The following is a 57,076-nucleotide window of genomic DNA, read 5'->3' as shown; positions in this document are numbered from 1 at the left end:
TGCCCCGCAGCGCGCAGTTCCGCGTCCCGCCAGTCGCCCAGCAGCAGTGTGGGTCCCGGCGCTGCAGCGTCCGGGAGCCCCGCCGGGCGCAGTCCCGGCGCGCCGGCGAGGACGCAGACCGGTTCCACCGCGCTCGCCGCCCGGACGTCCGGACCCCGGTCCTGCCGCTGGTCGAGCACCGTGATGCCCGCGGCGCGGAGCGTCTCCATCAGCACTCGGATCTCCGGCCCGTCGACGAATGGGGGCAGGCACCGCACCGTCAGCACCGCGCCGTCACGATCGGGGGACCAGCCGAGCTCGCGACCGCCCGGATCCACACCGATCGCGATCATATTCCGGTCCGCAGTGCTCGACCGCTCAAACCCGGTCCAAAGCGCGTGTGTGCACAGTGCGTGTGTGCGCACAGCGTACCCCGGAGTCGTGTCCGCGTGTCCCCGGCTGATCGGTCGATTGTCCTGAGCCTCGGCACGCTCAACGAACTGGATGTCCGCCCCGTCGCGGTCGTCCGTCTGCGCTTCCGCGCCCAGGATGACGGCGCGACCGGGTGGCCATTCACCGCGGAACCGGGCGGCGCTCAGTCCGAAGAGCACGACGTCCGTGTCCGCCGCAGGCGGGAACACGATGCGGGTGGTCGCCGCCTGGGCCAGCCGCTGCCCGATCCCACGCCGCGGCGCGGCCACGACGAAGCGCATCCCGGCACTCCCCGCCATCAGCCGCTCGAGCCGGTCGATCCGCGGACCGGTGGGATGCGCGTGCGCCAACTCGTCCCAGTCGTCGATCGCCCACACGACGGGTTCGTCGGATGCCGTGCACACGTCGAGGAGGTGGTCGATCATCCACCCCTGCGCGTGCGAGAGCCGCAGGACACCGGACACGTCGACGAAGGGCAGCGCGTCCATGTCGCCCGTCCGCGCGGTGTCCACGCGGACGACCGGCAGACCGGTCGCCGCGAACGCGTGCGCGAGCGCGGCGACCGTCGTCGTCCAGCCCCTGCCGCGCCCACCGGACACCGTCACCGACCCCGAGGCCGCCGTCAGCTCCACGAGAGCGGTCCGGTTCTGCTGGGGCAGGTCGACGAGTCCCACCGCACGGTCGCCGAGGCGGGCGTCACCGCCGGTGCGGACTCCCTCCTCCCGTCGGGGCACCTGGGGGTCCTGTTCGCTCTGTCCGGGGACCTGGGCACCCTCGAGACGGTCGGGCAGGGGCGGTGCGATGACCTCGTGCCGTGGCCCCTGCGGACCATCCCACGTCCGTGCAGCTGGCGGTGACGGGCAGGGGAGCGGGACCACGACCTCGGCGTCATCCGTCAGCGACCGCACGACCGCGTGCGGGGCCGGAGGCTCCGACCGGACCGGTTGCCGCGGGAGCTTCGGACCGTCCGGGATCGCACAGCGCAGGGCTCGGATCCCAGCCTCGTCGGAGACCAGCGCGACGCCGGGGGTCCGTGGATCGAGTCGGGCGGCGTCCGGGATGCCCAGCACCTCGTGCGAATCCGCGTCATCGCGTACGCGGAGGCAGATCCGCAGGGCGATGTTGGCGCGCATCCGCGCGGAGACCACCCCCGACGGGCGCTGGGTCGCGAGGACGATGTGGACGCCCAGCGAGCGGCCCACGGCGGTGAGCCGCTCGAACTGGGCGACGACGTGCGGACCCAGGCCTGTGAGCACGTGGAACTCGTCGATGACGACGAGGAGGCGCGGCAGACGCACGATCGCAGGATCGGTGCGCGACCGGTCCAGCAGCGCGTCGATGTCGCGGCACCCGGCCCGGGACAGGTGGAGTTCGCGGCGACCCACCTCCGCGGTGACGCTGCGGAGGGCGCGCACGGCGGCGGCCTCGTCGAGGTCGGTGAGGAGGCAGTCCGTATGCGGGTGCTCGAGGAACCGCGACAGGCTGGCACCGCCCTTGAAATCCAGCAGGACCAGGCGCAGGTCCTCGGGGGAGTGAGTGCGGCAGAGCGCCTCCAGCCAGGTCTCGAGCAGCACGGACTTGCCGCTGCCGGTCGTGCCGGCGACCAGTGCATGGGGGCCCGAGGTGCGCAGGTCCAGGAGGAAGAGGTCGCGGGAGACGAGGGGGTCGCGGGAGACGAGGGGGTCGTGCGGAGGCGCGGTGCTCGGCAGGACCGCCGCCGAGGCCGCACTCCGGGGCACGTCGACCGGGACGCCCAGCGGTGCGACCAGCGGGCCGTGGCCGTGCCTGCCGGTCGTGTCCCAGAGACGGAGGAGGTCGACGACCCCGGTCGTGGGCACCTGTGCGGCGGGCGGGAGCGAGGTCGCGGCACCGCTGACACGTGGCGTGATCGATGCGAGCATGCGGATCGCGCTTGCCCTGCTCAGAGAGTGCGGATGCGCGGGCCCGGTGAGGGGCCGGCCGAACGAGGGGTGGAGTGACGCGCGCCCGGTCCGGCCGGTGGAGGGGGAGGCGGCCGCGAGGCCGGTGCCGGTGGAAGCAGCCGGTCCGTCGGGAGCCGGGACGCGGATGTGCGCGGGCCGGCCTGCGGGACCGCACGTGACGGTGAGGACGGGGGAGTCCTCTGTCGCTTCCGGGCCGCGCACCAGCACGGACAGGGGGGCTTCTGCACCGCCACGACCACCGTCCTCGGGGGAGCCGATCCTGGTCTCCTCCGCATCGAGGACTGCGACGGTGCAGGGAGAGGCGAGTCCGGACAGACCTGCGAACTCCGGGAAGAGGCCAGGAGCGAGACATCCGGACCCGGCTGCCAGGTGCGCGGAGACCAGGGACCGGGTTACGGACAGGACCGCGGCCTCGGGACCGTCGATCCGGACCGTCGCCGCGCGATCCATCAGCAGGGGAGCGTTGTGGGCGATGAGCAGCGCCCGATCACCCGCGACGACGTGGGGCGGCAGCCGCCGCCGGGCTTGACCCCGGGCTGCACGATCGCGAGGCAGTTCCACGGACGCCGTGCTCACGACATCGCCCAGTCCGAGGACCAGGATGCGCTCGCCTCCCGGCAGCGTGCCCGCAGTGGAAGCCGGTGCGGGCGGTGGCGAAGGGCCGATGGACGACCGCGAATTCGACGGCGGCGACTGCCCGGAAGGAGACTCCGCGGGGGGAGGGCGTCCGCCGTAGGCGATCCGGTCGAGTTCGGCGGTGAAGGCGCACAATCGGGTCTCGAGCTCCTGGATGGTCCGGTCGACCGCGCGGCGATGGTCGCGCGCCGCCTGGACCGTCTCCCGCGCGAACCGGAGCCGGTCCCCGCGCAGCGTGAGGACGGCGGTGAGGGGACCGGCGGCGCTCAGCAGGAGGAACCACCACGTGCCCACGACGAGCGCCAGCACGATCCCGATGACGACGGGTGCGGCGAACACGAGCCACGACGGCTTCCGGACCGGGGCGACGTCCTGGCGTACGGGCCACTCGAGGGGCTCCTGCGCGGAGGGAGACGGGGAGGACTGACCCGCAGGACTCCGAATGACGTGATGCGGCAGCAGGAGTGCGGTCGACCCCACCACCGCGTCGTCCTCCACCGCACCGTCGATCCGGATCCCGGCAGGGCTGTTGACGAGCAGGTGGGGCCGGCGGGACAGGAACGGGTCCGCCAGCGGCACGTCGGCGGCTGCTCCGCGGCCCAGTGTCCACTCGCCCTGGGGCAGGGCGACCGCGAACCCGGATTCGGGCCCCGACCGCACCACGACGCGGGCGTGCCCCGCAGGGGTGGGGGTCGCAGGAGACAGGGTGGGGACGTGCGCACCCCGCACGAGAACCGGGTGAGTCGCCGACCACTGGGACCACGTGGCTCCGGATGCGGCGGCGGCCCCCCGGACAGGATCACTGGTCTGGGTCGCGACGGACTCCAGCACCGCGGAGGCGGGGACCCAGCCCGGCGCCGTCACGCTGAGGCTCTGCGGGCCGGTGCGCGTCAGGGTATGGATGATCGAGGTGCTCACCCTCTGCACGATGGACTGATCACGGCGGAGCCGGCTGTCCGGGCCGTCGCATGTGGACCGGCGTGCCACCGTCCACAGGACCGTGCGCCGGTCGTGGTCCAGTCAGGCCGTCAGACCTGTGACGCAGAGTGGGAGGGTGCATCGCGTGTCAGAGTCGCAGCGCGCCGCGGACGGTCGCGCTCGCCTCCAGCTCGATCCAGGTGGCGCTGAAGGGCGAGAGCAGGACCGGCGTGTAGGTGGCGCGCAGATCGACGTGCGCGCTGAGTCCGTCGGGGCTGCTGCCCACCAGCCGGACATCGGAGTAGCGCGGTGACACGTCGACGGCGTTCAGGTACGCGCGGGCGGAGGTGGACACGCCGTCATCCGTCAGGAGGATGCCCGGCTCCTCCGTGGGCGCGGGGTCGAACGACTCGGCCGCCGCCAGCGCTGCGGAGTCCGCCAGGGCGAAGAGCTTGCGGTGCGCCAGCCACACGTCGGTGATGAGGGCGGCCAGCAGGATGAGTGCCAGCGCGATCGAGGCGAACCCGATCGTCAGCGGCGTGATCGAGCCCTCGTCGGACCGCTCCGCACGGCACAGGGAGCGCAGGAGACGGGCCGTCCGCTGGGCCGCGCTGCCTCCTTCACGCGTCACCGGCTCTCTCATTCGACCACCGGGGCGATGAGGTCCGTGTGCGACGAGCGGACGACCATGAGGGGGATCCGCGTCTCGCCCAGAATGGCGGGGATGCCCGGGATGGGGATCTTCGCGGTCACGGTCGCGGTGACCGGGGCGCCGGAGGTGGTGCACGTCGTGGAGCAGTGGAGGTCGATGTCCCATTCCGCGTCCTCCAGCCCGTGGTCCTCGAAGTGGAGGCGGGTGATGGACTGCGCGGATGCGTGCGCGTCAGCCGGGAACCGCGACGCCGTGCGTGCGGCGTCGATCGCGCTGGACTGGGCAGCGTAGAGCCCGGCCTGCACCTGCGCCAGCGAGACGATGAGGAACAGCAGAGGGAGCAGCAGCACGGTCGTGCCGAAGATGAACTCGATGGGCGCGGTCCCGGCGTCCGGTCGCATCCGACCAGGGCGATTCGTCACAGCGCTGCGTCCTCGGCGAACGCCCGTCCCGTGAGTTCCCACGTCTGCCCCACGCCCGCGAAGCCCACGACGGGGACGGGCACGCGGACGGTCACGGTGATGAGCTCCTGCGGTCCGGCCTGCGCGGTGTCGACCCGGATGTCCTGCGCATAGCGCTCATCGACCGCCGCCGCGATGAGCGTGGCGGTGTGGCGGGCGCCGTCCGCCTCGGTGCGGTCGACGGCGGCAGCCATCCGGGCCCCCGCGATCGCGGAGTCGACCACGGTGTTCCGCACATGCAGGGCCAGACCGATCTGCAGGAGGGCCGCGAACACGAGCGCCAGCAGCGCGGAGACCATGACGAACTCGGCGACGGCCGACCCGCTGTCCTGACGGCCCGACCCACTGTCCGATCGCCGCCCCGCCGAGGCCGTGGTCCGGTTGGCGCCCATCGGAGAGTCAGCCCGCCTGCCGCACCCGGTTGATGCTGTCCGTGAAGAGTGACGTGAAGGCCTCGCCGGCCAGCGCCCACAGCGCGACGACAAGCGCCGCGGTCATGACGGTGATGAGGACCCAGCCGGGCACATCGCCGCGGTCCGCGCGGGTCTCGCGGCGGCCTCGGGACCGGGACGGTGGGGACTCGGCACGGGGGCGCAGCAGCGTGGTGAGCAGCGTCGCGAGCGTCGTGACGAGCAGCGCGTGCAGACGGGTGAACATGGGGGGTCTCCTTGCGGGTGCGGGAACGGGTGGGAGTCGTGGTCGGCGGACGTGGTCAGGGACCCAGCTGCAGGACGGCCAGGGTGGGGTACAGGGCGAAGACGACGGTGACGGGCAGGACGAAGAGGACGACCGGTATGAGCATTCCCACTTCCTTCTTGCCGCTCACCTCCATGAGGGCCCTGCGCCCGTGCTCGCGCACGTCTGCGGCCTGGGCGCGCAGGACCTCCGCCAGGGGTGTGCCGCGGGAGGTGGCGACCGCGATGCCGTCGACGAATCGGATGATGGACGGGTTGCCGGTGCGCTGGCCCAACTCGTCGAGGGCGTCGACCAGGGGCGTGCCGGTCCGCACCTGCGCGAGGGCGCGCGACAGCTCCTGGCTCAGTTCGCCCCGGGTCGAGCGGCACACGCGCTCCAGTGCGTCGATCGTGCCCTCGCCCGCCGTCATGGACAGCGCCAGCAGCTCGGCGACCGTGGGGAACTCCGCCATGATGCGTTGCTCGCGCTCGCGCACCTGCTGGGTGAGCCACCAGTCGTTGACGATGTGACCCAGAACCGCGCCGATGAGGATGAGTCCCACGAGGATGAGCGGCGAGAACCCGCGGGTGACGGCGGAGACCGCGCCCACCGCGGCGCCGCCGGCCAGCCCCGCGAGGATGCACAGGGCCTGCCGCGTGCGGAAGCGCTCGATCGTCGTCACACCGCCCAGCTGCTCCAGCCTGCGCACCACGGAGGCGTCCGTCGTGATCCGCGAGGCCAGCCAGGACCCCGCCCGCGCTGCGAGCTGGGCACCGATCCCCAGCACTCCGGTCCGGGGGCCTGCGGGGGCGCTGTAGAGGGAGGCGACGCGCGGCTGGTCCCGCAGGTACGGCGCGATCCGGTCCTCCAGGGTGGGCCTGCGCAGGATGGGCAGCTGTGCGACGGTCAACGCCAGTGCGACCCCCAGGACCAGTCCCATGATGACCGCGACGCTGGGATTGAAGACGTCGACGTGCGACCAGAGCGCCGCACTCATCGCAGCACCCGCGGCTCGGCGGGCAGCCGGCCGATCCGCTTCATCGCCTGGTACGCGCCCAGCGAGATGATCATCCCTGCGCCCAGGAGCATCGTGCCCTGCGCGGTGCTGTAGGCCGCGGCGGCCTCCCCTCGCGTCGCCAGCAGGGCCAGCACGACCCAGGGCGCGGCGACCGCCAAGCGTGCACCGGTGACGGTCCAGCTCTGCCGGGCGGTGAGCTCCGACCGCGTGCGCGCGTCCTCCCGCAGGAACTGGGCCAGCGTCCGCAGCAGCGTGCCCAGCTCCGTTCCGCCCACATCGCGCGTCACCGCCAGGGCCGCGACGATCCTGTCCGCGACGGGGTCCGCGCTCGCCTGCTTGAAGGCGTCGAGCGCGAGCGTCAGCGAGCCTGTCGCCCGGTACTCGTCCTCGAACACCTGGAAGACGGGCCGCAGACCGTCGGGACCGCGGTGCGCCAGGGCGGCCAGGGCCTCGGGCAGGGACATGCCGGCCCGCACGCCGGAGTGCAGGTGGTCGATCGCGTCCGGCCACAGGACACGGCGCTCGACCTCGCGGGACCGGGCCCGCCGGCGGACGATCGCGTAGGGGAGCACGCAGGCGAAGCCCGCGAAGCACAGGCTGATCGGCACGGACGCGGTGAGTGCGTACCCCACCAGCCACACGATGAGACCGGCGCCGGCGCACATGAGCAGCAGATGCGTCGGCGAGACGCGGGGCAGGTCTGCGGCGACGAGGTCGTCGGCCAGCTCGGCGACGAAGCGCGACCGCTCGCGGCGCTTGACCGGCGCCTCCCAGAACGAGGACCAGATGCACAGGAGTCCGGCGGCCAGGACGATGCCCCACAGCGTCGCCATGAGAGTGGTGGTCACGCGGCCTCCAGCAGCGTGTGGAGGTTCTTCCCGATCGCGGCGATGCGGTCACCCAGGTGGCTGAACCCGCGGCCGCGGACCAGCCTGCCGTCCGCGTCCGTCTGGAAGACGGTCTCCAGTTCGACCGTCTCGCCTTCGATTCCGCCGGGGACGGCGACGATCTCCTGGACGCGGCGGGAGCCGTTGCGCAGCAGGGTGAGGTGGACGACCAGGTCGATGCAACCGGCGACGGTGGGCGTGACGAACGACGAGCCGATGTTGGGGCCCGCCAGCAGCGGCAGCGTGCACATCTTCGTGATCGCGCTGCGGGCGGAGTTCGCGTGCACCGACCCCATCGACGGCAGCCCCGCGTTCATGGCGATGAGCATGTCGAAGCTCTCCGCCTCGCGGACCTCGCCCACGATGATCCTGTCCGGCCGCATGCGCAGGGCCTCCTTGACGAGGCGCCGCAGGGCGACCTCGCCCGTCCCCTCGAGGCTGGACTGCCGGCACTGCATCGCGACCCAGTCGCGGGCGGGCACGGACAGCTCGAACACCTCCTCGCAGGTGATGACACGATCGCGGACGGGGATCGACCCGCACAGCGCGCCCAGCATCGTCGTCTTGCCCGCCTGGGTCTGCCCGGACACCAGGACGTTGGCCCCCGCGGCGACGGCGGCATCCAGGAACCGTGCGGCCGCCGGCGTGAGCGAGCCCTTCTCCACGAGGTCGTTCAGACTGCGCGAGTGCGCGATGAACTTGCGGATGTTGATCGCCGGGTGGGTTCGCGTGATGTCCGGCAGAACGATGTGGAGGCGGGAGCCGTCCGGCAGGGAGGCGTCGACGAACGGCGAGGAGAGGTCGACCCGGCGTCCGGTCGTGCGCAGCAGCTGCTCGATGAGCGAGGAGACCTCTGGCTCCGTCAGGACCACCGGCGTCAGTTCGGAGACCCCGTGCCTCGACACGAAGACCGCGTGCGGTCCGTTCACCCAGATCTCTTCGACCGAGGGGTCGTCCAGGAACTGCTGGATCGCCCCGTACCCGGTCAGATCGTCCAGCACGCTGCGGCGGGCCGCGTCCGCATCCGCCAGCAGGGGCAGCGAGCCGGACAGGGTGCGCTCGTCGTAGGAGCGGATCACCTCGTCGATGAGGTCCGCGGTGGGGCGCGCGTCCGACCGCGGATCGATCCCGCGCATGCGGATGAGATCGCGCACCTCAGCACGGATGATCTCCACTGCCTCCATCGGACGGTCCTCTGCTCGCCGGTGAGTCGCCTGACTGTGACCTGAGCCACTCCTGAGAATCACCGTAATGAGAACCATTCGCCAGCGGAAGGGCTCGTCCGTTCTGTGGATAAAGTGGGTTGCGGCGCTCCTGCTTCGACCGGCCCCGCCCGCCTCCTCACTGATCGTTCGTTCTACGATGGCGGCATGACTGCGACTCCCGAGCCCACAGACGCGCCCGGTTTCACAGGCCACGCGCCCACCACCGTCGACCTGCCCGCGGACGAGCCCCAGCGCCTCCGCGGCATCGCCACGGACCTGGGCATCCCCGGCTTCGTCGACATCCACACGCACTTCATGCCGGAGAACGTGCTCACGAAGGTGTGGGACTACTTCGACCACGCGGGGGAGCGCGGCCTGCGTGCCTGGCCCATCGCCTACCGCTGGGACGAGGAGGCGCGTGTCCAGCGCCTGCGCGACATGGGCGTGCGCGCGTTCACGTCGATGCTCTACCCGCACCGTGCCGGGATGGCTGAATGGCTCAACGGCTGGTCCGCGGACTTCGCGGCGCGCACCCCGGACTGCGCCCACACGTCCACGTTCTACCCCGAACCCGAGGCCGCCGACTACACCCGCCGAGCCCTCGAGGCCGGCACGAAGGTCTTCAAGTCCCACATCCAGGTGGGTGGGTACGACCCCGCGGATCCGCTGCTGGACCCGGTCTGGGCCCAGATCGCCGAGGCTGGGGTCCCCGTTGTCATCCACTGCGGCTCCGGCCCGGTGCCGGGGCGGCACACGGGCCTCGAGCCCGTGCGGCAGGTGCTGAGCCGGCACCCCGACCTGGCCCTCGTCATCGCGCACACCGGCACCCCTGAGTACGCGGAGTTCCTGGGGCTCGCCCACGACTACGAACGGGTGTGCGTCGACACGTGCATGACCTTCACCCCGTACGTCGAGGAGACAGCGCCGTTCCCGCCGGAGCTCGTGGGCGACCTGGTCGATCTGCAGGACAAGGTGGTGCTGGGCAGCGACTTCCCCAACATCCCCTACCCCTACTCCGTCCAGATCGACGCGATCCTGGGCCTGGGGCTGGGTGCGGACGTCGAGCGGAAGATCCTCCACGACAACGGAGCACGCCTGCTGGGACTGGACTGAGTCGCGCGGCCGGACACGGCCTCGGCGGAGGTGCTGGCGTCTGACCTGCGACAGCGTCGCGAGCCGCCCCGCGTCCGCACCTGTCGCGGATCGTCACACTCTGGACAGGTGCGAGTCGGCTGTGATCGGCTGGTCGCAGGAGCGGGGCAGGGGCCCCGCGGGCTGACGAAGGAGTTCACAGATGCACTACCACGAGTCCGGAGACTTCGACTACCAGAAGGTGCTGGCGGAGGTCGCGCCCAGCCAGACGAAGGCGTTCGGCGCGTTCGACGCGGCGGTGTTCGACAGGGACGACGAGGTCCTCGACCTGCGGACGAAGGAGCTCATCGCGATCGGGGTCGCCTCGACGACGCAGTGCCCCTACTGCCTGGACGTGCACGTGGGCAATGCGAAGAAGGCCGGCGCCAGCCGCGAGGAGGTGGCCCGCGCCGTGTACGTGGCCGCCGGTCTGCGCGCGGGTGCCGCGTACACGCACGGATTCCTGGCGCACAAGGCGTACGAGCAGGGTGCGGAGCTGGAGCACTTCCATGAGCCCGGCGACCGGTCCTACCTGCGTCCGCTGCGACAGTCCGCAGGCGGTGCGGTCGAGGCGTTCCAGGCGTTCGACGGTGCCGTCTTCGACCCGGCCGACGACGTCCTGAGCGTCCTCACGCGCGAACTCATCGCGATCGCCGTCGCCGCGACGACGCAGTGCCCCTACTGCCTTGCCGGTCACGTCGCGAAGGCGAAGAAGGCGGGCGCGACGGAGGAGCACCTGTCGCGCGCGATCATGATCGCCGCGGCCCTGCGTGCCGGTGCGGCCTTCACGCACGGCTTCCTGGCGCTCAAGCTGTACGACCAGAAGTGAGGCGGCGGGCGCGGCTGCGGGCTGACCCGCGGTCGCGTCCGTGCGGTGCCGTAGTCTAGGGGGACTATGGCCACAGACTTCTCCGCAGAGATCGAATCACTGCAGCGCACCTTCTCCTCCATCCGCGAGGTGTCCGACGTCGACACCCTGCGCAGCGAGGTGGAGGAGCTCACCCATGCCGCCGCCGCGCCGGACCTCTGGGACGACCCGGACGCCGCGCAGAAGGTGACGTCCAAGCTGTCCCACAAGCAGTCCGTCCTGGAGAAGCTCGATCGCTTCGACCAGCGCATCGAGGACGTCGAGCTGCTCGTGTCGATGGGCGAGGACGAGGGCGACCAGGACGCGGTCGACGAGGCCCACGCAGAGATCGAGAAGCTCAAGGGCGAACTGGGCGAGCTGGAGATCTCCACACTGCTGTCCGGCGAGTACGACGAGCGCTCCGCTGTCATCACGGTCCGCGCAGGTGCCGGCGGTGACGACGCGACGGACTTCGCGCAGATGCTCACGCGCATGTACATCCGGTGGGCGGAGAACCGGAAGTACGCGGTCAAGGAGCTCGACACCTCGTACGCGGAGGGCGCGGGCGTCAAGTCCGCGACGATCCAGGTCGACGCCCCCTTCGCCTACGGCACGCTGTCGGTCGAGGCGGGCACGCACCGCCTGGTCCGCATCAGCCCGTTCGACAACCAGGGCCGGCGCCAGACATCGTTCGCCGCTGTCGAGGTCGTCCCGCTCATCGAATCGACGGACCACGTCGACATCGACGAGAACGACCTGCGCATCGACGTGTACCGGTCGTCCGGCCCCGGCGGACAGTCGGTCAACACGACGGACTCCGCGGTCCGCATCACGCACGTGCCCACGGGCGTCGTCGTGAGCATGCAGAACGAGAAGTCGCAGATCCAGAACCGCGCGGCCGCGATGCGCGTCCTCCAGTCCCGCCTGCTGCTGCTCAAGCAGGAGGAGGAGAACGCGCAGAAGAAGGAGCTGGCCGGCGACATCAAGGCCAGCTGGGGCGACCAGATGCGGTCGTACGTGACGCACCCCTACCAGATGGTCAAGGATCTGCGGACGAACCACGAGGTCAACAATCCGTCCGCCGTCTTCGACGGCGACATCGACGGCTTCCTGCAGGCCGGCATCCGGTGGCGCAAGGAGCAGGAGATGGCAGCCGAGGCCGCGGACTGATCCCAGCGCGGCCCAGCCGGCCCAGCCACGGTCTCGGGAGCGGTCACCGCACCCTGGGAGTCCGCTGGACCGACACGCGGGGACGCGGTCGAAAGGTGCCCTGCACGCCCCGGTGACCCCTAGAGTGAGGTGGGACCCGGCGCCCGGTGTGCCGGCCCGCGCCCCGTTGCCGTCCGCCGTCCCCCCAGCCCCGGAGTCTGTGTGATCACGTTCGACAAGGTCACGAAGTCCTACGACCACCGCACCGCACCCGCGCTCGCGGACCTGTCGTTCACCGCGGAGGCGGGGGAGTTCGTGTTCCTGGTGGGGGCCTCGGGATCGGGGAAGTCGACCGTCATCCGCCTGGTCCTGCGCGAGGAGGTGCCCACGCGCGGCCGCATCACGGTCGCCGGCACCCAGACCGCGCGGATGCCCAGCTGGAAGGTGCCCCATCTGCGCCGCGGCATCGGGACCGTGTTCCAGGACTTCCGCCTGCTGCCCAACAAGAACGTGTTCGACAACGTCGCGTTCGCGCTGCACGTCATCGGCAAGTCGCGCGCGGCGATCTCCACACTGGTGCCGGACGTCCTCGAGACCGTGGGCCTCGACGGGAAGCAGAAGCGCTACCCCCATGAGCTGTCCGGCGGCGAGCAGCAGCGCGTCGCGATCGCGCGCGCCGTCGTCAACAAGCCCGGCATCCTGCTGGCGGACGAGCCCACGGGCAACCTCGACCCCGCGACCAGCCAGGACATCATGGACGTCATCAAGCGGATCAACAGCTTCGGCACCACCGTGCTCATGGCGACCCACGACTCGTCGATCGTGAACTCGATGAACCGGCGCGTCATCGAGCTGCGCTCCGGGGAGATGGTCCGCGACGAGGTGGGCGGCTACCGGCCGGAGGTGACCCAGCCGTGAAGACCTCGTTCATCCTGTCGGAGGTGCTGACGGGTCTGCGCCGCAACCTCTCGATGATCATCTCCGTCGTGCTCGTGACGTTCGTGTCGCTGCTGTTCATCGGCTCGGCGGTGCTGCTGCAGATGCAGATCTCCGGGATGAAGGACTACTGGTACGACCGGGTGCAGGTCGCCGTGTTCCTGTGTCCGCCCGACTCCGAGGCCCCCACCTGCGCCGAGGGCGAGGTCACCCAGGAGCAGAAGGACGCGATCGAGGCCGCGCTGTCGTCTCCGGATCTCGAGGACTACGTCGAGGAGGTCCACTTCGAGGACAAGGCGACAGCGCATCGCCTGTTCGAGGAGCAGTTCGAGGGGACCAGCCTCGAGGGCACGGTCCCGGAGGACCAGATGCAGGAGTCGTTCCGCATCCAGCTGGCGGATGCGGAGCAGTACGGGATCATCAGCGAGTACTTCTCCGCGACTCCGGGGGTCGAGGAGGTCGTCGACCAGAACCGGCTGCTGGACCAGCTGTTCCGGATCCTCAACGTCGCCACCGCCGTCGCCGTGGGCATCGCCGCGATCATGACGCTGTGCGCGGTGCTGCTCATCGCGACGACCATCCGCCTGTCCGCGTTCACCCGGCGTCGGGAGACGGGCATCATGCGCCTGGTGGGCGCGTCGAACCTCTTCATCCAGCTGCCGTTCATCCTGGAGGGGATCATCGCCGCTGCCGTGGGCAGTCTGCTGGCGGGCGGAGTCCTGGGCGTGGGCGTACACTTCGGTGTGTCCGGGTGGCTGCAGTCCCGTCTCGCGGGGGTCAGTCTCGTGAACCTGTCCGATGTCGCTCTCGTCACCCCGTTGCTGGTGCTGGTGGGTGTGGTGATGGCCGGCGTCTCGTCCTGGCTCACCCTCCGTCGGTACATGAAGGTGTGATCGTCTCCATGCTGAAGTCTCCTCGCAGCGCGCGCGCCCGGGTCCTCGCGGTGCTCGCGTCCCTCTTCGTGCTCGTGCTGCTGGCGCCCACGTCGCCGGGACTGGCGAATCCGCAGGACGAGAAGTCCTCGGTCGACGAGCGCGTGGAGGAGCTCCAGCGGGAGCACGAGGGGCTCAGCGAGGAGCTGGCCCGCGTCGTGGCGGAGCTGGAGGACGCCGAGGACCGCATGCCGGATGCCGAGGACGCCGTCACCGCCGCGTCCGACGAGCTGGCGGAGGCGGAGCGCAAGGACGAGGAGCTGGCCGCCCGCCTCACCTCCGCGGAGAACGCGGAGAAGGAGCTGCAGACGCAGATCGACGACGGCACCGACCAGATCGAGGACTCGGAGCAGGCGGTCGTGGGCGTGGCCCGGCGGGCCTACCAGAACTCCGGTGTGACCAGCGATCTCGCGATGCTGCTGCAGATGGCGGAGAGTGACAACGGCCTGGACGGCCTCACCCGCGTCGACTCCGCCGTGCGCTCCCAGCAGCGGACGATCACGCAGCTGGGCGAGCAGCGTGCGGCGAACGTGAGCAGCCAGAACCGCCTCGACGCGATCGCGGAGGAGATCTCGGATCTCAAGGACGAGGCCGCCGAGGTCGTGCTCGAGAAGGAGGCCGCGGAGGCCGCCGCTGTGGAGGCGAAGTCGTCCCTGGACGACCTGATCTCTCAGAAGGATTCCGCTGCGCAGACGATCGAGGACAACCAGGCTGCGACCGCGGAGGAGCTGCGGAAGCAGAAGGAGGAGCAGGAGCGACTGGCGGACGAGATCCGCGAGTGGCAGGAGGACAACGGCGACGGGAACCGGACGCTGCCGGGAGACGGGTTCCTCAAGAACCCCGCGCCCGGACATCCGATCACGTCGCAGTACGGATGGCGCACGCACCCCATCTCCGGGACGCGGCGCATGCACACGGGCACGGACTTCGGCGTGCCGTGCGGTCAGCCGGTCTACGCGGCGGCGGACGGAGTGGTGGTCTCCAGCGGCGTCGCGGGAGGCTACGGCAACCGGGTCGTCCTGTCGCATGGGAAGTCGAACGGCGCCAGCATCGCGACGACCTACAACCACAACACGCGGAACGTCGTGCGCGCGGGACAGAGCGTCAGCGAGGGCGACACCGTCGCCATGGCGGGCACGACGGGTTCGTCGACGGGTTGCCACCTGCACTTCGAAGTCATGGTGGACGGGTCGTACGTCGACCCGATGGACTGGATCTCCTGACCTCACGGGCGTCCTCGTCTCACAGTGGGGATCTGATGGCGGGTCATCGCCTCCCCGCGTGGCGGCGCCTGCGGTAGACTGGATCGTTCGCTCAGGGGACCGGTCATCCAGAACGCGCATGACCGGACCATGTGTCAGCCCAGTCAGTCGAGAGGAGGGGCTCGTGCCCAAGGACACCGGACGGAAGTCGATCGCGCGCAATCGGAAGGCGCTGCACGAATATCACATCGAGGACACCTATGAAGCGGGCCTCGTCCTCACCGGCACAGAGGTCAAGTCGCTGCGCGAGGGGCGTGCCAACCTCACGGACGGGTTCGCCCTCATCTTCCAGGGGGAGGCGTGGCTGGAGCACGTGTTCATCCCTGAGTACGCGCAGGGCACGTGGACGAATCATTCGGCGCGCCGGCGTCGCAAGCTGCTGCTGCACAAGCAGGAGATCCTCAAGATCTCGCAGAAGATCAAGGAGTCCGGCAAGACGCTGGTGCCGTTGGAGCTGTACTTCGACGGATCGCGGGTGAAGGTCGAGATCGCGATCGCGAAGGGCAAGAAGGACTGGGACAAGCGTCAGGCCCTGCGTGAGAAGCAGGACAAGCGCGAAGCCGAGCGCGCGATGAAGTCGAGCCTGCGCCGCAGGTGACCCGGACGCCCGCGCGGGCGGCGCGGGAATACGAATGGCTGACGGCGCGTTGCGCGGTGTACAGTGGTTCTTCCGGCTCTGGTCTGGATCAGGGTCGGGAGGTGTCGGGCTCCACTCGGTGGGGCCGATGGCAACTGAATAGGGGGATGATCGGTTTCGACGCCGGCTGTTGAGCCGGGAGAAGCGGGCCGAGAACGCAGAGTCAACTCGTTAATGTCCTCTGCAAACCAATAGGTGCTGAATCCAAGACTCGCACCGATTTCGCCCTCGCTGCCTGATAGCGAGCTGAGCGAATCCGTCAGCCCGGGGTAGCTTCCGCTCCGGATCCTGGCGTCAGCTAGGAAGCCACTGCTGCACGCACATGTCGGGGGTGCGTGCGGGACTTTCACTCGACTCCGTCCGTTGGTCTACGTGTTCGTGCGGTGGCCAGGACCTAAGAAACTCTTCACGGACTGCGCCCGGAGAAGACCCGGCGATTCGTCGACGGACGCGGGTTCGATTCCCGCCATCTCCACAACCCCCTGGACCCCTACGATCCGCATTCCGGTGCGGACCGTAGGGGTCTTCTTCGTGTCCGGATCGGTGCGCGCCCAGGGTCCGCACACGGCACGTGCCGCGACCGGGAACTCCCCCTACATTGCATACCGACGCGTTCCGGCCACCCCGCTGTTCAGCTCCACCGCTCTCGTCGACGGCCTTCCTCGCTCCCGCCGAGCGCTGGTCGCTCCCGTCGTCTCTGCAGCCGTCTCACCGGATCGCCGCAGGCCCCACGGATAGTGTCTCCTCCACATCACGAGCGAGGGGGAGACATGGGCGCAGGAGACATCATGCGAGGACTGCGCCGCGCACTGCGGGGAGACAAGGGCCGGCAGGTGCTCGACCGCGCCGAGGACGCGGCGAGGAGGGCCGCCGGGTCGAAGCATGAGGACAAGATCCGAAAGGCCCGACGGGCCGCGGACAGGGCGATCGGCGGAGACGACGATCCGCGGACGCGTCGATAGATCTGGATGGGGAGACCGGGAACACCCGTCAGATCAGGCACGCCTGATTCACGAATCCGTCGGCTGGCTTTGTGGCCAGCCGACGGCTCTGCATTCAGTCGAGAACCGCCGCTCGACACTCCGAACCCATGACGCGACTCGTCGAACCCGTTGCTCGATTCGCCTACCGCGACGCTCGGCTCACCGCCCCCGCCCCCGCCCCCGTTCCCGGACGCACCTCACCCACCGCGCCCGGCGTGCCCCAGCCCCGCGTCCGCACTAGGTGGTGTCGAGGAGAGTGGGCGGGAGGTCGAGCAGAGCCGCGCGGAAGCGGGAGTGGAAGAGGAGCCGCTGCTGCGGGTCGATGCTGCGGGGCGGCTTCCAAGCTGGCAGCCCGCGGTGGAATCGGGTGGTCCACCCGGTGCGCTCGTGCCAGCGATGGTGGAACGGGCAGACGAGGGTGAGGTTGTCGACGGTGGTCTCGCCACCCTGGGAATAGGGGATCATGTGGTGGGCCTCGCACCAGTGGGGCGGTGCGTTGCAGTCGGGGAATGTGCAGCCCTGGTCGCGGGCGGTGAGGACGGCGATCTGGGTACGGTTGGCGAACCTGCCCTGCGAATGGATTTCGACGGTGCGGCCTTCTCCATCGGCGACGTGGGTGAAGGTCTGTGCCGCGGTGGACCATTTCTCGAGGTCCTTGAGCGTGATGGGCCCACCGAACTGCGTGGCGAGGGTGCGACGCGGATTCGTCAGGTCGTCGGGGGTGGCGGAGACGACGAGTGCGTGGTCGGCACCGTGGAGGACGCGTTCGCGCGTGACGGAGCGCAGCAGGAACGCGAGGCGGTCGTGGCGGGCGACACCGGGAGGGGGTCGATCGATGCCCGGGTTGCATTGGGTGTTGAGGTGCCCGTCCTCGTGGACTCCGTTGCCGAAGTGAGGCGCGTCGCCACCGGTGGTGTGGGACGAAGCGCCGGTGGCGACGCTGTGGGTCGCATCAGTGTGGTCGTTGTAGAACTCGTCGGGGAGGAAGCGCTCGCCGGAGAATGAACCGGCGTCGTCTGCAGCCGCAGAGTCTCCGGCGCCTCGTGCGCCCGCTGCCGCAGTGCCCTCGGAGACTCCCTCGCCCGTGGCTTGGCGAGTAGTGGCTCCCGCTCCGTCATCGGAGACTCCGCCCACTGCGGCGGTGCGGTCCGCAGTGAGGGAACGGACCACGACGGGGATGAGGGCGTCGTCCTTCATCCGTCCCATCAGCAGTGCCTGCAGTGTCGTCCCCGTGGGGGAATCCAACAGGCCGGACAGTTTCCAGTCACCATTGGCCTGCTGATTGAGCGTCACCGTGTACGCCATCGGGTCGGTCTCGTACTGGGGCAGTTTCCCATCGGGGTCGATGTGCTCGATGATGCGCTGGCTGAGCTTCGGGATGTCCTTGACGCGGACCGTGGGGGAGAGGTCGACGAGGGTCTTCTCGATCTGGTGCGCGTGCTGCGCTTTGACGGTGGGCGGCAGGTCGTCGACGGCCTTGCAGAGGGTGCGGGCCTCGTCCGAGGAGAGGCGGCCTTCCGCGAAGTTCCGCGCGATCGCCGGCCGCAGGGGTGCGAGCGGCTCGCCGGTGGTGGAGACGCGGTCGGTGAGGTTGGTGCTGAGCTGGGTCCGACGGCGTGCCTCGTGCGAGGGGATACGGAACTCGCCCTCGAGGAGCTGGACGACGCTGCGGTAGCCGTGCGCGGTGGGATCTCCCACCTGCTCGTAGTGCGCGAGGAGGTCGGTGGAGAGGCGCTCGACGTGCCGACGAGCCTGCTCGAGCGCTTTGAGCCCGGCGAGTGCCTCCTGGGCGCCCAGCGACCGGTGGCCTGCCGCATCGGCGACGACTGTGTCGAGGGTGTCGAGGAGGTCGACGTAATGCGGTGCGCGACCGGAGAGGACGTCACGATCGTGGTGGGAGAAGGCCGTGCGGAAGCGCGGGCCGGGCGCGGGCTCTTCACCCGAACCCTGCGTCCGGTCATGTCCTGGATGCGTCGTCATCGTGTTCACCTCCCGCCGTGGCTGGAGTGGGGATTAGCGGCTTGGCGTCACTGCCGAGCCGAGACGTTCGATTCCGTATGGGAACAGTTTATTCGAACGAGCGCGCGAAAACCAGGGGTGGCGGGAAATTTGTGCCGATCAGGTCCGCTTTCTGTCAATCGGGCACGTTTGTGCTGATGAGGAGGTGCTCACTATGCGTCACAGGATTGTGTGTCGGAGGGCGTCAGTCGCTTTTCTGCGCGTAGAAGGGCTGCCGTCCGCAGGGTCGCAGTCGCCGGTGGCCCACCTGCGCCAGTGGGCGCATCTCGTTCGCGAGGCGACCCACCTGCGTGATGCGACCCACCTCCCACGTGAGAGGCCCTGCCTGCTGCGCAATACTGAGGGGCATGAGTCCCTGGCCCACCCCGGCGTCCCCGCAGCCGTCCCTCTCGCATCGGTGCGATGGCCCTACCCACCCCACCTCAGTCGAGGGCCACGCCGTCACCTGGTCGATCGCCGTCGTCGACCTCGACACCGGACAGCCGCTCCTCACCCATGACGCGGACCGCGTGCTCCCCACCGCCAGCATGGGCAAGGTGCTGCTCCTCCTCGAGGTCCTGAAGCAGGCAGAGGCCGGCCGCCTCGACCTGGCCGCGCCCCTGCCGATCGCCCCCGCCCACGAGGTCGCCGACTCCGGCCTCCTCCACCTCTTCCTCGACCGCACCGTCACCGTCGAGGACGCGTGCCTGCTGGTCGCGGCGGTGAGCGACAACCTCGCGACGAACGCCCTGGCCGACCTCTGCGGACTGGACGCGGTGCGCGCGACGGGAGGGGACCTCGGGCTCGCACACACCGCGTTCCTCGACGCGATCCGCGACGAGCGCGGACCCCAGCACCCATCGGCGCCCTCCTGCGGCAGCGCCCGCGAGCTGGCCCACCTCTTCGCGCTCCTCCACGCCGGGGAGGCCGTCTCGCCGACCGTCTCCGCGCGCGTGCTCGAACTGCTGGCCGCCGGCGCGGACACGTCGATGGTCGCGGGCGGCCTCCACCTCGACCCGCTGGCCCACCGCGACCCGGACGGCGGGGTGCTGCTGCGGCACAAGACCGGTCACGACGCGGGCGTCCGTGCTGATGCCGGCGTCGTCATCGGCCCCGCCGCGGCCCTGTCCTACGCGGTCCTCGCGCAGTGGTCACCGGACGCGGACGCCGGACCCACCCCCGTGCGCGTCGCCGTTGAGGCCCACATGCGAGCCCTGGGCTCTGCGATGCTGGCGCACGTCCTCGACGACTGACGCCGCCGAGGCCGGGGCCGGGTCGGTCTGCCGTCGTCGGCTCCTGCCTCGGGCTTGGTCCTGAACCCAGCTCCGGCCTCGGTCCTGGTTCCCGGCTCCGCCAGTCGCCCGTCGCGGTCGCTCAGGTGACCGCGGCCTCCTCACTTCTGCGCGGCGTCCAGTGCCGCGCGCACGATCGCGTCCGCGTCGATGCCGTGGTGACGGTGGACGTCCGCGATGTCGCCGGACTGGCCGAATTCGCTCACGCCCAGTGCGATGTGGTCGACGCGATTGATCGTCGCCAGGAACGACAGGGAGTGCGGGTGCCCGTCCAGCACCGTCACCATCGGCCGGGCGCGCGAGGCCGGGAACACCTGGTCGAGGATCCAGCTGTTCTCCGCAGTGACCCCGGACCGGCGTGACGCCTGCAGCGCGCGGAACACCAGTCCGGGACTCGTGAGGCAGACGACGTCCACCGGTGTGCCCTGCTGCTCCAGGCGGCCGGCGGCGGCCAGGACCTCCGGCATCATCGCGCCCATGCCCACGAGCGTCGCCTGCGGAGCCTCCGCCGCGCGCAGCAGGTACCCTCCGGCCACCGCCTGCTCGCGCCTGCGCGCCCGTGCTGCGGGGTCCTCGGGCACCGCCGCCAGCGCCTGGTCGATGCCCCGGGTCGACAGGCGCAGGTACGAGGACGCCCCGTCCGGCCGCCCCAGCCGGGAGATCGCGTGCAGGAGGACCCACTCGAGGTCCTGCGCGAAGGCGGGCTCGTACGCCAGCAGCCCCGGCACCTCGATCCCGGTCGACGGCGTCGTGATCGACTGATGGGCGCCGCCTTCCGGAGCGAGTGTCACGCCCGAGGGTGTGCCCACCAGGATCGACTGGCCACCCGCGTACATGCCGAACGTCCAGGGCTCCAGCGCTCGGTTCACGAACGGGTCGTACAGGACTCCGATCGGATACAGCGGCTCGCCCCACCGGCTCCACGTCGCGCCCAGCTCGCCCAGCAGCCCCACGAGGTTCGTCTCCGCGATCCCCAGCTCCATGTGCTGGCCGTGGGCGGACTCGTTCCACTGGAGGATCGTCTCGCGGTCGTCGGCGAACCAGTTGGGCGCCTGCGCGGCGCTCCAGGCGCCCACCTTGTTGACCCAGCCGCCCAGGTTCGTCGTCGACGACACGTCCGGGCTCACGGTCACGACGCGTCGGGCAGTCTCCGGCGACTGGCGGCTCAGGTCCATGAGCGCGCGCCCCAGCGCCGCCTGCGTGGAGGTCGTCCCGCGGTGCGCGCGGCCCAGGTCGAGGGTGAGCGCAGGCGCGGGAGCGGGCGGGTAGTCGGGTCGGCGCAGGCGCTCTGCGGCCCGGGCGACGAGGTCCCCGGCCTCCGTGCCCTCGTCGAAGCGGGTCCACGGCGCGGTCGCATCCTGGCCGTGCAGACGAGCCAGCTCCTCGTACTCCTCCTGGCTCAGCAATGCGGAGTGGTTCTGCGGATGCCCCGAACTGGGCAGGCCGTGCCCCTTGATCGTGTAGGCGATGAGCGCCGTGGGTCGGGTGTCGTCGATGCGGGCGAAGGCGTCCAGCAGGGTGGGGATGTCGTGCCCGCCCAGATTGCGGATCGCCGCCAGCAGCGTCTCGTCGTCGAGGCCGGCGATGAGTTCCCGCAGAGCTTCCGCGCCCTCGCCCGTGCCGGGCAGGCGCTCGCGGACCTCGTCCGCACTGCAGCGCAGCAGCCGCTGGTATTCGGGGTTCGACATCGCGAGGATCCGCTCGCGCAGGTGCGCGCCGCCGGGCCGGGCGAACAGGTCCTCGAGGAGACGACCGAACCGCACGGTGATGACCTGCCAGCCGGCGGCCTCGAACATGGATTCGATGCGGCCCGCGGCGATGTCGGGGACGACGCGGTCCAGCGACTGGCGGTTGAGGTCGATGATCCACACGATCTCGCCCAGGTGCTTGACGGCCGGATCGACGACCGCCTCCCACACCGCGCCCTCGTCCAGCTCCGCATCACCCACCAGTGAGTACTGGCGGCCGCCGCCCACGGGGCGCAGCACGGTGTCGACGTAGCGGCGCGCCATCGCACCCCAGATGGGGGTGGTCGCGCCGATGCCCACGGAACCCGTCGAGTAGTCGGCGGGGACCGGATCCTTCGTCCGGCTGGGGTACGACTGGAGTCCGCCGTACTGGCGCAGCGTCGTGAGGTGCGCTTCGTCGAGGTCGCCCAGCAGGTGGTTGATCGCGTGCCAGACCGGCCCGGCGTGGGGCTTGACACTCACGCGGTCGTCGCGGGTGAGGGTCGTGAACCACAGAGCGGTCATGATCGTGGAGATCGAGGCGCACGACGCCTGGTGGCCGCCCACCTTGAGCCCGGACTCGTTGGGGCGGACCCGGTTGGCGTGGTGGATGATCGACGTCGACAGCCAGAGCACGCGGCGCTGGATCTCGTCGAGGACTGCGGACTGCGAATGCACGGTGGCCTCCGTCTGGCGAGGAGTGTGGGGCCGGTGACTCTCCGGAACGCGGGGAGCGCGGGGGAGGGGCCGACCCGGTGGCGGGGATGGTGCACCGGGCCGGCGGACCGGCCTCTGCGGCTGCCGGCGGTTGTGCCGACGGGGACGAAGAGCTGTCCCGGAGCTGCTGCCGACGGATCTGTCGTGCGCACTGCGGCGAGGATGGTGCCGCTTGAGGACAGACACAACCAGGACACCGCACAACGCTCAAGCGCAGATGGCAACATTGAGCGATATGCTCGAATCCACTGACAGTGGGTGCGCTCGAAGTGATGGAATCGATGCATCGTCGGAACTCCGACGGCGGGGGAGGGGCGTGACCACGTGGCACGCGAGAACGGACCGACCGATGCTGCACGACCGCCGGCGGACATGACGACTGCGCCGGCCCGGCGCGCGGCGGACGCGCTCGACGCGCGTCTCCTGCTGGAGCTCGTGAAGGACCCGCGCGCGACGATCGCCGGCCTGGCGCATCGGCTGTCCGTCGCGCGCAACACCGCGCACGCGCGGGTCAACCGGCTCGAGGCCCAGGCCCTCCACCCGATCGATCACCGCATCGACCCCGCCGCGCTGGGCTACCCGCTGCGCGCTTACATCCTCGCGAACCTCAAGCAGCGCCGGCTCGACGAGGTGGGCGAGGCACTGGCCCAGGTGCCCGAGGTCCTCGAGGTCCTGGGCGTCGCGGGACCCGGCGACACCCTCATCCAGGTGGTCGCACAGGACGCGGACGACCTCTACCGCATCGCCGGGCGGATCCTCGCGATCCCCGGGGTCAAGCGCACGCGCACCTTCCTCGTCATGCGGCACATGGTGCCTTACCGGGCGACCCCGCTGCTCACGCGACTGCGCGATGCGGCGGACCGGCGGCGCGACCCCGCGCGCTGACCCCGCCGACTCGCCGTTCACACCCGCCCGCCGTTCACACCCGCCTGCCGTTCGCGCCCATCCGCCGCCCGCCCGGCGAACCAGCCGTGGAACGCCGCAGGGATGTCGACTAGTCTTCGCAGGAACGGGCCGGTTCCATCCGGTCGCAGGGACGGGTCGACGAGGACCGTGTGAAAGGCCGCCGCACCATGCAGACGTCACGCGCGGCGGGCGAGAGCGTTCTCGCCCGCGAGTACCAGCGCGTCGTCACGCGCGCGTTCAGCACGCTGTCCCAGGCCCAGGAGGACGCCGGGCTGGAGGCGGTCCGCCGCATCGTCTCGGACTCCTGGCAGCGCTCCCTCAGCGCGCTCCCGCCCACCGGCCGCGACAGCGCGCAGGTGGGACTCGACACGGACGAGCTCCGTCGCCTGCGCACGGAGGGCCCGCTGGCCCGCGCCCTCCCCATCGTCCGCCGCCTCCTCATCGAGCCGGCGCGGGACACGGGCCTGGTCGTCGCGATCGGCGACGCGCAGGGCCGCCTGCTCTGGGTCGAGGGCGATCACCAGTCGCTGCGACGCACCGAGTCGATGGGCTTCGCGGTGGGGGCGGACTGGTCGGAGACGGCGATGGGGACCTCGGCGCCGGGGATCGTCGTCGCGACCGGGGCGCCGGCCTCCGTCGCGCAGGCCGAGCACTTCTCTCCCGTCGTCCGCGAGTGGAGCTGCACCGCCGTGCCCCTCGTCGACCCGCATACCCGCGCCCTCATGGGCGTCCTCGACATCACGGGCGGCGACGAGGCCGTCTCGCCGCTCAGCCTCCCGCTCCTCACCGCTGCGGCGGCCGCGATCGAGGCCGAGCTCGCTCAACCCGGTCCGGACCCGGACACCACGACGACCGTCTTCACCGGCGTCTCCTTCGGCGACCGGTCGGCGCCCGTGGACGGCCCGCTGCCGGCTGACCTCCCGCCAGCGGGTGCCACCGCTCCTCTCGACCACACTGCGCCGGAACCCGCCGCCCTGCGGCCCGTCGTGCGGGTGGCCGGATCGGGTGCGCCCACGGTGACTCGCGACGGGCGGGAGCGGCAGATCGGGCTGCGGCACGCGGAGATCCTCACCCTCCTCGACTGGCACGACGACGGTCTCACGGGGCCGCAGCTGGGTGAGATGGCCTACGAGGAGGCGCCCGAGGCCGCGACCGTGCGGGTCGAGATGCACCGGCTGCGGCGGGTGCTGGGGGAGGCCGCCGGCGGAGAGGTCGAGCTGGCGTCGCGACCGTACCGGCTGGTGGGGACTCAGGGCCGGGAGCGGGCGCCGCTCACGGACGCGCGGGCCGCGCACGACGCCCTCACCGACGGCGATGTCGTCACGGCCGTGCGACTGTGCCGAGGTCTGGTGCTGCCGTCGTCGACCGCGCCGGAGATCGAGGTCATCCGCACCGCCCTGGCGACCTCCCTGCGCGAGGCAGTCCTCCAGTTCGCGGACCACGACCTCCTCTGGACGTACCTGCGCCGGCAGGACGCCCAGGACGACCAGGACGCGTGGATGCTGGCACTGCGGCTGCTGCCGGCCGATGACGTGCGCAGAGCCGCCGCCGTCGCTCGCCTCGATGCGATCGACGCGGAGAACGCGGCGGGCTGACTCACTCGCGCAACGGCACATGTGACCTGCGCAACGTTCGTGCAACGGGCCTCGTCCTAGGCTGGAGCCACAGCCCGGCGGGACGGTGACGGACACCCGCTCACCTCGCAGACCCGGCCGGGGCGATCGGACGCACACTGACGTGCAGAAGAAGGAGACAGCCATGGCCGTCTACGCGCAGCCCGGAACATCCGGAGCGCTCGTCGATTTCAAGCCCCGCTACGAGAACTGGATCGGCGGCGAATGGGTGCCCCCGGTCAAGGGCGAGTACTTCGAGAACATCACCCCCGTCACCGGCAAGGTCTTCACGGAGGTCGCCCGCTCCACCGCGGAGGACATCGAGCTCGCCCTCGACGCCGCGCACAAGGCGGCACCCACCTGGAACAAGACCACCCCCGCCGAGCGCGCCCTGCTGCTCAACCGCATCGCCGACCGCCTCGAGGAGAACCTCGAGAAGATGGCCGTCGCAGAGACCTGGGACAACGGCAAGGCCATCCGCGAGCCGCTCGCAGCCGACCTGCCGCTGGCCGTCGACCACTTCCGCTACTTCGCCGGCGCCATCCGCGCGCAGGAGGGCGGCCTCTCTCAGATCGACGAGGACACCGTCGCCTACCACTTCCACGAGCCACTGGGCGTGGTCGGCCAGATCATCCCCTGGAACTTTCCCGTCCTCATGGCCGTCTGGAAGCTGGCACCCGCGCTGGCCGCCGGCAACTGCGTCGTCCTCAAGCCCGCCGAGCAGACACCCGTGTCGATCCTCGTGCTCATCGAGCTGCTGTCCGACATCATCCCGCCCGGCGTGGTCAACATCGTCAACGGCTTCGGCGCGGAGGCCGGCAAGCCGCTGGCCTCGAACAAGCGGATCTCCAAGATCGCGTTCACCGGTGAGACGACCACGGGCCGTCTCATCATGCAGTACGCCTCGCAGAACATCATCCCCGTCACCCTGGAGCTGGGCGGCAAGAGCCCCAACATCTTCTTCGACGACATCGCGCAGGAGAAGGACGCCTTCTACGACAAGGCGCTCGAGGGCTATGCGATGTTCAGCCTCAACCAGGGCGAGGTCTGCACCTGCCCGTCCCGCGCGCTCGTCCAGTCCAGCATGTACGACACCTTCATGGCCGACGCGATCGAACGCGTGCGGGCCACCAAGCAGGGCAACCCGCTGGACACGGACACCCAGATCGGTGCGCAGGCCTCGAACGATCAGTTCGAGAAGATCATGTCCTACCTGGACATCGGCAAGCAGGAGGGCGCGAAGGTCCTCATCGGCGGGGAGAAGACGGACCTGGGCGGCGACCTCAGCGGCGGCTTCTACGTCACCCCCACCGTCTTCGAGGGCACCAACGACATGCGGATCTTCCAGGAGGAGATCTTCGGCCCCGTCGTCGCGACCACGCAGTTCAAGGACTACGACGACGCGATGTCCATCGCCAACGACACCCTCTACGGCCTCGGCGCCGGTGTGTGGGCCCGCAGCGGCACCACCGCCTACCGCGCCGGCCGGCAGATCCAGGCCGGCCGCGTCTGGGTGAACAACTACCACTCCTACCCGGCGCACGCCGCGTTCGGCGGCTACAAGTCCTCGGGCATCGGTCGTGAGAACCACCTCATGATGCTCGACCACTACCAGCAGACGAAGAACCTGCTGGTCAGCTACAGCAACAACGCGCAGGGCTTCTTCTGATCCACACCTAGGAACACCCGCTGTACCAGGGCCGGGCGGTCCTCCGCCCGGCCCTGTGCTGTCCCAAAACCGACCCGAACCGACTCATCCCGACCGGAATCCACACCCCCGCGCACGCGTCTCAGCGTCGAGAACGGCACGCGTGCGCACCACTCGAAGGAGAGAACCATGACCGCCATGCAGGCAGCGATCGTCGAGAAGTTCGGCAACGACATGACCGTGGGCGACTATGAGAAGCCCACTCCCGGCCGCGGCCAGGCGCTGGTGAAGCTCATCGCCTCCGGCGTCTGCCACACGGACCTCCACGCACTCGAGGGCGACTGGCCCGTCAAGCCCAAGCTCCCCCTGGTCCCCGGCCACGAGGGCGTGGGCATCGTCGAGGAGATCGGCGAGGGCGTCACCAACATCGAGGTCGGCCAGATGGTCGGCAACGCGTGGCTGTGGACCGCCTGCGGCGAGTGCGAGCACTGCCGCCAGGGCTGGGAGACGCTCTGCGAGCAGCAGCAGAACGGCGGCTATTCCACGGACGGCTCCTTCGGCGAGTACATGCTCGTCGACGCGCAGTACGCCGCGATCATCCCCGAGGGCTCCGACCCCTACGAGATCGCCCCCGTCCTCTGCGCCGGCGTCACCGTCTACAAGGGGCTGCGCCGCACCGAGGTCCGCCCCGGCCAGTGGGTCGTCATCTCCGGCATCGGCGGGCTGGGCCACATCGCCGTCCAGTACGCCGTCGCCATGGGCATGCGCGTCGTCGCCGTCGACATCGCCGACGACAAGCTGGCACTGGCCAAGAAGCACGGCGCCGAGGTCGTCGTCAACGCGATGGACGGCGACCCTGCCAGCGCCGTCCAGGAGGCCGTGGGCGGCGCCCACGGCGTGCTGGTCACCGCGGTCCACAAGGACGCGTTCGGCCAGGCGATCGGCATGACCCGCCGCGGCGGCACGATCGTGTTCAACGGTCTGCCCCCGGGCGAGTTCCCCGCCCCCATCTTCGATGTCGTCCTCAAGGGCCTCACGATCCGCGGATCGATCGTGGGCACCCGGCAGGACATGGTCGAGGCGCTCGAGTTCTATGCGGCGGGGAAGATCAAGCCCACGTTCTCCAAGCGCCCGCTCGAGGACATCAACGCGGTGTTCGACGAGATGCGCCACGGCAAGATCGACGGTCGCGTCGTCATCGAGTACTGAGCAGTCGTCGAGTACTGCGCCGTGTCCGAGCGCTGAGGAGCGCCGTTCGGCGAGGCTCCCGCGGGATCATCCTGCGGGGGCCTCGCCCTGTCTGCCGTCGGTGCGATGCTGTCGGCGCGATGCAACCGCTGCGATGCCACCGCTGCCGTGCGTCAGGCTCCGTCGCCGCGAGCCCGCAGGCGCTCGAGCACGCGCAGCAGCGCCTCCTCCGTCTGCGGGGCCTCGGACAGCCCGGCCGAGGCGAGTGACGCGTTGTAGTACAGGCCGTCGCCCATGAGTAGGACCGCCATCGCGAGGTCGTCGTCGTGCAGGTCGTCCCGGATGAGCTCGAGCCACTGCCCGCGGATGCGCTGGATGGCGCGAGTCGCGCTCTCCTCCGCACTCATCGCCAGGCGGAACACGGCCAGGAACGTGCGGTCGAACGGGGTGTCGACCTCCGCGGACGAGGTGATGTAGTACGCGGCCGCGCCCTGAGGGGCGTCCCGCATCGTCGTCGAGTCCTGGTCCGTGCGCTCCTGCAGACGCTCCACGAGGCCGTCGACCAGCGCGTTCTTCGAGGGGAAGTGGTAGAGCAGTCCGCCCTTGGACACCTGGGCGCGCGCGGCGACGGCGTCCAGCGTCGTCGAGCGCTCGCCGCCGTCGATGAGCAGGTCCTCGAACGCGTCCAGCAGTCCTTCGCGTGCGGTCGTCATGGGAGCGACCCTATCGGAGACCCCGCGCGGCCCGTGCGCCGCCAGAGCAGTCGCGGCGGCGATCCTCACACCTCCGAGGGCACATACTATACCGACTGGACGGTATAGTGGACGATGCTGAATCCGCGCCTCCGACCGGAGCACTCCCGTGACGACACTGTTCCTCCCCACCACTCAGTCCCGCCTCAGTGCGCCCCGCCGCTGGGCCGCGCTGGCCGTCCTCATGCTGCCGGTGCTCCTGGTGGCGGTGGACAACACGGTCCTGTCCTTCGCGATCCCGGGGATCTCCGCAGCGCTGTCGCCCACCGGCACCCAGCTGCTGTGGATCGTCGACGCGTATCCGCTGGTCCTGGCCGCACTGCTGGTGCCCATGGGCAGCCTGGGCGACGCGGTGGGTCGTCGCCGCCTCCTGCTCATCGGCTCGCTGGGGTTCGCGATCGTGTCCGCGATCGCCGCGTTCGTGCCCACCGCCGGGCTGCTCGTCGCAGCCCGCGCGGGGCTGGGCTTCTTCGGCGCGATGCTCATGCCCGCGACGCTGTCGATCATCCGGAACATCTTCACCGACGCCACCGAGCGCCGCACCGCCATCGCCGTCTGGGCCGCCGGATTCTCCGGCGGGGCCGCGCTGGGCCCGATCGTGGGCGGCTTCCTCCTCGAGCACTTCTGGTGGGGCTCCGTCTTCCTCCTGGCCGTCCCCGTCCTCGTCCCGCTCCTGGTGCTGGGCCTCTGGCTCATCCCGGAGTCGCGCGATCCCCACCCCGGCCCCGTCGACGTCGTGAGCATCGTGCTCGTCATGGCGACGATGACGCCGTTCGTGTGGGCGGTCAAGGACTTCGCGCAGGGCGGGCTGGACGTCGTCCAGCTGCTGGCGTTCGCCGTCGCCGTCACGAGCGGCGTCCTCTTCGTCCGCCGCCAGTTGGCGCGCCCCGTGCCCATGCTGGACGTCCGCCTCTTCACCGTGCCCGCGTTCAGCGGTGCGATCATCGCGAACCTGCTGAGCGTGTTCTCGCTGGTGGGCTTCATGTTCTTCGTGTCCCAGCACCTGCAGCTGGTGAGCGGCCGCACGCCCATGGAGGCGGGTCTCCTGCTGGTGCCCGGTCTGGTCGTCACGATCGCCGCAGGACTGGCCGTTGTGCCCCTCGTCCGCGTCGTGCCGCCCGTCGCGGTCGTGACCGGCGGCCTGCTGCTCAACGCCGTGGGCTACGGGCTCGTGCTGGTGAGCGGGCAGGCGGGCTCCGACCTGGGCCTCCTCGTCGCGTTCGCGATCCTGGGCGCGGGCGTGGGTGCGGCGGAGACGATCTCGAACGACATCATCCTGTCCGCGGTGCCCGCGCAGAAGGCGGGTGCGGCCTCGGCGATCTCGGAGACCGCCTACGAGTCCGGCGCCGTCCTGGGCACCGCTGTGCTGGGCAGCATCCTCACCGCCGCCTACCGGTCCGGCATCGAGGTCCCCGATTCCGTCACCGGGGCGGCCGCGACCACCGCCGGGGAGACCCTGGGCGGCGCCGTCGAGGTCGCCGGCGCACTGCCGGACCCCGTCGCCGAGGCCCTGCTCACCTCCGCCACGCACGCCTTCGATTCCGGCGTGGTCCTGACGTCTGCGATCGGGGCGGGACTCATGGTCGTCGCCGCGGTCGTCGCCGCGGTGGCCCTGCGCCGGCCGGCACCGGCGGCGTGACGGCGGCTCAGCGGCGCAGGCGCGCGTCCCAGGCCTCGAGGACCGGCTGGGGCGTCGGTCGGGAGACGAGGGAGCCCACGAGGTAGGCCACGGCCGAGGCCCCCAGGCCCACGTAGATCGGCGAGTCCGCGAAGATGCCCACGACGATCATCATGACGATCGTCGTGACGGAGCCCGCGATCATGCCCGCCAGCACGCCCACGATCGTGCCGCGGCGGAACACGAGGCCGCCCAGGATCGGGATGAGGAGACCCGCGACGAGGAGGTTGTAGGCGACCGTGAGCGCCTCGACGACACTGGGCATGACACACGCGAGCCCCATGCTCGCGACGCCGAAGGCGGCCAGCCACAGGCGGGAGGCGCGCAGGCGGTCGGGGGATTCGTCGACCCCGCCCAGCTGGGCGGAGGCGTCCTGCTGGGAGTCGGGGCGGCCTCGGCGGTGGGAGAGGTTCTCCACGACGTCCTGACGGAACACGGTCGAGCCGGCGATGAGAGCGCCGGAGGCCGTCGACATGACGGCGGACAGCGCCGCCGCCAGGACGAAGCCGCCCAGCAGCGGCGCCATCGAGTGAGCGACGACGGCGGTGAAGACGTCGTCGCTCACCTCGATGCCGGGGACCAGGACCTGTGCGGCGGTGCCGATGAGGGCGCCGGCGACGGCGTAGAGCAGGCAGTACAGACCGGTCGAGACGCCGCCCCAGCGGGCGACCCCGGGGGAGCGGGCGGTGAAGACGCGCTGCCAGATGTCCTGTCCGATCAGCAGCCCCAGCGTGTAGATGAGGAAGTACGTGAGGATCGTCGAGCCGCCGATGCCCACGGGGTCGAACGCCTGGGGACCCAGCGCCGCGCTGATGCCGGAGAAGCCGCCCGCCTGCGTGAGGACGATGGGCAGGAGGATGAGGAAGATGCCGATCGTCTGGATGATGAACTGCACGAAGTCCGTCAGCGTGATCGACCACATCCCGCCCAGCAGCGAGTAGACGACGACGACGGAGCCGCCCAGCAGGATCGCCGGCACCCGGTCGATGCCCAGCAGCGCGTGGAAGATGCTGCCGTAGGCGACGGTCGAGGTCGTCGCGATCATGAGGCCGTACGCGGACATGATGAGGCCGGACACGGTGCGCGAGCCGCGGCCGTAGCGCAGCTCCAGCATCTGCGAGACGGTGTAGATCTCCAGCCGCTGGATCGTGGGCGCGAAGAAGAGGCTGAGCGCGAGGATGCCCAGACCGATGCAGGCGACGAGCCACAGACCGGACAGGCCGAACTCGTAGCCCAGGCCCACCCCTCCCACGGTCGAGGCGCCGCCCAGGACGACCGCCGCGAGCGTGCCCGTGTAGAGCATCGGGCCCAGGCGACGGCCGGCGACGAGGTAGTCCTCCTGGGTGCGGGCGCGACGCATGCCCCACACTCCGAATCCGATCATCGCGAGCAGGTAGAGGAGGACGACGGCGATGTCCACGGGGGACTCCATTCAGGGGTGGGAGGGGAAGGCGGGCGGCGGGTGCGGGGTCGGGTGACCCTCTGCCCCCGGTCAGGCGAACCCGTCGCGGACGTGGATGAGGGTCGGGCGGTCCGCGGCGAGTGCCGTCCGGACGAGGTCCGGCAGCAGGTCTTCGACGGCGGCGGCGTCGACCGTCGCCCCGTGCGCCCCCATCGACTGCGCGAGCAGGGCGAAGTCCGGGCGGTGGAGGCGGACGGCGAACGGCTCGATGTCGCGCTCGACCATCTGGTGCTCGATCTCCTCGTAGCCGCCGTTGTCGATGATGACGAAGGGGATCGGGAGGCCCAGCTCGACGGCGGTGACGATCTCCTGGATGGAGAACATCGCGGCGCCGTCCCCCACGATGCACGCGACGGGCCGGTGCGGTGCGGCCAGGCGCCCGCCGATCGCGGCGGGGATCCCGTAGCCCAGCGTCGCGAAGCCCGGCATGTACAGCAGCTGGTCGGGGGTGCGGGCGATGAGCGCGTGGACGGACCCGTCGTACGTGACGCGGGACGAGTCCCCGGCGATCACGACGTCCGGGCCGGCCGCCTCCTGGACGAGGCGCGTGACGCGGGCGCCGATCGCGGTGCCGTCGAACTCCTGGGCGACGGCCTCGCGGGTCGCCGCCGCGCGGGAGGCGCCGGGGGAGCGGGACGCTCCGACCGCGGTGCCGGCGGCCGAGGTGCCGGAGGAGCCGGTCCCCGAGGCGCTCGCAGACGTGACCGGTGTGTGGGCGTCCAGGCGGGAGAGCAGGCCGTCGACGCAGGCCTGCGCATCGCCCAGCAGCAGCACGTGTCCGCGCAGGTTCTTGTGCAGCTGGTCCGGGTCGATGTCGCAGCGGATGACGGTCTGCGGCCGGTCGTCCGAGGCGGCGGATCCCGCGGTGTCCTCCTGGACGCCGATGAGGCCGCCCCACAGATCCGAGTCCGCGATCTCCGTGCCCAGGACCAGGAGCACGTCGGCCTCGCGCGAGGCCTGCTGCACCGCAGGCCACCGCACGTCCGCACCCAGGGACAGCGGATCCGTCTCGTCGAGGATCCCCTTGCCGTTCGCGGTCGTCGCGACCGGTGCGTCCAACAGCCGGGCGAGCTCCGTGATCCGCGCGGACGCGGCCCGGGCGCCGCCGCCCGCGATGATGAGGGGGCGGACGGAGCCGGCCAGGGCCTCGGCGGCGGTGCCGAGTGCGCCCGCGTCCAGGGGACGCGGACGGGCAGGCACCGGGGCGGGGGCCGTGCCGGACCACCCGCCCTCCAGCACGTCCAGCGGCACCTCGATGTGGACGGGGCCGGGCCGGGAGCTGCCGAAGAGGGCGAAGGCGTCCGCGACGGCCTGGGCCGCGCCCTCCGCCGTGCGGGTGCGATGGGCGGCGACCAGCAGGTGACTGAGCGCGCCCGAGGAGTCCTTCGTCTCGTGGAGCATCCCCACGTCCGCGCGCTCCAGGCCGGTGGGCACGCCGGGCGACAGGATCAGCATGGGACGGGACTCCGCATACGCCGTCGCGGCAGCCGTGATGACGTTCGTGAGCCCCGGGCCGGAGGTCGTGATGACCACCCCGGGCTTCCCGGAGACGACGAAGTAGGCGTCCGCCGCGTAGCCGGCACCCTGCTCGTGGCGCGGCGTGATCGCGCGGATCCCGCACGCGTGCAGGTGACGGTAGAACTCGAGGTTGTGGGTGCCCGGGATGCCGAAGACGGTGTCGACGCCGTGGGCCGCCAGGGTCGCGACGACGGCCAGACCGCCGTTCGAGGGGCTGTTGGAGTGCGGCGCGGTCATCGGGTGCCTCCTGCGGGGTCGGACGTGCCCAGGTGCTGCGCGACGGGTCCGGCGACCTGCGTGCGGCCGGCGGCGTCGCCGGCCCACAGGGAGAGGATCTCGTATCCCAGCTGCGCGGCGGCCAGTCCGGTGATCTCCGCGTGGTCGTACGCCGGGGCGACCTCGACGATCTCCGCCCCCACGATGGAGAGGCCGGCCAGTCCGCGGACGGCGTTGAGCAGCTCGCGGTTCGTGAGACCGCCGGTCTCCGGGGTGCCCGTGCCGGGGGCGGCGGCGGGGTCGAGGACGTCGATGTCGATCGACAGGTAGACCGGTGCGTCGCCCAGGCGCCGGCGGATCCGCTGGACGATGTCCGGCAGCGGCTGGAACTGGAAGTCATCGGACCGGATGATCTGGAAGCCCAGGACGCCGTCCGCCTCGAGGTCCTCTGCACCGTAGAGGGGCCCGCGGATCCCCGCGTGCAGGCAGCGCTCCAGGTCCAGGAGTCCCTCCTCGCTGGCGCGGCGGAACGGGGTGCCGTGCGTATACGGCGCCCCCATGTACGTGTCCCACGTGTCGAGGTGGGCGTCGAAGTGCAGGACGGCGATCGGGCCGTGCGTGCGGTGCAGGCTGCGCAGGTTGGGCAGAGCCAGGGTGTGGTCGCCGCCCAGCGTCAGCAGGCGGGAGCCGTCCGCGCGCAGGGCGTCCGCATTCTGCTCGACGGTGGCGATCGCCTCCTCGATGTCGAACGGGTTGACGCCCAGGTTGCCGCAGTCGGCCACCTGCTGTGCGGCGAACGGATGGACGTCGACGGCCTGGTTGTACGGGCGCAGCAGCTTCGAGGACATCCGGATGTGGTCGGGACCGAATCGAGCGCCCGGCCGGTAGCTCACGCCCGCGTCGAACGGCACGCCGACGATCTTGACGTCGATGTCCTCGCCGGGTCGCTGGGACTGCACCTCGTCCAGGCGGGGCAGCAGGCCGAAGGTCGGGGCACCGGCGAAGCGGGGTGTCGCGCTGTAGTCCGCGGGGCCCAGGGGGCCGGCTGCGGGGGAGGGCTGATCGGGTGACATGGGGGGTTCTCCCTCAGGGTCGGAGTGTGCGGGGCGGTGGGGTGCCGTCAGTGCTTGGACGGACGGGCCTCGCCCTGCAACCGGGGGTGCTCGGCCAGGAAGGTGCGGCTGAGTTCGAGCACGCGCTCGAGCGCCTCGTCCGGACCCACGCTGATGCGGACGCCGGCGCCCAGATTGCGCACGGCCAGGGCCTGCCGGCTGGCGGCCAGCTCAAAGGCGTCGGACAGGTCGCCCAGCGGCAGCCAGACGAAGTTCCCCTGCGCCTGCGGCACCGTCCACCCCTGATCGCGCAGGGCCGCGGCGAAGTCGTCGCGGACGGCGGCGATCTCCCGGGCCCGTGCCAGGACCTCGTCGTGGTGATCGAGGGACACAGCGGCCGCCCGCTGGCTGGGCTGCGTGACGCCGAACGGGATGACGGCCTTGAGGAGTCCGGCGATGACGTCCTCGTGCGCGATCGCGTAGCCCACGCGCAGTCCGGCCAGGCCGTGGGCCTTGGAGAACGTGCGGGCCAGCACCAGGTTGGGGTGCTCGTCCAGCAGCTCGATGCCGCGCGCCGCCTGCGGGTCCGTCGCGAACTCCCAGTACGCCTCGTCGAGGACGACCAGCACGTGGGAGGGGACCGCGTCGAGGAGGCCCACCAGCTCGTCCTGGGTGAGGACCGGTCCGGTGGGGTTGTTGGGCGAGCAGAGGAAGACGATGCCCGTCGCGGGCGTCACGGCGCTGATCATCGCCGCGAGGTCGTGACGACCGTCGGCCTGCAGCGGCACCTCGTGGCGCTTCGCCCCGGCCAGGCCGGTGACCTGCGGATACATCTCGAACGACGGCCAGGGGTAGACGGCCTCGGTCCGGTTGTCCGACGTGATCTGGGTGAGCGCGACCAGCAGCTCCGAGGCACCCGCCGTCACGATCGTGCGGTCGGGGGAGACGCCGAAGACCTCGCCGATCCGCTTCCGCAGCGCGACCGCCGCGTCATCGGGGTAGCGCGTCGGCAGGTCGCCCGGCTGCGCGAGGGCCTCGAGGACCGCCGGCAGCGGGTCGAGGTGGTTCTCGTTGGAGGACAGCCGGTAGGGCGTCAGCCCCGGCACCTCCTCCGGCGCACGGCCGGGGACGTACGGGGGGAACGTCTGGAGTTCGGCGCGCAGCCGAGCGGAGTCGCGTATCACCATACGGACATGGTGGCACACCGCGGAGGGCGGTCACCAGGGCTTGGAGCCCGGCTCCCGCACGCCGGAGCCCGAACCGCCGCCGTTGCTCTCCGAATGGCGCTGCTCCGACTCCCGCCGACGCTCCTCGAGCTCCTCGAGGCGCTCGTCCGCCTCCTCGTCCGACTCGCCGGACTGGGGCTCCTCGCCACCGGAACCGCCCTGCTCCTGGCCGTCGTCGTCCCCGGAGGACCCGCCGCTCTGACCGCCGCCGCCGGACTGCTGCCCCTCGCCCTCGCCGGAGGATTCGCCGTCGTCCGAGCCCTCGTCGCCCTCACCGGGCTCCTGCGGATTGTTCATCTGCTCCTGCGACTCGCCCACGCGCTCCTCCTGCTGGGACATCCGCTCATCCGTGCTGGAACCGGAGGGGCGGCACTCCTCCGGCGCGTCCGCGAGCGTCGCGGTGGCCGCGTCGTAGCGCTCGTTCGCCGCATCCGTGTCCTCCGCATCGCGGAAGTCGTCGCCCTGCCTCTCCTGGACGAGGGCGAGGTTGATGCGGACCGCGCACTCGTCGACCGGGGGAGCCGTCGACAGCGCGGTCGTGAGCTCCGTCTCCGCCGTGTCGAGGTCGCCGTCCGCCGCACGGGCGGTGCCGATCGCGAAGTGGCCCTTGTGGTCCTCGAACGGACTCATCGTGAGGAAGCGCTGCGCGGCCGCCTCGGAGCCCGCGTAGTCCCCGTCGTCGAAGCGGTTGGAGGAGCTCACCAGCTGCCAGTGGGTGAGCCCCGTCCACCCGGCCACCAGCAGCAGGAGGAGGACGACGAGCCCGGTGACCACGTGCCGGATCCGCAGCCTCCTGCGGGGGCCGGGGGCGGCCTCGGCGGGAGTCTCCGGCGGCACCGCCGTCTCTGCGGGGATCGTCGTGTCCGTGCTCATGCGCCCCTCCGGGTGGTGCTGAGGAATCCGAGGCCGCGGATGCGGCGGGCGGCCAGCACGCCCTCGACCGCCAGCCACACGACGACGGGGATGAAGAGGACCCACGTGAACTCGGACACCGCCTGGGTCGTCTCGTCCTTCTCCTGGACGATCCGCTCGACGTCCGGGAAGTCGTAGTCGGCCGGCGCCCCCGCGGTGCGGTGGACGTAGTCGACGCCCATGTCGTCCGCGATCCGCTGGAGGTTGCCCTCGTCGATCGTCGAGACCGCATCGCTGCGGGTCTCCGGGTCCTGGATGTACTCCGCCTCCTGGTCCGACCAGTAGCCGTACGTCTCCTGCATCCGGCCGCCGCCCTCGGTGCCGTAGCCCCAGACCGCACCGCCGTCGATGAGCCTCCCCACCTCCGCCATCGACTCCGGCTCCGCGCCGCTGGTCTGCTCGCCGTCGCCCACGTAGAACACGAGGCGCGCGCTGTCCGGGCGGGACTCCTGGGACTTCTCCAGCCGTTCGACCAGATGGTCGCGGGCGGAGGTGACCGAGCTGCCGGACGAGTACAGGGTGACCTCCGGGCTCAGCACGTCCAGTGCGGACCGCATCGCGGAGTCGTCCGTGGTGAGCGGCAGCACCGTCTGGCTGGAGGCGGCGAAGGTGATGAGCGAGAAGCGGGCATCCGGGGCCTGCTCGACGAGGCGGGTGACGTCCTCGGAGACGCCCTGGAGTCGGGGTGCGTCCCCGTCCCAGTCCTCGGCGGCCATCGACGCCGTCACGTCGACGACGACGAAGACGTCCAGTGCCGCCTCGTTCCTCTCCGTGACGGCGGTGACGGGCGTGCCGGGCCGGGTGAAGGCGAGTGCGAGGACCACGACGGCGGCCGCGCGGACCAGCCAGTGGATGCGGCGCTCCGCGGTGAGGACGGCCAGCGTGAGGCAGCCGGCGACCACGAGGACCGTCACGGGGATGAGGACCGCCCACGGCAGGAGCGGGTTGAAGACCAGATCGTTCACAGGCGCAGCCTCCAGACCAGGACGAGCAGTGCCAGCACGCCGATGCCCGTGCCCGCCAGCGGCAGGACGGGGCGGTCGTGGAAGAGCGTGACCAGCCGACCGTCGGTCAGAGCGGCCTCCGTCGCCTGCACGGATGTGACGATGCGATCGACCGCCCGCGCGTCGGACATCGAGTGGAACTCGCCCTCCGTCGTCTCCGCCGCCGCCTCCAGCTCCTCGAGCGGGGCGGGGAAGTAGTACCGGGACGGCGCCAGCGCGTACACGCGCACCCCGCGCTCCACGGCGTGGTCCGCCGCCTCCGGCATCGTGAAGAGGGGCTCGCCGGCCAGTTCGTTGTCCGTCGCGAGGATGATCGAGCGCGACCGTTCCTCCTCGTCCAGCCGGTCGAAGGACTCGACGCAGTTGACGAGGCCGTCCCCGATGAGCGACGACCCGGTCACGACCGGCGGCTGGGTGGGCGCGATGAAGTCGAGCCCCTCCGTCCCGTAGCTCGTGAAGCCGGCGTGGGCGTCCTCCAGGAACTCCTTGGCCATGTCGTAGTCGTCCGTCAGCGGGAACACGGTCACGCCGGTGGCGTTGAAGATCGACATGCCGATCCGCTCGCCGTCGAACGAGTCGATCATCTCGATGTAGGACTCGAGGATCTCCGCGTCGTAGGTGATCATCGACCCGGACACGTCGAGGCACAGCATCACGTCGCGCAGGTGCCGCTTGGGGCTGATCGTCTCCTGCACCGTGGGGCGGGCGACGCCGGCCAGCGCGAACACGGCGGTGAGCGCCAGCACCGCCAGGCCCGCGAGGCTGCCCAGCAGCAGACGCCGCCGGGCGCGGACGTAGGCCGGCAGCGCCGTGAGGCGGGACAGGTACGCGACGGGGGTGCGGCCTCGGCTGCGGGCCGGGAGCAGGAAGGCGACCAGCACGGCGGCCAGCGCCAGCACGGCCAGCGCGATCGCCAGCCACAGCATGGGTGTCGTCACCATCGGGTGATCACCTCCCGCGCGACCTCCAGCTCACGGGCGGCCGTCTCCGGGACATCGCGCTCGAACTCCGCGGCATAGAGGCGCGCGACACCGTCCGCCAGCGGCGCCAGGCCCGCTTCCCGCATCTCTCGCTGGGTCATGTGCTTCGCCTTCGCCCCCCACGCCTCCGCCGCGAAGTCCCGCAGCAGCGCGCTCAGTTCCTGTGCCGTCGTCTTCGTCGTGAGGTCACCCGCGCGGTAGCGGGACTCGATGTCGTCGATGAGGCCCCGGTAGCGCGTCCGGACGTGCACCGGGACCGCGCGGACCCCGTCGGCGCGGCCGCGCAGGTGGCCGATGAGCGGGAGGAACCCGATCAGGACGGCCAGCAGGACGCCCAGGACCGTGAAGACCAGCCACAGGTCGGCCGCGTGCAGGGGCGGGATCAGCTCATCGGGCACGGCGGTGCCTCTCCGCTGCGCGGTGGATGGCCGGCAGCGCCTGCGCCGAAGCCCCCACTCGTTCCGTGACGATGCCCGCCGCCCGCAGGACCCGGGCCGTGTTCTCCCGCCGCGCCGTCTCTGCGGCCGCGTAATCGCGGGCCACGGCGGCGTCCTTCGCCAGCAGGCGGGGGACCGAGGCGCCCGCGCGCACCGTGCCCGCGGCCGTGCCGGCCAGCGTCGCGGCGACGTCGAACGGGACGTCCCCGTCGGCCGCGAGGGCCAGCGGGTCCGCCTCCGTGATCGTGAGCCACAGCAGTTCGTGGTGCGAGGACGCCTTGCGCAGCAGGCGCAGGTGCGCGTCCGTCACGTCGATCTCGTCGCTGATGACGATGACGAGGTGGCGGCGGCGCAGGCGGGAGCTCATCCAGTCGAGGTGGTCGATGACGGTCGAGGAGTCCTGCGTGCCGCGGTGGGCGAGGATCCGGCGCAGCAGGTGCTCCAGGCCCGCCTCGCTGGACTCCGGCCTCGTCATGCGGGTGCGGTGGCCGTCGCTGGCGATGAGGCAGACCTCGTCGCCGCCGCGCACCGCGAACCAGCCGGCCATCCCGGCCAGGAGGATCGCGAGGTCGCGCTTCGACTCGCCGCCGGTCGCCGCGGCGTCCATCGAGCGGCCGGTCGCGACGACGAGGGCCAGACGCAGGCGCCGGTGGTCCGTGTAGCGCTTGACGAGCGGCACGCTGTGGCGGGCCGAGGCCTTCCAGTCGATGTCGCGGATCTCGTCGCCGTCCACGTACTCGCGCAGGTCGTCGAAGTCGAGGGACTGGCCGTGGAAGACGGAGGCCCAGCCGCCGTCCAGCAGGCTGGCGACGCGCCGATGGGTGTGGAGGGTGAGGCGTGTGCGGATCCGGGTGAGGAGCGCTGCCATCAGGGAGTCCTCACGCGACCCAGGATCTCTGCGACCAGCTGGGAGGTGGACACGCCCTCCGCGACTCCCTCGAAGGTGAGCGCGATGCGATGCCCCAGGACGCGCTGGGCCAGGTCCTTCACGTCCTCCGGGATGACGTAGTTGCGTCCGCGGATGAGCGCGAGCGCGCGCGAGGCGCGGGTGAAGGCGATCGAGGCGCGCGGCGAGGCGCCGGCCTCGATGAGGCTGCCCCGCGGGCCGATGACGCGGTCCGCGGCGCGCGTCGCCCACACCAGTTCGACGATGTACCGGCTGATCGCGGGGTCGATGTAGATGTTCCGCGCGGACTCCTGCATGCTGCGCAGCTCCTCGATCGTGCAGGCGGGCTCCGGCTTCGACTCGAAGACACCCCGGTCCATGCGGCTGAGGATCTCGAGCTCCTCCTCCGGCGTGGGATAGCCCAGCACGTCCTTGAGCATGAAGCGGTCCAGCTGGGCCTCCGGCAGCGGGTACGTGCCCTCCTGCTCGATGGGGTTCTGCGTCGCCATGACGAGGAACGGAGCCGGCAGGTCGTAGCGGTGGCCGCCGATCGTGGTCTGGCGCTCCTGCATCGCCTCCAGCATCGCGGACTGGGTCTTCGCGCTGGAGCGGTTGATCTCGTCGAGGAGGACGAGGTGGGCGTGCACCGGTCCCAGGCGGGTGTCGAACTCCCCGGTCGCGGAGTTGTAGATCTGCGTGCCGATGATGTCGCTGGGCAGCAGGTCAGGTGTGCACTGGATGCGCGCGAACGAGGCGGACACGGCGCCGGACAGTGCGGAGGCGGCCGTGGTCTTCGCCAGGCCGGGGACGCTCTCCAGCAGCAGGTGGCCCTCCGTCAGGAGGCCGATGATGAGGGACTCGCGCAGGCGGGCCTGCCCGACGACGAACGTGTCCAGGTACGACTGGACGCGGGTGAGGATCTCTGCCGCAGTGGTGATCTCACGGGTGTTCGCCGTGGACGGCTGGTGCGCGGTCATGCTGTGGTCTCCTCCGTGGGGCGGGCGGCGCGTGTGTCCGGGTTCCTGCCTCCACGGTATCCGGGGGCGCGGACGCTGGGCGCCTCCGTGTGTGGCGGTTCGGGAACAGGGGGTGAGGATGCACACCCCAAGGAATTTTCCCCTGTGGACGAGAGGCCCCGGCCTGGGGACGGGTGGGGGTGGACGGTGGGGACTTCCGGGCGGGTCGGACCGCGACTTCCCCGTGGCCCCGCGCCGGGCGAACGACACGGGTGTCGTTCACACCCTGTGGAGAAGCCGGAACCCGCTCTGCACACGGTGTGCACGACACGCGCGGGAGGCGCGAACCACACTGGCGTAACACAACAGCTGGGGGTATCGTGGACTGCGAACACAACATCTAGTGGTCGGGTGGCCTCGCGCGTCGAACGCCGCCCGGCGGACCGGAACAGACCAGAAGGACGGATACCCCTCATGATCACGGTGTACACGAAGCCCGCCTGCGTCCAGTGCAACGCGACCTTCCGCGCTCTCGATTCGCGCGGCATCGAGTACCGCACGGTCGACCTCAGCAAGGACCCGAACGCCCTCGACGTCGTCAAGGCCATGGGGTACATGCAGGCTCCCGTCGTCGTGACGGAGAACGACCACTGGTCGGGCTTCCGCCCGGACAAGATCGGCTCCCTCGACCAGTCGACGGGCGCCGCGACCTCCGTGGCCTGAGTGGGGAGCGGGTCGTGCTCGTCGTCTACTACTCGAGTCCGTCCGAGTTCACCCACCGCTTCGTCCAGAAGCTGCAGCACCCGTCGCTGCGTCTGCCGCTCGTGACGAAGGACCCCACCCCGCTGGTCGATGAGCCGTTCGTGCTCATCACCCCCACATTCGGCGCCGGCATCAACCGCGGTTCGGTGCCCAAGCAGGTCATCAAGTTCCTCAACGTCAAGGACAACCGCGATCGGATCGTGGGGGTCATCGGCGCGGGGAACACGAACTTCGGCGAGGACTACTGCCGGGCGGCCCACATCGTGGCCGGCAAGTGCGGTGTGCCCGTCCTCTACCGCTTCGAGCTCCTCGGGATGCCCGAGGACGCCGACAACGTCAACAAGGGATTGGACCAACTGTGTCTAGCATCAGCGTAAGCAAGGACATCGAGGCGATCATCCGTGAGGAGACCGATCTCGACTATCACGCCCTCAACGCCATGCTCAATCTGTACGATGCGGACGGTCGCATCCAGTTCGAGCGTGATCGTCAGGCTGCGCGTCAGTACTTCCTCCAGCACGTCAACACGAACACCGTCTTCTTCCACGATCTGAAGGAGAAGCTGGACTACCTCGTGGAGAACGACTACTACGAGAAGGAGGTGCTGGACCAGTACTCCTTCGACTTCATCCAGCGCCTGTCCGACTTCGCGTACTCGAAGAAGTTCCGCTTCCAGACGTTCCTGGGCGCCTTCAAGTACTACACGTCCTACACGCTCAAGACCTTCGACGGGAAGCGCTACCTCGAGCGCTTCGAGGACCGCGTCGTCATGGTCGCGCTGTTCCTGGCGCGCGGTGACGAGACGCTCGCGATGCAGTTGGTCGAGGAGATCATCACCGGCCGCTTCCAGCCGGCGACCCCCACGTTCCTCAACGCGGGCAAGAAGCAGCGCGGCGAGCTCGTCTCCTGCTTCCTCCTGCGGATCGAGGACAACATGGAGTCGATCGGGCGGTCCATCAACTCCGCCCTGCAGCTGTCCAAGCGCGGCGGCGGTGTCGCGTTCTCGCTCACGAACATCCGTGAGCACGGCGCGCCCATCAAGAAGATCGAGAACCAGTCGTCCGGCGTCATTCCCGTCATGAAGCTGCTGGAGGACTCCTTCTCCTACGCGAACCAGCTGGGTGCCCGTCAGGGCGCCGGTGCCGTCTACCTGAACGCGCACCACCCGGACATCAACCGGTTCCTCGACACGAAGCGCGAGAACGCTGACGAGAAGATCCGGATCAAGACCCTGTCCCTGGGCGTCGTGGTCCCGGACATCACGTTCGAACTGGCGAAGCGCAACGAGGACATGTACCTCTTCAGCCCGTACGACGTGGAGCGCGTCTACGGCGTGCCGTTCACGGAGATCTCCGTGACGGAGAAGTACTACGAGATGGTCGACGACGCGCGGATCTCCAAGTCGAAGATCAGCGCCCGCGAGTTCTTCCAGACGCTGGCGGAGATCCAGTTCGAGTCCGGCTACCCGTACATCATGTTCGAGGACACGGTGAACCGGGCGAATCCGATCGACGGTCGGATCACGATGTCGAACCTGTGCTCGGAGATCCTGCAGGTGTCGGAGCCCAGCGCCTACGACGCGGATCTGGGATACGAAGCGATCGGCAAGGACATCTCCTGCAACCTGGGCTCGCTCAACATCGCGCTCACGATGGACTCGGACGACTTCGGCCGCACCATCGAGACGGCGATCCGCGGCCTGACCGCCGTGTCCGACACCTCGGACATCCAGTCCGTGCCGTCGATCGCGCGCGGCAACGACATGAGCCACGCGATCGGCCTGGGCCAGATGAACCTCCACGGCTTCCTCGCCCGCGAGCGGATCCACTACGGCTCCGACGAGGGCCTGGATTTCACGAACATGTACTTCTACACCGTGACCTACCACGCGGTGCGGGCGTCGATGGAGATCGCGAAGGAGCGCGGGCGCACGTTCGCCGGCTTCGAGCGCTCGAAGTACGCGACCGGCGAGTACTTCGACAAGTACACGGAGCAGGAGTGGGCGCCGCGCACGGAGCGCATCGGAAAGTTGTTCGAGGACATGGGCGTCGCGATCCCCACGCAGGACGACTGGCGGCAGCTGAAGGCCGACGTGGCCGAGCACGGCATCTACAACCAGAACCTGCAGGCCGTTCCGCCCACCGGGTCGATCTCGTACATCAACAACTCGACCTCGTCGATCCACCCGGTCGCCTCGAAGATCGAGATCCGCAAGGAGGGCAAGCTGGGTCGTGTGTACTACCCGGCTCCCTTCATGTCGAACGACAACCTGGAGTACTACCAGGACGCGTACGAGATCGGCTACGAGAAGATCATCGACACGTACGCGGAGGCGACGCAGCACGTCGATCAGGGCCTGTCGCTCACGCTGTTCTTCATGGACACGGCGACGACGCGCGACATCAACAAGGCTCAGATCTACGCGTGGCGCAAGGGGATCAAGACGATCTACTACATCCGCCTGCGTCAGCTGGCGCTCGAGGGGACCGAGGTCGAGGGCTGCGTCTCGTGCATGCTCTGACCCACTGCCCGCACACGGATTCCGAGGAGAATGCATGACTGAGACGAAGCAGACTGTCTCGCCGATCGACCCGATCAACTGGAATCGGATCCAGGACGACGTCGACGCGGAGGTCTGGGACCGGCTCACCGCCAACTTCTGGCTGCCGGAGAAGGTGCCGCTCAGCAACGACGTCCAGTCGTGGTCGTCGCTGACGGAGCCGGAGAAGCTCCTGACGATGCGCGTGTTCACCGGCCTCACCCTCCTGGACACGATCCAGGGGACGGTGGGTGCGGTGTCGCTCATCCCGGACGCGCTGACCCCGCACGAGGAGGCGGTCTACACGAACATCGCGTTCATGGAGTCCGTGCACGCGAAGTCGTACTCCTCGATCTTCTCCACGCTCGCCAGCACGAAGGAGATCGACGAGGCCTTCCGGTGGTCGGCGGAGAACCAGAACCTGCAGAAGAAGGCGCAGGTCATCGTCGAGCACTACGAGGGCGACAACCCGCACAAGCGCAAGATCGCCTCCGTGATCCTCGAGTCCTTCCTGTTCTACTCCGGGTTCTACCTGCCGATGCATTGGTCGTCCCGGGCCCGCCTCACGAACACGGCGGACCTCATCCGCCTCATCATCCGCGATGAGTCGGTGCACGGGTACTACATCGGCTACAAGTATCAGCGCGGACTGGACGGGGCCGACCAGGCGCTGAAGGACGAGCTCAAGGACTTCACGTACAGCATGCTGTTCGACCTGTACGAGAACGAGGTCCAGTACACGCACGACCTGTACGACGAGGTGGGACTGGCCGAGGACGCGAAGAAGTTCCTGCACTACAACGCGAACAAGGCCCTCATGAACATGGGGTACGAGCCCATGTTCCCCAAGGACGTCACGGACGTGAATCCGGCGATCCTGGCCGCGCTGTCGCCCAACGCTGATGAGAACCACGACTTCTTCAGCGGTTCCGGCTCCTCCTACGTCATCGGCAAGGCCGAGGCCACGGAGGACGACGACTGGGACTTCTGAGACCCCAGAGATCGCTCAAGGCCCGAGAGGGCTGATGGGAGGCCCGGACCTGCAGGTTTCTGCAGGTCCGGGCCCCTTTCTCGTGCCACGAGCGTCGCTGATAGGGGAGAGAACAACCTGGTCGGAGCGAGTATCGGATCAAGCGTCCGCGTCGTCCGAAGGTCCGTTGTCCTGGGCGAGATGGTAGGCCTGCGCGAGGACTCTGATCTGTGCTGGGTTGTAGAGATCGGGCAGCGACTGGTAGAGGGCGTGGATCGCCTCGCGTCTGCGCGCTGTCGTCGGCTGGGGCGGGATCCGTGTGTCGGGGTAGTTCTCGTGAATCGTGCGAAGCACCAGCGCCAGCCGCAGGGCGACAGCGTGGATGGTCTCGGCGCTGGCATCGGCCGGCAGTTCGTTGAAGGCGATGTCGGTGTCCTGGTGGTGTTCGGCGATCTCGTGCAGGTCCTGCATGCCCTGTTCGTCATAGAGCAGTGTGCTGATCGATATGACCGCCCTGTCCGCTCCGGTGAGGCCGTCGGCAATGGACTCGAAGCCGACGGGCACGTCCGGTCCGGTGCGGTGGGCGAGGAGCTCGGCGAGGTCGGCTCGGACGCTCTGTTCACGTTCGATCGAGGCGGCGAGTCGTGCATCGAGCGCGCGCACGATGGTGGTGAACACCCCCGTCAAGTAGGAGCCATCACCCCGGACGACTCCGTCTCGTCCGACGCACACCACTCTCCGGAGGACCACCATGACCACCACGCCTGACCCGACCCTCAACGAGCCCTCGAGCGCCTCCCCGTCAGTCGTCGGAACACGTCCTTTCGGCGCCCACCTGTCGATGCGGTGGTGGGTCTCCGTGGTCTTGACGATCGTCGTCGTCGCAGCGATCTACGGCCTCCAACTGATTCTGGGAGGCATCGCGGCCGTCGTCGAGTTCGGCCTGCTCGGCAAAGATCCCGATGATGCCTCGCTGACGCCTCTGACCGTCCTGGCGATCAATCTCTCGACCATCCTCGTCGCCCCGCTGGCACTCCTCGTTCTCGCGAAGGCCGGGCGGGTGCCGTGGCGATCCGCACTGAGCGTGGGACGGGCTTTCCGGTGGCGTCGGCTTGGCGGGGCCACCAGCGAGGAGCGCCTCGATCTCGTCGATGAACGAGTGGTAGCCCGCGATCGTCGCTTCGACCTGCTCGTCGCTGAAGTCCGCGCGGTCCTGGCTGATGGTGAGGCGGGTCCCGTCCGCGGTCTCCTCGAGGTCGAAGAGGACGGGCAGGCCAGCGTAGGCGTCCGGCTGATCCGTCAGGGTCATCGCGAGGTGCGACGGTCGGTCCACCTCCACGTACTCACCGCCCCACTGGATCCGCACGCCGGTCGACGATCGTCCGGTCCTCATCGTAGTTCGCACCGTCACGACGGGACCGGGGTCCAGTGCGAGGTCCCGCACGTCCGAGTGTGACGCAGGAGGCTCTCCGGCGGACTGTCTTTATACCCCTGGGGGGTATATGGTTCCCGTGAGGGCGAAAGGAGTGGACGATGTCCCACCAGCACCATCCGCACGACGAGTACGCGCAGGCGAGCGCCGCGCACCACGAGAGCCACGGGGCTCATCCGTCCCACGGAGATCAGGGCGGTCACGCGGGCCACGGCGAGCACGGTGACCACACCGATCACACCGATCACACCGATCACAGCGGACACGCCGGCCACGGAGGCCACGCCGGCCACGGAGGCCACGCCGGCCATGGTGACCACGTCGCGCAGTTCCGCCGGCTCTTCTGGATCATGCTGGTGTTCGCGCTCCCCGTCGTCGCGTTCGACGCGATGTTCGCGAGCCTCGTGGGCTACCCGCTGCCCCGGTCCGGGTGGACGACCTGGATCTCGCCCGTCCTGGGCACCGTCATGTACGTGTGGGGCGGCCGCCCGTTCCTGACCGGCGCGGTGGACGAGATCCGCGGGCGCCGGCCGGGCATGATGCTCCTCATCGGCCTCGCGATCACGGTCGCGTTCCTCGCGTCGTGGGCGTACAGCCTGGGACTCGTCAGCCACGAGCTGGACTTCTGGTGGGAGCTCGCACTCCTCATCGTCATCATGCTGGTGGGGCACTGGATCGAGATGCGGTCGCTCGCGCAGACGACCTCGGCGCTCGACTCGCTCGCAGGACTCCTGCCGGACGAGGCGGAGAAGGTCGACGGCGACACCACCGTCCGCGTCGCGCCCTCCGCGCTGCAGGTGGGCGACGTCGTCGTCGTGCGACCCGGGGCCTCGGTGCCGGCGGACGGCCGTGTGGTCGACGGCACCGCCTCCCTCGACGAGTCGATGATCACGGGTGAGTCCCGCACCGTGCGCCGATCCGTGGGCGACGCGGTCGTCGCGGGCACGATCGCGACGGACTCGGGTCTGCGTGTCGAGGTCACGGCGACGGGCGACGACACCGCTCTCGCGGGCATCGAGAAGCTCGTGACGGACGCGCAGAACTCCTCGTCCCGCGCCCAGCGCATCGCGGACACGGCCGCGGGCCTGCTCTTCTGGTTCGCGCTCACCGCCGCCGTCATCACGGCGATCGTCTGGTCCGTCGTGGGTCACCCGGACGACGCCGTCGTCCGCGCGGTCACCGTCCTCGTCATCGCGTGCCCCCATGCGCTGGGCCTGGCGATCCCGCTGGTCGTCTCGATCGCCACGGAGCGCGCCGCCCGCGCCGGCGTCCTCATCAAGGACCGCCTGGCCCTCGAATCGATGCGCCGCGTCGACTCCGTCCTCTTCGACAAGACCGGCACGCTCACGGTGGGTGCCCCCACCGTCACCGCCGCCGAGGCCGTGGCCGGGTGCTCGGACAACCGTCTCGTGGCGCTGGCCGCGGCCGCCGAGGCGGACAGTGAGCACCCGCTGGCGACCGCCATCGTCGCCGCCGCCCGCGATCGGGACCTGACGGTCCCGGCCGCGACGGACTTCTCCTCCTCGCCCGCGGTGGGTGTGCGTGCGTCCGTGGACGGCGTCATCGTCGAGGTGGGCGGTCCCTACCTGCTGGAGCAGCACGGTGCCGCGGAACTGCCGATCGCGGACCGGTGGCGGGAGGAGGGTGCGATCATCCTCCACGTGCTCGCCGACGGCCGCGTCATCGGGGCTCTGCGACTGGCGGACGAGATCCGTCCGGAGTCCCGCGACGCCGTCGCCGCGCTCCACGCGCAGGGCGTCCAGGTCGTCATGATCACGGGTGACGCGCGGGCGGTCGCGGAGTCGGTCGCGCATGAGCTGGGGATCGACCGCGTCTTCGCGGGTGTGCGGCCCGAGGACAAGGCGGCGAAGGTCTCCCAGCTGCAGGACGAGGGTCGCCGGGTCGCGATGGTGGGCGACGGCGTGAACGATGCGCCGGCACTGGCGCAGGCGGATGTGGGCATCGCGATCGGCGCGGGCACGGATGTGGCGATCGGCTCCGCCGGGGTGATCCTCGCCTCGTCGGATCCCCGCTCCGTCCTCTCCGTGCTCGAGCTGTCGCGGGCGACCTACCGGAAGATGCGGCAGAACCTCTGGTGGGCGGCCGGCTACAACCTCCTGTCCGTCCCGCTGGCGGCCGGAGTCCTCGCCCCGGTGGGCTTCATCCTGCCGATGAGCGTGGGAGCGATCCTCATGTCGCTGTCGACGATCGTCGTCGCACTGAACGCGCAGCTGCTCCGCCGTCTCGACCTGGACCCCGATCGTTGGCGGGACGTTCACGCGGATGCGGTTGCCGCGGGGGCCAGACGTGCCGATCATGTGGGGGATGACCACTCCTCCTGACCGCACAGCGGTACCGCGCACACCCGGCACCGTCCGCGAGGTCTTCTGGGTGTTCCTGCGGCTGGGGCTCACCTCCTTCGGGGGCCCCGTCGCACACCTGGGGTATTTCCGGGAAGCCTTCGTCGTCCGCCGGCAGTGGCTGGGGGAGCGGGCCTACGCGGACCTCGTGGCCCTCTGTCAGTTCCTGCCGGGCCCCGCCTCCAGCCAGGTGGGGATGGCGCTGGGACTGCAGCGCGCCGGGATGCTGGGACTGCTGGCCGCATGGACGGCATTCACCCTGCCGTCGGCCGTCGTGCTTGTCGTACTGGCGCTGGGGCTCACCGCACTGGGCGGGACGGAGGAGGCGGGGTGGATCCGCGGTCTCCTGGCGGTGGCGGTGGGGGTCGTCGCGCACGCCGTCATCGGCATGGCGCGGACTCTCGCCCCGGACCTCGCGCGGGCGCTCATCGCCGTGGTCGCGCTCGTGGCGGTGCTCCTGCTGCCCGGCGCGCTCACCCAGGTGGGCGTCATCGTGGCGACGGGACTCGTGGGTCTGCTGTGGCTGCGTGCGGACCCGACGGACACCGGCCCGGACCCGTTCCCCGTGCGCGTGCCGCGCAGAGCGGGGATCGCCTGCCTCGCGGCCTTCGGCGCACTCCTCGTGGCCCTGCCGCTGCTGACGCGCCTGTCCGACTCCTCCGCACTGGCGCTCGTCGATGCGTTCTACCGGGCGGGAGCCCTCGTGTTCGGCGGCGGCCACGTCGTGCTCCCGCTGCTCCAGGCGGACACGGTTGCGACCGGCCTCGTCTCGCAGGACACGTTCCTGGCGGGCTACAGCGCGGCGCAGGCGGTGCCCGGGCCGCTCTTCACCGTCGCGGCCTTCCTGGGCGCGTCGACCACGTCCGGCCCCACGGGCATCGCGGGGGCCGCGATCGCGCTCGTGGCGATCTTCCTGCCCGCCGGCCTCCTGGTCGTGGGTGCGCTCCCGTTCTGGGAGGTCCTTCGCCGCGACCGCCGTGCGCGTCGCGCGCTCAGGGGAGTGAATGCGGGCGTCGTGGGAATCCTCGCCGCCGCACTCGTGACCCCGGTGCTGTCCGAGGGCGTCACGGACGTGGCCACCGGGCTCCTGGCGATCGGCGCACTTCTGGGCCTCTCCGTCGTGAAGGTGCCAGCGTGGGCGGTCGTGATCGCAGGAGGGGCGGTGGGTGGGCTCCTTCTCTGAGCCCTCCCACCGCCCCTCCCGGCGGACCGCTGCATCTCCTCAGCTGCGCGAGGCCTCCTCGGCCGGGACCTTCGCGGCCTCGGCGGCGTCCTCGAACCACTCCTCGACGAGGGCGTCGTAGCTGCCGTCCTCACGCATCTCGGAGAGCATCGCATTGAACTCGTCGAGCACGGGGCTGCCCTCCAGGCGGACGGCGGCCGCCAGATGCTCGTCCGTGTCGAACGACTCGACCATCTCGACGGACTCGTCCGCCTGCATGACCGCCAGCACCAGCGAGATGTTCGCGATGCCCGCATCGATCTGCTCCGACTGCACGGACTGCTGCAGCAGCGCAGACGCCTCGAACTGCACGGTGTTGAGTCCCTGCTCGGCGGCGAAGTCGGAGCTGGTCGTCGCATCCTGCACGCCCACCCGGGCATCACCCAGGTCGTCGATCGACTCGAAGCCCGCGTCCTCCTTCGCCATGAGGGCGAGGTTGTCGTAGACGATCGAGTCGGAGAAGAGCATCTTCGACTCGCGCTCCTCCGTCACCGTCATCGCGGCCAGCGCGATGTCGCACTGGTTCGTCTCCAGTGCGGCGGCCGACTGGATCGACTCGAACGGCGAGTTGATGAAGTCGACGTCCACCTCCAGCCTCTCGGCCAGGTCGCGGGCCAGATCGATCTCCAGGCCCTTGGCCTCGCCGTCCTCCTCGAACTCGAAGGGAGGAGCCGGCATCGTCGTGCAGACCGTGAGCATCCCGGGGGTCACGAGACCCAGCTCGTCGTCACCCGCCGCGTCGTCCGACCCGCCGCACGCAGCGAGGGCCAGGAGCGGGACGATCGCACCGCCCGCGGACAGACGGCGGACGCCTCTGTGCACCGCCGTCACGCGGAGCCGACCAGTGCGCCGTCGAGCATCGCTGCGCGCGCGTCCCGGTACTGCTGCGCCAGGGTCGCGACGAACTCGCGCGTGGACACCGAGGACTTGATCGTGCCGATGCCCTGTCCCGAGCCCCAGATCTCCTTCCAGGCCTTGGGCTTCTTCTGGTCGCGGTCGGACCCGAACGTCATCTTCGACGGGTCGGAGACCTCGAGGTTCTGGGGGTCGAGGCCCGCGTTGCGGATCGAACCGCTCAGGTAGTTCCCGTGGACGCCGGTGAAGAGGTTGGAGTAGACGATGTCGCTGGCGCTCGAGTCGACGACCATCTGGCGGTAGCCGTCGGCCACATTGGCCTCCGGAGTCGACAGGAAGGCGGACCCCACGTAGCCGAAGTCCGCGCCCATCGCCTGCGCGGCGAAGACGGACCGGCCGTGCGCCATGGCGCCGGACAGGGCCAGCGGGCCGTCGAACCATTCGCGGATCTCCTGGACCAGCGCGAAGGGCGACAGCGCACCGGCGTGGCCGCCGGCACCGGCGGCGACCGCAATGAGACCGTCGGCGCCCTTGTCGATCGCCTTGTGGGCGAACGTGTTGTTGATGATGTCGTGGAGGACGATGCCGCCGTAGGACTGCACCGCCTCGTAGACGTCCTCCCGCGCACCCAGCGAGGTGATGACGATCGGGACCTTCTTGTCGACGACGACCTCGAGGTCGTGCTCCAGGCGGTCGTTCGTCCGGTGCACGATGAGGTTGGCGGCCAGGGGCCCCACCGGCTGATCCGGGTTCGCGGCGGCGAAGGCCGCGTTCTCCTCGTTGATCTCATCGAACCAGTCCGCCAGTTCCTCGGCCGGACGGGCGTTGAGGGTGGGGAAGGAGCCGACGATGCCGGACTGGCACTGCGCCTTGACGAGCTCCTTGCCGGAGGCGATGAACATGGGGGAGGCGATCACCGGGACGCTCAGGGGCCGGGTGAGGATCTCAGGAAGGGACATGCTTCTCCTTGTGTAGTCGTCCGCGATGACGGTGTGCTCACACTGTAACGCTTTGTCGAACGCTCGAACAGTCACCGCTGACTGGGAGGCGGGGAACCGTCGACAGGGGGACGTGCGCGTGCGCCGCGGGCCTCGGCTCCGTCCCGGGTGAGGGAGCGGAGTCGAGGCCCGCGATGAGGCCGCCGCGTGCGCGCGGCCCGGTCTGCCCTGCGACTGATGCCGCGTGCGCGCGACCGGGGAGGTTCAGGAATCCGTGAAGTTCGGATCCCGCTTCTCGACGAAGGCGGCCATGCCCTCCGTCTGATCGTCCGTCGCCAGCGAGGCGTGGAAGAGGCGGCGCTCGTAGGCGAGGCCCTGCTGCAGTGTCGTCTCGAACGCCGCGTTGACCGCTTCCTTCACCATCGCGGATGCGATGAGCGACTTCGACGCGATCGTCGCCGCGACCCCGGCGACCTCCTCCATGAGGGTGTCGTGCGGGACGATGCGCGCGACCAGGCCCGAACGCTCGGCCTCCTCCGCATCCATCATCCGGCCGGTGAGGCAGAGGTCCATCGCCTTCGCCTTGCCGATCGCACGGGTCAGTCGCTGCGACCCGCCCATGCCGGGCAGCACGCCCAGATTGATCTCCGGCTGGCCGAACTTCGCCTTGTCCGACGCGATGAGGATGTCCGCCATCATCGCCAGTTCGCAGCCGCCGCCCAGGGCGAAGCCGTTGACAGCGGCGATGATCGGCTTCGAGACGGCGTTCAGCCGCGACCAGCCCGCGAACCAGTTCTTCCGGTAGGCGGTCGCGAAGTCGAGGCTCGACATCTCCTTGATGTCCGCGCCGGCGGCGAAGGCGCGTCCTGCGCCCGTGAGGACGATCGCGCGGATCGCGTCGTCCACATCCGCCGCCGCGGCCGCGGCGGTCACGTCCTCGAGCACCTGCATGTTGAGCGCGTTGAGGGCGTCGGGCCGGTTGAGGGTGATGGTCGCGACGCCGTCCGCGTACTCGACGAGGACCGTCTGGTAGGTGGCGGGAGTGCTCATGCGAAGACCTTTCGATTCTGCGGGGTGGAGAGGACAGCGGTCACGAGCGCGGGATCGACCTCGTCCAGCGACGCGGGCGACCACTGCGGGTTCCGGTCCTTGTCGATCACCTGCGCGCGGATGCCCTCGCGCAGGTCCGGCTGCGCGCTGATCTCGCTGCCCGCGCGGAAGTCGCGCTCCAGGACGTCCGCGAGACTCATGTCGCCCGCGGTCCGGATCATCTCGAAGGTGACGGAGACGGACAGCGGCGACTTCGTCGCGATGAGGTCACCCGCGGCCCGGGCCGCCTCGTCCGCGTGGGCACGCAGGGCGGCCACGACCTCGGCGGCGGTGTCGCCCGTGTAGCAGGCGGCGATCCAGTCCTCGTCGGCCTCCAGCTGGGAGGCGGGCGGCTGGGCCGCGAACCGGGCGATGATCTCGTCGACGTCGCCGCCGGCGGCCAGCGCCGCCGCCAGGTCGTCGATCGAGTCGCGCGGCACGAACGTGTCCGCCAGGCCGTACCGGATCGCATCGCCCGGGCCGATCGGCTGCCCGGTCAGCGCCAGGTGCTGGCCCACCCCGGGGTGGGGGATGCGGGCCAGCGCGTACGTGCCGCCCACATCGGGGAACAGACCGATCCCGGTCTCCGGCATCCCCACCTTCGACGTCTCCGTCACGATGCGGTGGGAGCCGTGCACGGAGATCCCCACGCCGCCGCCCATCGTGATCCCGTCCATGACGGCGATGTAGGGCTTGGGGTACTGGGAGATCGCGTGGTTCATGCGGTACTCGTCGGCCCAGAAGTCGACGGCGTCGCTGGTGCCCTCGACGATCGCGCGGTGGATCGCCTTGATGTCGCCGCCGGCGCACAGTCCGCGATCGCCGCGGCCCGTCACGAGGACCGCGGTGACGGCGGGGTCGTCCTTCCACTGCTGCAGGGCGTCCGCCATGATCGTCACCATGTCCGCGGACAGCGCGTTGATCGCCTTGGGCTTGTTGAGCTCGATGCGGCCCAGTCCGCCCTCGACGCGGGTGAGGACTGCGGCTTCGTCGCCCGTTCCTGACATCGTCATCCCACTCCTGTGCTCCTGCGCGAGATGATCACGCGCATGATCTCGTTCGTTCCCTCGAGGATCTGGTGGACTCGCAGGTCACGCACCAGCTTCTCCACTCCGTACTCTGCCAGATAGCCGTAGCCGCCGAACACCTGCAGAGCGCGGTTGGCGACCTCGAAGCCGGTGTCCGTGGCGGTCAGCTTGCCCATCGCGGACAGCAGTGTGGTCGACGGGTCGTCCGCGTCGTACGCCGAGGCCGCCCTCCACAGGAGCGACCGTGCGGCTTCCAGCCGGGTCTGGAGATCCGCGACCTCGAACCGCAGGGCCTGGAAGCCCGTGAGGTCCTGGCCGAACGCCTGCCGCTCGTTCATGTAGGAGATGGCCTTCTCCAGCGCGGACTGCGCCCCGCCCAGCGAGGAGGCGCCGATGTTGAGACGACCGCCGTCCAGGCCGGACATCGCGATCCTGAAGCCGGTGCCCTCCTCGCCGATCCGGTTCGCGGCGGGGACGCGGACGTCGTCCATGATGACCTGGCGCGTGGGCTGCGCCTTCCAGCCCATCTTCTTCTCGTTCGCCCCGAACGTGAGGCCCTCCGTGCCGTCCTCGACGATGAAGGCGGAGATGCCGCGTGCGCCGTCCTGGCCCGTCCGGGCCATGACGAGGTAGAGGTCCGTGCTGCCGGCACCGGAGATGAACTGCTTGACGCCGTTGAGGATGTAGTCGTCGCCGTCGCGGCGGGCGGTGGTCTTCAGCGCCGCGGCGTCGGAGCCCGCGCCCGGCTCCGTGAGGCAGTAGCTGGACAGCATCTCGAATGATGCCAGCGGGACGAGCCACTTCTGCTTCTGCGCCTCGGACGCGAACGTCTCGAGGCACTTGGCGACCATGTTGTGGATCGAGATGTAGCTCGCCACGGCGGGGCAGCCGGTGGAGAGCGCCTCGAACACGAGGACCGCGTCCATGCGGCCCAGGCCGGCACCGCCGTACTCCTCGTCGATGTAGATGCCGCCCATCCCCAGCTCCGCGGTCCGCTTGATGGTGTCGAGGGGGAAGTGGGACTCGGCGTCCCAGTCGAGTGCGTGGGGGGCCAGTTCCTCGTCGGCGAAGTCCCGGCACATGGCGAACAGCTCCTGCTGCTCCTCCGTGAGCCCGAACGGAATGGCCGACACCGTGCTGCGTGCCATGCGGTTCTCCATCTCCTGAATCAGTGAGGGACAGGGGCCATCGCCGGCCGCTCCCTCGTCCGGGCACCATGGTACGCAGATTTGCTAGGACGTCCAAGTAATGCAGGTCACGAGTGCGTGGGGGTGGGTGGTGACGTCAGCGCGGTCGCCCTCCGAGGGCGGGTGTCAGTGCGACTGCGGGGGAGCGGCGCCCTCGAGGAACGAGCGGAGCTCGGAGACACGGCTCAGCATCTCGCGCACACGCTCGGGCTCGAGGCCCGATTGGCTGAAGACGTGCTCGTTGAGCTCGGCGGTGGCGCGCGCGACGAGACTGCGGCCCGCCTCGGTGATCTCGACGAGAGTGGTGCGGCCGTCCTCGGGATGCGGTCGGCGCTGGGCGAGGCCGGCGGCTTCGAGGCGGTCGACGGAGTTGGTCGTCGAGGTCGCGTGCACCTGCAGGCGCTGCGTGATCTTGTTCATCGGCAGGCTCCCGCGGCGGGTGAAGGACAGCAGGGCCAGGACCTCGTAGCGGGAGAAGGTGAGTGACAGGGGCCGCAGCACGCGATCGACGCGGGCGAGGAACAGCTGATGCACGCGCATGACGGAGATGACCAGAGTCATGCCGTCCGCCGCGTCGTCCCAGCCTCGCAGGACCCACTGTCGGCGCGACTCGTCGATGGGGTCGAGTCCCTCGCTCATCGTCCGTCCTCCGTCGGGTTCGCCCGCGCGGTCCAGCACGGGGATTGGCCAGAGTCTATAGAAGTGCGATGATCGACGGCATGTGCGGGCGCATCAACATGGGACTCGATCCCGCTGACCTGGTGGATGAGCTGGAGATCGACCACGTCTCCTACGCGCACCGGGAGCTCTACAACGTTCCGCCCGGCGGCACGCTGCCGATCATCGTGGATCGACCGGACGCGGATGGAGTCCTCTCGCGGCGCCTGGAACCGGCGCGCTGGGGCCTGGTTCCGGGATGGGCGAAGGACGTGAAGATCGGTTTCCGCGCCTTCAACGCGCGATCGGAGACCGTGCGGTCGAAGCCCATGTTCCGGTCGGCCTTCGCGCGACAGCGGACCGTCGTCCCCGTGCCGGCCTACTACGAATGGACTGCAGGCCCGGACGGGAAGAAACCGTGGATGATGCGGTCAGCCCATCACGACTTCCTCTTCATGGCCGGCCTCTACGAGTTCAAGAAGCTGGCGGACGAGGAGCAGGCGGTCGCGGGAGACGACCCCGCAGCCGCGACCGGCTGGCTCGTGACCACGACGATCCTCACGACCGAGGCACAGGGTCACCTGGCAGAGGTGCACGACCGGATGCCGGTCATGATGGCACCCGGATCGATCGAGGAGTGGACCGCGCCGCAGTCCGACGCAGACGGCGCCGCTGAGGTACTGGCCCGTCTGCTCGACGCGAACGACCCCGACGCGGTCGAGAGATTCCGCGTGGGCAGCGAGGTGGGGAACGTGCGGAATCAGGGATCGTACCTGGCCCAGCCGGTGGGGTGAGACCCAGCTCACGGGATTCCGGCTTGCGCGGCCGCTGCGAACCGGTCTAGATTATTCCCTGTTGCCTTCACGGGGAACGCGCCGCAGGGAGAAAGTATCAGGGCGAAAGTCCAGGTCAGACACCATGAGCGCGCTCGATCGAGAGGCAGCGGATCGACCGTCGCAGCGGGAACGCTCGACGCCGGCCGGCCGGATCACGGACACGCGATTTGCGTTCCCGCGATCGGATCGCCTAGGTTTGATCCTTGTCGCTCCACAAGCCTCGTCCCTGGATCGAGACGGAGGAGCGGCTGCCCGATGAACATCAGGCAACACGACGGCGAGTCGAGTTGCAGAGAGCGAATCGGACTGATAAACTTACTGAGCCCCTCGGGGCTGAGGTAGAAAATATA

51 protein-coding genes and 1 other RNA gene (1 of these 52 cut by a window edge) are annotated in these 57,076 nt (G+C 70.1%); 22 read left to right on the top strand and 30 right to left on the bottom strand.

From position 1 onward, the window contains the following. From HGBR_RS03375 to HGBR_RS03340, 8 genes are all read right to left on the bottom strand, one after another. Positions 1-3,908, bottom strand: the 5' portion of a protein-coding gene (locus tag HGBR_RS03375; RefSeq protein ID WP_026077296.1) for an FtsK/SpoIIIE domain-containing protein. Its footprint begins 106 nt before the window's first position; only the first 3,908 of its 4,014 coding nucleotides appear in the window; the start codon lies at positions 3,906-3,908; its stop codon lies beyond the left edge, outside the window. Between the two features lie 148 nt (positions 3,909-4,056). Then, complete coding sequence (locus HGBR_RS03370) at positions 4,057-4,539, bottom strand: pilus assembly protein TadG-related protein (protein WP_019157916.1); 483 nt, start codon at positions 4,537-4,539, stop codon at positions 4,057-4,059. An 8-nt stretch (positions 4,540-4,547) separates the two neighbouring features. Continuing rightward, positions 4,548-4,982, bottom strand: coding sequence for a hypothetical protein (locus tag HGBR_RS20140; protein WP_026077294.1), 435 nt, complete (start codon positions 4,980-4,982; stop codon positions 4,548-4,550). Further along, a complete protein-coding gene (locus HGBR_RS16245) occupies positions 4,979-5,413 on the bottom strand; it encodes a TadE/TadG family type IV pilus assembly protein (RefSeq protein ID WP_019157914.1) in 435 nt (144 codons plus the stop codon). Before HGBR_RS16245 ends, HGBR_RS20140 begins: the two co-directional genes overlap by 4 nt. A gap of 7 nt (positions 5,414-5,420) precedes the next feature. Further along, positions 5,421-5,678: a hypothetical protein gene (locus HGBR_RS03355; protein ID WP_019157913.1), complete on the bottom strand. Its 258-nt coding sequence runs from the start codon at positions 5,676-5,678 to the stop codon at positions 5,421-5,423. Positions 5,679-5,733: 55 nt separating this feature from the next. Next, complete coding sequence (locus HGBR_RS03350) at positions 5,734-6,693, bottom strand: type II secretion system F family protein (protein WP_019157912.1); 960 nt, start codon at positions 6,691-6,693, stop codon at positions 5,734-5,736. Further along, the gene (locus HGBR_RS03345; RefSeq protein WP_019157911.1) at positions 6,690-7,562 is read right to left on the bottom strand and encodes a type II secretion system F family protein; all 873 of its coding nucleotides are present in this window, start codon (positions 7,560-7,562) and stop codon (positions 6,690-6,692) included. Before HGBR_RS03345 ends, HGBR_RS03350 begins: the two co-directional genes overlap by 4 nt. After that, complete coding sequence (locus tag HGBR_RS03340; protein WP_019157910.1) at positions 7,559-8,785, bottom strand: TadA family conjugal transfer-associated ATPase; 1,227 nt, start codon at positions 8,783-8,785, stop codon at positions 7,559-7,561. The genes HGBR_RS03345 and HGBR_RS03340 overlap by 4 nt, the downstream gene beginning before the upstream one ends. A gap of 186 nt (positions 8,786-8,971) precedes the next feature. Between HGBR_RS03340 and HGBR_RS03335 the strand changes: the two genes are divergently transcribed. The 9 genes from HGBR_RS03335 (at position 8,972) to HGBR_RS19295 (ending at position 16,662) form a co-directional block, all read left to right on the top strand. After that, the gene (locus HGBR_RS03335) at positions 8,972-9,919 is read left to right on the top strand and encodes an amidohydrolase family protein (RefSeq protein WP_019157909.1); all 948 of its coding nucleotides are present in this window, start codon (positions 8,972-8,974) and stop codon (positions 9,917-9,919) included. A gap of 181 nt (positions 9,920-10,100) precedes the next feature. Then, positions 10,101-10,766 (top strand): carboxymuconolactone decarboxylase family protein, encoded by a 666-nt coding sequence (locus tag HGBR_RS20670; protein ID WP_019157908.1) that lies wholly within the window; start codon positions 10,101-10,103, stop codon positions 10,764-10,766. 66 nt (positions 10,767-10,832) lie between these two features. Then, a complete protein-coding gene (gene prfB, locus HGBR_RS03325; RefSeq protein WP_019157907.1) occupies positions 10,833-11,954 on the top strand; it encodes a peptide chain release factor 2 in 1,122 nt (373 codons plus the stop codon). 201 nt (positions 11,955-12,155) lie between these two features. Continuing rightward, entirely contained in the window at positions 12,156-12,851 is a 696-nt protein-coding gene (gene ftsE, locus HGBR_RS03320) for a cell division ATP-binding protein FtsE (RefSeq protein WP_019157906.1), read from the top strand. Beyond that, entirely contained in the window at positions 12,848-13,762 is a 915-nt protein-coding gene (ftsX, locus tag HGBR_RS03315; RefSeq protein WP_019157905.1) for a permease-like cell division protein FtsX, read from the top strand. The genes ftsE and ftsX overlap by 4 nt, the downstream gene beginning before the upstream one ends. An 8-nt stretch (positions 13,763-13,770) precedes the next feature. Beyond that, positions 13,771-15,024, top strand: coding sequence for a M23 family metallopeptidase (locus HGBR_RS03310; RefSeq protein ID WP_026077292.1), 1,254 nt, complete (start codon positions 13,771-13,773; stop codon positions 15,022-15,024). 163 nt (positions 15,025-15,187) lie between these two features. Next, positions 15,188-15,661, top strand: a complete 474-nt coding sequence (gene smpB, locus HGBR_RS03305) for an SsrA-binding protein SmpB (protein ID WP_019157903.1) — start codon at positions 15,188-15,190, stop codon at positions 15,659-15,661. A 142-nt stretch (positions 15,662-15,803) separates the two neighbouring features. Next, positions 15,804-16,178, top strand: a transfer-messenger RNA (tmRNA) gene (gene ssrA, locus HGBR_RS19300). Positions 16,179-16,470: 292 nt separating this feature from the next. Further along, a complete protein-coding gene (locus HGBR_RS19295; RefSeq protein WP_083882707.1) occupies positions 16,471-16,662 on the top strand; it encodes an Rv0909 family putative TA system antitoxin in 192 nt (63 codons plus the stop codon). A 258-nt stretch (positions 16,663-16,920) separates the two neighbouring features. Here the strand turns inward: HGBR_RS19295 and HGBR_RS18650 are convergent, their stop codons facing one another. Then, positions 16,921-18,663 (bottom strand): HNH endonuclease signature motif containing protein, encoded by a 1,743-nt coding sequence (locus HGBR_RS18650; RefSeq protein ID WP_019157901.1) that lies wholly within the window; start codon positions 18,661-18,663, stop codon positions 16,921-16,923. Positions 18,664-19,049: 386 nt separating this feature from the next. Here HGBR_RS18650 and HGBR_RS16230 point away from each other — a divergent pair, with 386 nt between their 5' ends. Further along, complete coding sequence (locus tag HGBR_RS16230; protein ID WP_019157900.1) at positions 19,050-19,934, top strand: serine hydrolase; 885 nt, start codon at positions 19,050-19,052, stop codon at positions 19,932-19,934. 140 nt (positions 19,935-20,074) lie between these two features. Here HGBR_RS16230 and HGBR_RS16225 read toward each other — a convergent pair whose 3' ends face one another. After that, positions 20,075-22,378, bottom strand: a complete 2,304-nt coding sequence (locus HGBR_RS16225; RefSeq protein WP_019157899.1) for a transketolase-like TK C-terminal-containing protein — start codon at positions 22,376-22,378, stop codon at positions 20,075-20,077. A gap of 411 nt (positions 22,379-22,789) precedes the next feature. Between HGBR_RS16225 and HGBR_RS03280 the strand changes: the two genes are divergently transcribed. The 4 genes from HGBR_RS03280 to adhP all read left to right on the top strand — a co-directional run bounded on the left by HGBR_RS03280 (position 22,790) and on the right by adhP (position 27,793). Continuing rightward, a complete protein-coding gene (locus HGBR_RS03280; protein ID WP_040364653.1) occupies positions 22,790-23,302 on the top strand; it encodes an Lrp/AsnC family transcriptional regulator in 513 nt (170 codons plus the stop codon). Positions 23,303-23,490: 188 nt separating this feature from the next. After that, positions 23,491-24,918, top strand: coding sequence for a GAF domain-containing protein (locus HGBR_RS16220; protein ID WP_019157897.1), 1,428 nt, complete (start codon positions 23,491-23,493; stop codon positions 24,916-24,918). 163 nt (positions 24,919-25,081) lie between these two features. Then, positions 25,082-26,605: an acetaldehyde dehydrogenase ExaC gene (exaC, locus tag HGBR_RS03270; RefSeq protein ID WP_019157896.1), complete on the top strand. Its 1,524-nt coding sequence runs from the start codon at positions 25,082-25,084 to the stop codon at positions 26,603-26,605. 168 nt (positions 26,606-26,773) lie between these two features. Continuing rightward, complete coding sequence (gene adhP, locus HGBR_RS03265) at positions 26,774-27,793, top strand: alcohol dehydrogenase AdhP (protein ID WP_019157895.1); 1,020 nt, start codon at positions 26,774-26,776, stop codon at positions 27,791-27,793. A gap of 152 nt (positions 27,794-27,945) precedes the next feature. On the opposite strand, the gene HGBR_RS03260 is transcribed toward adhP, so the two are convergent. Then, entirely contained in the window at positions 27,946-28,485 is a 540-nt protein-coding gene (locus HGBR_RS03260; protein ID WP_019157894.1) for a TetR/AcrR family transcriptional regulator, read from the bottom strand. A gap of 148 nt (positions 28,486-28,633) precedes the next feature. Between HGBR_RS03260 and HGBR_RS03255 the strand changes: the two genes are divergently transcribed. Continuing rightward, the gene (locus HGBR_RS03255) at positions 28,634-30,163 is read left to right on the top strand and encodes an MFS transporter (RefSeq protein ID WP_019157893.1); all 1,530 of its coding nucleotides are present in this window, start codon (positions 28,634-28,636) and stop codon (positions 30,161-30,163) included. A gap of 7 nt (positions 30,164-30,170) precedes the next feature. Here HGBR_RS03255 and HGBR_RS03250 read toward each other — a convergent pair whose 3' ends face one another. From HGBR_RS03250 to HGBR_RS03205, 10 genes are all read right to left on the bottom strand, one after another. Continuing rightward, positions 30,171-31,622, bottom strand: a complete 1,452-nt coding sequence (locus HGBR_RS03250; protein WP_019157892.1) for a sodium:solute symporter family protein — start codon at positions 31,620-31,622, stop codon at positions 30,171-30,173. Positions 31,623-31,694: 72 nt separating this feature from the next. Continuing rightward, positions 31,695-33,419: a thiamine pyrophosphate-binding protein gene (locus HGBR_RS03245; RefSeq protein WP_019157891.1), complete on the bottom strand. Its 1,725-nt coding sequence runs from the start codon at positions 33,417-33,419 to the stop codon at positions 31,695-31,697. After that, positions 33,416-34,471, bottom strand: a complete 1,056-nt coding sequence (gene speB / locus HGBR_RS03240; protein ID WP_019157890.1) for an agmatinase — start codon at positions 34,469-34,471, stop codon at positions 33,416-33,418. The genes HGBR_RS03245 and speB overlap by 4 nt, the downstream gene beginning before the upstream one ends. 47 nt (positions 34,472-34,518) lie before the next feature. Then, positions 34,519-35,637, bottom strand: a complete 1,119-nt coding sequence (locus HGBR_RS03235; protein WP_019157889.1) for a histidinol-phosphate transaminase — start codon at positions 35,635-35,637, stop codon at positions 34,519-34,521. Between the two features lie 30 nt (positions 35,638-35,667). Continuing rightward, complete coding sequence (locus HGBR_RS18645; RefSeq protein WP_019157888.1) at positions 35,668-36,549, bottom strand: tetratricopeptide repeat protein; 882 nt, start codon at positions 36,547-36,549, stop codon at positions 35,668-35,670. Next, a complete protein-coding gene (locus tag HGBR_RS03225) occupies positions 36,546-37,553 on the bottom strand; it encodes a vWA domain-containing protein (protein WP_019157887.1) in 1,008 nt (335 codons plus the stop codon). Before HGBR_RS03225 ends, HGBR_RS18645 begins: the two co-directional genes overlap by 4 nt. Further along, a complete protein-coding gene (locus HGBR_RS03220) occupies positions 37,550-38,533 on the bottom strand; it encodes a vWA domain-containing protein (RefSeq protein ID WP_019157886.1) in 984 nt (327 codons plus the stop codon). The genes HGBR_RS03225 and HGBR_RS03220 overlap by 4 nt, the downstream gene beginning before the upstream one ends. Then, a complete protein-coding gene (locus HGBR_RS03215; protein ID WP_019157885.1) occupies positions 38,527-38,970 on the bottom strand; it encodes a hypothetical protein in 444 nt (147 codons plus the stop codon). Before HGBR_RS03215 ends, HGBR_RS03220 begins: the two co-directional genes overlap by 7 nt. Next, a complete protein-coding gene (locus HGBR_RS03210) occupies positions 38,960-39,877 on the bottom strand; it encodes a DUF58 domain-containing protein (protein ID WP_019157884.1) in 918 nt (305 codons plus the stop codon). The genes HGBR_RS03215 and HGBR_RS03210 overlap by 11 nt, the downstream gene beginning before the upstream one ends. Next, positions 39,877-40,872: an AAA family ATPase gene (locus HGBR_RS03205; protein WP_019157883.1), complete on the bottom strand. Its 996-nt coding sequence runs from the start codon at positions 40,870-40,872 to the stop codon at positions 39,877-39,879. Before HGBR_RS03205 ends, HGBR_RS03210 begins: the two co-directional genes overlap by 1 nt. Positions 40,873-41,325: 453 nt before the next feature. On the opposite strand from HGBR_RS03205, the gene nrdH reads away from it, so the two are divergent. The 4 genes from nrdH to nrdF are packed head-to-tail and all read left to right on the top strand — an operon-like array spanning position 41,326 to position 45,143. Beyond that, a complete protein-coding gene (gene nrdH, locus HGBR_RS03200; protein WP_019157882.1) occupies positions 41,326-41,574 on the top strand; it encodes a glutaredoxin-like protein NrdH in 249 nt (82 codons plus the stop codon). Positions 41,575-41,588: 14 nt separating this feature from the next. Then, complete coding sequence (gene nrdI, locus HGBR_RS03195; protein ID WP_019157881.1) at positions 41,589-41,990, top strand: class Ib ribonucleoside-diphosphate reductase assembly flavoprotein NrdI; 402 nt, start codon at positions 41,589-41,591, stop codon at positions 41,988-41,990. Next, the gene (nrdE, locus tag HGBR_RS03190; protein WP_019157880.1) at positions 41,972-44,134 is read left to right on the top strand and encodes a class 1b ribonucleoside-diphosphate reductase subunit alpha; all 2,163 of its coding nucleotides are present in this window, start codon (positions 41,972-41,974) and stop codon (positions 44,132-44,134) included. The genes nrdI and nrdE overlap by 19 nt, the downstream gene beginning before the upstream one ends. A 34-nt stretch (positions 44,135-44,168) precedes the next feature. Further along, complete coding sequence (nrdF, locus tag HGBR_RS03185) at positions 44,169-45,143, top strand: class 1b ribonucleoside-diphosphate reductase subunit beta (protein ID WP_019157879.1); 975 nt, start codon at positions 44,169-44,171, stop codon at positions 45,141-45,143. A gap of 138 nt (positions 45,144-45,281) precedes the next feature. On the opposite strand, the gene HGBR_RS16210 is transcribed toward nrdF, so the two are convergent. Beyond that, positions 45,282-45,800: a hypothetical protein gene (locus HGBR_RS16210; protein ID WP_019157878.1), complete on the bottom strand. Its 519-nt coding sequence runs from the start codon at positions 45,798-45,800 to the stop codon at positions 45,282-45,284. Positions 45,801-45,924: 124 nt separating this feature from the next. Continuing rightward, on the bottom strand, positions 45,925-46,515 hold the full coding sequence (locus HGBR_RS19290; RefSeq protein WP_083882748.1) for an SRPBCC domain-containing protein: 591 nt from the start codon (positions 46,513-46,515) through the stop codon (positions 45,925-45,927). A 140-nt stretch (positions 46,516-46,655) separates the two neighbouring features. On the opposite strand from HGBR_RS19290, the gene HGBR_RS03170 reads away from it, so the two are divergent. Together HGBR_RS03170 and chrA are read left to right on the top strand one after the other, a co-directional pair. Beyond that, positions 46,656-48,896 (top strand): heavy metal translocating P-type ATPase, encoded by a 2,241-nt coding sequence (locus HGBR_RS03170; protein WP_019157876.1) that lies wholly within the window; start codon positions 46,656-46,658, stop codon positions 48,894-48,896. Beyond that, the gene (gene chrA, locus HGBR_RS03165) at positions 48,880-50,097 is read left to right on the top strand and encodes a chromate efflux transporter (RefSeq protein ID WP_026077290.1); all 1,218 of its coding nucleotides are present in this window, start codon (positions 48,880-48,882) and stop codon (positions 50,095-50,097) included. Before HGBR_RS03170 ends, chrA begins: the two co-directional genes overlap by 17 nt. A gap of 39 nt (positions 50,098-50,136) precedes the next feature. On the opposite strand, the gene HGBR_RS03160 is transcribed toward chrA, so the two are convergent. The 6 genes from HGBR_RS03160 to HGBR_RS16200 form a co-directional block, all read right to left on the bottom strand. Next, positions 50,137-50,958, bottom strand: coding sequence for an ABC transporter substrate-binding protein (locus tag HGBR_RS03160; RefSeq protein ID WP_245533255.1), 822 nt, complete (start codon positions 50,956-50,958; stop codon positions 50,137-50,139). A gap of 5 nt (positions 50,959-50,963) precedes the next feature. Further along, a complete protein-coding gene (locus tag HGBR_RS03155; protein ID WP_019157873.1) occupies positions 50,964-51,950 on the bottom strand; it encodes an NAD(P)H-dependent flavin oxidoreductase in 987 nt (328 codons plus the stop codon). Between the two features lie 243 nt (positions 51,951-52,193). Beyond that, positions 52,194-52,979 carry an enoyl-CoA hydratase gene (locus HGBR_RS03150; protein ID WP_019157872.1) on the bottom strand — a complete coding sequence of 262 codons (786 nt, stop codon included), beginning with the start codon at positions 52,977-52,979 and terminating at the stop codon, positions 52,194-52,196. Beyond that, entirely contained in the window at positions 52,976-54,031 is a 1,056-nt protein-coding gene (locus tag HGBR_RS03145) for an enoyl-CoA hydratase/isomerase family protein (RefSeq protein WP_019157871.1), read from the bottom strand. Before HGBR_RS03145 ends, HGBR_RS03150 begins: the two co-directional genes overlap by 4 nt. Next, entirely contained in the window at positions 54,028-55,194 is a 1,167-nt protein-coding gene (locus HGBR_RS03140; RefSeq protein WP_026077288.1) for an acyl-CoA dehydrogenase family protein, read from the bottom strand. Before HGBR_RS03140 ends, HGBR_RS03145 begins: the two co-directional genes overlap by 4 nt. 165 nt (positions 55,195-55,359) lie before the next feature. Continuing rightward, complete coding sequence (locus HGBR_RS16200; RefSeq protein WP_019157869.1) at positions 55,360-55,872, bottom strand: MarR family winged helix-turn-helix transcriptional regulator; 513 nt, start codon at positions 55,870-55,872, stop codon at positions 55,360-55,362. Positions 55,873-55,940: 68 nt separating this feature from the next. Between HGBR_RS16200 and HGBR_RS03130 the strand changes: the two genes are divergently transcribed. Next, the gene (locus tag HGBR_RS03130) at positions 55,941-56,684 is read left to right on the top strand and encodes an SOS response-associated peptidase (RefSeq protein ID WP_019157868.1); all 744 of its coding nucleotides are present in this window, start codon (positions 55,941-55,943) and stop codon (positions 56,682-56,684) included. Positions 56,685-56,878: 194 nt separating this feature from the next. Here HGBR_RS03130 and HGBR_RS20500 read toward each other — a convergent pair. Continuing rightward, positions 56,879-57,076: hypothetical protein (locus HGBR_RS20500; protein WP_218915934.1), on the bottom strand; the 198-nt coding region annotated here is incomplete at its 5' end.

Source organism: Brevibacterium senegalense (assembly GCF_000285835.1).
GTDB classification, from domain to species: Bacteria; Actinomycetota; Actinomycetes; order Actinomycetales; family Brevibacteriaceae; genus Brevibacterium; species Brevibacterium senegalense.
Note: the sequence above shows the minus strand (reverse complement) of the source record. Positions and strands in the feature narration are given on the sequence as shown.

Coding starts and splice junctions, on each gene's coding strand:
- HGBR_RS03310 (WP_026077292.1), top strand. CDS start 13,771: ATGCTGAAGTCTCCTCGCAGCGCGCGCGCCCGGGTCCTCGCGGTGCTC.
- HGBR_RS03170 (WP_019157876.1), top strand. CDS start 46,656: ATGTCCCACCAGCACCATCCGCACGACGAGTACGCGCAGGCGAGCGCC.
- chrA (WP_026077290.1), top strand. CDS start 48,880: ATGACCACTCCTCCTGACCGCACAGCGGTACCGCGCACACCCGGCACC.
- HGBR_RS16200 (WP_019157869.1), bottom strand. CDS start 55,872: ATGAGCGAGGGACTCGACCCCATCGACGAGTCGCGCCGACAGTGGGTC.
- HGBR_RS03280 (WP_040364653.1), top strand. CDS start 22,790: ATGACGACTGCGCCGGCCCGGCGCGCGGCGGACGCGCTCGACGCGCGT.
- HGBR_RS03130 (WP_019157868.1), top strand. CDS start 55,941: ATGATCGACGGCATGTGCGGGCGCATCAACATGGGACTCGATCCCGCT.
- HGBR_RS16230 (WP_019157900.1), top strand. CDS start 19,050: ATGAGTCCCTGGCCCACCCCGGCGTCCCCGCAGCCGTCCCTCTCGCAT.
- HGBR_RS03335 (WP_019157909.1), top strand. CDS start 8,972: ATGACTGCGACTCCCGAGCCCACAGACGCGCCCGGTTTCACAGGCCAC.
- HGBR_RS03140 (WP_026077288.1), bottom strand. CDS start 55,194: ATGGCACGCAGCACGGTGTCGGCCATTCCGTTCGGGCTCACGGAGGAG.
- HGBR_RS03150 (WP_019157872.1), bottom strand. CDS start 52,979: ATGAGCACTCCCGCCACCTACCAGACGGTCCTCGTCGAGTACGCGGAC.
- HGBR_RS03210 (WP_019157884.1), bottom strand. CDS start 39,877: ATGGCAGCGCTCCTCACCCGGATCCGCACACGCCTCACCCTCCACACC.
- prfB (WP_019157907.1), top strand. CDS start 10,833: ATGGCCACAGACTTCTCCGCAGAGATCGAATCACTGCAGCGCACCTTC.
- HGBR_RS03245 (WP_019157891.1), bottom strand. CDS start 33,419: ATGACCGCGCCGCACTCCAACAGCCCCTCGAACGGCGGTCTGGCCGTC.
- HGBR_RS19295 (WP_083882707.1), top strand. CDS start 16,471: ATGGGCGCAGGAGACATCATGCGAGGACTGCGCCGCGCACTGCGGGGA.
- HGBR_RS03155 (WP_019157873.1), bottom strand. CDS start 51,950: ATGTCCCTTCCTGAGATCCTCACCCGGCCCCTGAGCGTCCCGGTGATC.
- HGBR_RS20670 (WP_019157908.1), top strand. CDS start 10,101: ATGCACTACCACGAGTCCGGAGACTTCGACTACCAGAAGGTGCTGGCG.
- adhP (WP_019157895.1), top strand. CDS start 26,774: ATGACCGCCATGCAGGCAGCGATCGTCGAGAAGTTCGGCAACGACATG.
- nrdH (WP_019157882.1), top strand. CDS start 41,326: ATGATCACGGTGTACACGAAGCCCGCCTGCGTCCAGTGCAACGCGACC.
- HGBR_RS03145 (WP_019157871.1), bottom strand. CDS start 54,031: ATGACGATGTCAGGAACGGGCGACGAAGCCGCAGTCCTCACCCGCGTC.
- HGBR_RS03205 (WP_019157883.1), bottom strand. CDS start 40,872: ATGACCGCGCACCAGCCGTCCACGGCGAACACCCGTGAGATCACCACT.
- HGBR_RS03350 (WP_019157912.1), bottom strand. CDS start 6,693: ATGAGTGCGGCGCTCTGGTCGCACGTCGACGTCTTCAATCCCAGCGTC.
- exaC (WP_019157896.1), top strand. CDS start 25,082: ATGGCCGTCTACGCGCAGCCCGGAACATCCGGAGCGCTCGTCGATTTC.
- HGBR_RS03340 (WP_019157910.1), bottom strand. CDS start 8,785: ATGGAGGCAGTGGAGATCATCCGTGCTGAGGTGCGCGATCTCATCCGC.
- HGBR_RS18645 (WP_019157888.1), bottom strand. CDS start 36,549: ATGAGCACGGACACGACGATCCCCGCAGAGACGGCGGTGCCGCCGGAG.
- HGBR_RS16245 (WP_019157914.1), bottom strand. CDS start 5,413: ATGGGCGCCAACCGGACCACGGCCTCGGCGGGGCGGCGATCGGACAGT.
- HGBR_RS18650 (WP_019157901.1), bottom strand. CDS start 18,663: ATGACGACGCATCCAGGACATGACCGGACGCAGGGTTCGGGTGAAGAG.
- HGBR_RS16220 (WP_019157897.1), top strand. CDS start 23,491: ATGCAGACGTCACGCGCGGCGGGCGAGAGCGTTCTCGCCCGCGAGTAC.
- HGBR_RS03235 (WP_019157889.1), bottom strand. CDS start 35,637: ATGGTGATACGCGACTCCGCTCGGCTGCGCGCCGAACTCCAGACGTTC.
- speB (WP_019157890.1), bottom strand. CDS start 34,471: ATGTCACCCGATCAGCCCTCCCCCGCAGCCGGCCCCCTGGGCCCCGCG.
- HGBR_RS03220 (WP_019157886.1), bottom strand. CDS start 38,533: ATGGTGACGACACCCATGCTGTGGCTGGCGATCGCGCTGGCCGTGCTG.
- HGBR_RS19290 (WP_083882748.1), bottom strand. CDS start 46,515: ATGAGGACCGGACGATCGTCGACCGGCGTGCGGATCCAGTGGGGCGGT.
- HGBR_RS03260 (WP_019157894.1), bottom strand. CDS start 28,485: ATGACGACCGCACGCGAAGGACTGCTGGACGCGTTCGAGGACCTGCTC.
- nrdF (WP_019157879.1), top strand. CDS start 44,169: ATGACTGAGACGAAGCAGACTGTCTCGCCGATCGACCCGATCAACTGG.
- HGBR_RS03355 (WP_019157913.1), bottom strand. CDS start 5,678: ATGTTCACCCGTCTGCACGCGCTGCTCGTCACGACGCTCGCGACGCTG.